Origin of the sequence: Prauserella sp. PE36 (genome assembly GCF_003311655.1) — a bacterium.
GTDB classification, from domain to species: domain Bacteria; phylum Actinomycetota; class Actinomycetes; order Mycobacteriales; family Pseudonocardiaceae; genus Prauserella_A; species Prauserella_A endophytica.
The window spans coordinates 1-56,327 of record NZ_QEQT01000109.1; the positions used below are offsets into that span (position 1 = coordinate 1).

Genomic DNA, 56,327 nt, shown 5'->3' on the forward strand with positions numbered 1-56,327 from the left:
CTGTTGGGTCCTGAGGCAGCACGGTGGTGTTGCTTTTGGTGTGGTGTTTGAGAATTGTAGAGTGAGTGCGAGCATCTTTGTGGTCAAGTTGTGTAGGGCACATGGTGGATGTCTGGGCACTAGGGGCCGATGAAGGACGTGGGAGGCTGCGATAAGCCTCGGGGAGCTGTCAACCGAGCTGTGATCCGAGGGTGTCCGAATGGGGTAACCCGGCACCTGTTATGAGGTGTCACCCGCACCTGAATGTATAGGGTGTGTGGAGGGAACGCGGGGAAGTGAAACATCTCAGTACCCGTAGGAAGAGAAAACAAGTGTGATTCCGTGAGTAGTGGCGAGCGAAAGCGGAGGAGGCTAAACCGTGCGCATGTCAAGCTGTCAGGTGTTGTGTGTGCGGGGTTGTGGGACCTGTTTGCCAGGGGCTGACACTCCTGGGGATGCGTTGTGTGGTTAGCGGAACGCTTTGGGATGAGCGGCCGGAGTGGGTGAGAGTCCCGTACGTGAAAACTGCATGGGCGTGTCTGGAATGGTGTTCCCGAGTAGCAGCGAGCTCGTGGAATTTGCTGTGAATCTGCCGGGACCACCCGGTAAGCCTAAATACTTCCTGGTGACCGATAGCGGACGAGTACCGTGAGGGAAAGATGAAAAGTACCCCGGGAGGGGAGTGAAAGAGTACCTGAAACCGTGTGCCTGCAAGCCGTCAGAGCAATGCTGGTCGTTGTGATGGCGTGCCTTTTGAAGAATGAGCCTGCGAGTTCGTGCTGCGTGGCGAGGTTAACCCGTGTGGGGTAGCCGTAGCGAAAGCGAGTCTGAAGAGGGCGTGTGAGTTGCGTGGTCGAGACCCGAAGCGGAGTGATCTACCCATGGCCAGGCTGAAGCGCCGGTAAGACGGTGTGGAGGGCCGAACCCACCAGGGTTGAAAACCTGGGGGATGAGTTGTGGGTAGGGGTGAAAGGCCAATCAAACTCCGTGATAGCTGGTTCTCCCCGAAATGCATTTAGGTGCAGCGTCGTATGTTTCACACCTGGGGTAGAGCTACTGGGTGGCCTAGGGGCCTTACCGGGTTACCGAAGTCAACCAAACTCCGAATACGGGTGTGTGAGAGTGCGGCAGTGAGACGGCGGGGGATAAGCTTCGTCGTCGAGAGGGAAACAGCCCAGAACGCCAGCTAAGGCCCCTAAGTGTGTGCTCAGTGGGAAAGGATGTGGAGTCGCTGAGACAACCAGGAGGTTGGCTTAGAAGCAGCCATCCTTGAAAGAGTGCGTAATAGCTCACTGGTCAAGTGGTTCTGCGCCGACAATGTAGCGGGGCTTAAGCACACCGCCGAAGCTGTGTCACTCACACATTGATCGGTGTTCCTCTTTGGGAGGGGCATCTAGTCGTGTGGGTGGGTAGGGGAGCGTCCTGCATCCAGAGAAGCGGCCGCGTGAGCGAGTTGTGGAGGGTGTGGGAGTGAGAATGCAGGCATGAGTAGCGAATGCAGAGTGAGAATCTCTGCCGCCGGATGACCAAGGGTTCCTGGGCCAGGTTGTTCCGCCCAGGGTAAGTCGGGACCTAAGGCGAGGCCGACAGGCGTAGTCGATGGACAACGGGTTGATATTCCCGTACCCGCGTGTGTGCGTCCCTGGCGAGGCAGGGGATACTAACCACCCGAGCCGCATTGCCGCTCTTCGGAGTGGTGGTGTTGGTGAGCGTGGGGCCTGATCCTGTAGTAGTCAAGCGATGGGGTGACGCAGGAAGGTAGCCCCGCCAGTCAGTGGTGATACTGGTGTAAGCGTGTGGCCCGCAGGATAGGGAAATCCGTTCTGCTGTCTTGGATGACGAGGGTGAGGCGTGATGCGTAGCCGTTTGTGGTGAAGTAGGGTGATCCTCTGCTGCCGAGAAAAGCCTCTAGCGAGTGCATGTGTGGCCCGTACCCCAAACCGACACAGGTGGTCAGGTAGAGAATACTAAGGCGATCGGGTGAACTGTGGTTAAGGAACTCGGCAAATTGCCCCCGTAACTTCGGGAGAAGGGGGGCCAAGCCTGCTGAAGCCTTGTTCGGGCTAGGTGGGAGTGGCCGCAGAGACCAGCGGAAAGCGACTGTTTACTAAAAACACAGGTCCATGCGAAGACGCAAGTCGATGTATATGGACTGACGCCTGCCCGGTGCTGGAACGTTAAGAGGACCGGTTAACCCCTTTTGTGGGGTGAAGCTGAGAATTTAAGCGCCAGTAAACGGCGGTGGTAACTATAACCATCCTAAGGTAGCGAAATTCCTTGTCGGGTAAGTTCCGACCTGCACGAATGGCGTAACGACTTTCCGGCTGTCTCAACCACAGGCCCGGCGAAATTGCACTACGAGTAAAGATGCTCGTTTCGCGCGGCAGGACGGAAAGACCCCGGGACCTTTACTATAGCTTGGTATTGGTTTTCGGTTCGGCTTGTGTAGGATAGGTGGGAGACTGTGAAGCTGACACGCTAGTGTTGGTGGAGTCGTTGTTGAAATACCACTCTGGTCGTGCTGGGAATCTAACTTCGGACCGTGATCCGGTTCAGGGACAGTGCCTGGTGGGTAGTTTAACTGGGGCGGTTGCCTCCTAAAGGGTAACGGAGGCGCCCAAAGGTTCCCTCAGCCTGGTTGGCAATCAGGTGTTGAGTGTAAGTGCACAAGGGAGCTTGACTGTGAGACTGACGGGTCGAGCAGGTGCGAAAGCAGGGACTAGTGATCCGGCACCTCCTGGTGGAAGGGGTGTCGCTCAACGGATAAAAGGTACCCCGGGGATAACAGGCTGATCTTGCCCAAGAGTCCATATCGACGGCATGGTTTGGCACCTCGATGTCGGCTCGTCGCATCCTGGGGCCGGAGTAGGTCCCAAGGGTTGGGCTGTTCGCCCATTAAAGCGGCACGCGAGCTGGGTTTAGAACGTCGTGAGACAGTTCGGTCCCTATCCGCCGCGCGCGTAGGAGACTTGCGGAAGGCTGTCCCTAGTACGAGAGGACCGGGACGGACGAACCTCTGGTATGCCAGTTGTCACGCCAGTGGCATGGCTGGTTGGCTACGTTCGGAAGGGATAACCGCTGAAGGCATCTAAGCGGGAAGCCTGTTCCTAGATGAGGTCTCCCACCCCTTGTGGGTTAAGGCTCCCAGTAGACCACTGGGTTGATAGGCCAGACATGGACGCACGGTAACGTGTTTTTGAGTGGACTGGTACTAATCGGCCGAGGACTTGCCCACAAAGCTGCTACGCACTCACTCTACGATTCTGAAACACCACACGCCCTGATAAGTGAAGAGAGTGTGGTTGTTTCACCAGTGTTTCGGTGGTTATAGCGGTGGGGTCACGCCCGGTCCCATTCCGAACCCGGAAGCTAAGCCCACCAGCGCCGATGGTACTGCACCCGTGGGGGTGTGGGAGAGTAGGACACCGCCGAACTCAACTTAATAGAAGAAACCCCAGAGCAGGTTGGTCGAGGATTCCCTCCCACCTCCTCTGGGGTTTCTTTTTATTTGCTGGACTTCTGACGAAGCTCGCTGACAAGGTGACCGGGTGGATGCCACCGTCACCGTGCACACCGATACTCGGGAATTCGCCGAGTTGGCGCGACCGTTCTACGCCGCTGACCCGGTGCGACACACCGCAGCCCTCACCGCTCTGCGTAGCGTGGAGTCCGCTGGAAAGGCAGGAGCCCTGGCCACGGTCACGGCGGCCGATCGGGTTGTGGGTGCGTTCGTCTGGGATCCGCCGTTCCCGGCCACCGTCAGCGGAGTTCCGGCGACCGCCGCCCGGCAGACCGCGGAGGCGGTCGCGTCAGCAGGCGCAACGCTCCGAAGCGTTCGTGGGCCCCGGCTCGAGGTCGAGTCCTTCGCCGAGGCGTGGTGTTCGGTCACTGACGTGACCGCCGAGGAGTCATCGAGCCAGTGGCTCTACGAACTGGGGGACGTGCTCACGTCGCCACAGCGGGTCGACGGGCAGTTCCGGCCGGCGACTGTCGACGATGCCGAACGCATCGCCGAGTGGCGGCAGGCCTTCGCGCAAGAGGCAGGAATGCGACTTCGGCGCCCCGAGGCCTCCGCGGCCGTCGCCGAGCTCATCGCCGAAGGAACCACGTGCGGCCTGTGGTGGGTTGCGGGTGAGCCCGTGGCCATGGCGACCGCGCGGGAACCGGAATGCGGCATGTCGCGGATCAGCTACGTCTACACCCCGCCGGAGCTTCGAGGACGCGGCTATGCGTCCGCGGTCACCGCTGCCGTATCACAGCTCGTCCGTGCTGGCGGGGTTCGCCACATCGTGCTCTTCGCGGACCGTGCGAATCCGATCTCGAATCGGATCTACCAGCGGATGGGCTTCGAGAAGAAGGAAGAGCACCCGGAGTTCGTCTTCACGACGACCGCCGCCCCGTAGGCTGGAAACGTGAGCACACCACGACTGCTGGTAATCCAGCCTGACGTCACGGATCCGGCTGGTCCACTCGGCGAGTGGCTGAGCGAAGCCGGCGCCGAGCTGGACGTGCGACTGCCGCCACGGGACTCGTTGCCTTCGAACCTTGGCGCTTATGACGGCCTGGTGTGTCTCGGCGGCGGGATGAGCGCCGAGGAGGACGCGAAGCATCCGTGGCTGGCGGAGGTTCGCGGTCTGCTCGCCACGGCTGCGGGCACCGGTGTGCCCACGCTCGGGGTGTGCCTGGGCGCGCAGCTTCTCGCGGTCGCGACGGGCGGCAAGGTCGTCCGGGGCGCGGACGGTCCGGAAGTAGGACCGGCGCTGGTGGCGAAGAAGGACGCGGCATGGGTGGATCCGCTGTTCGCGGACCTGCCGTTGATGCAGGACGTGTGGCAGTTTCACACCGACGTGATCGAGCGGCTGCCGCCGGGTGCGGAGCTGCTGGCCTCGGCGCCGCGCTATGCGCACCAGGCGTACCGGCTGAACAGCTGTGCGTACGGTGTGCAGTTCCACATCGAGACGACGTCGGCCGTCGTCCGTCAGTGGGCGACTGACGCTCCGGACGTAGCCGCGACCGCCCGCGAGGGCACCTTCGACGACGAGGCGCTGACCGAGGTTCACGCCGACGTCGCGGAGACCTGGCGCCCCTTCGCGCATCGGTTCGTCCGCCTGGCGGCAGGCGATCTTCAACCGGCCGCCGACAAGCGCCGCACCCTCCCCCTCGCCTGACCCTGAAACATGGGGAGCAAGGGAGCTTTGCTCCCGCCAGACGAGAGCAAAGCTCCCTTGCTCCCGCTTGGTGGCTGTCGCGAGGTGTCCGTTCGCTGATACGGCTACGGTGAGGATCGATGGTAGAGAGCGTTCGGCCGCGCGCGTCCGCGGCGAGGTTCGGCTTCACCGACGACCGAGCCGAGGATCACCTTCGCGCTGCTGGCTGGTGGAACGACGCGGGACCGGCCGAGGGAGTGCAGCAGGTACTCGCCGCGTTCTCCCGCGCCCCCGATCCCGATCTCGCACTGCGTGCGGTCGACCGACTCCGCGAAGCCGACGAGGAGCGTTGGCCTGAGCTCTCCAATGCCATCCGCGACGACGCGACGCTGCGCGGGCGCCTACTGGCCGTGCTGGGCACGTCGACGGCCGTTGCCGACTTCCTCGTCGGCTCGCCCGGAGAGTGGCGACGCCTCACCGCCACGGCCTGCACCCCGGTCGCCGACTACAGCGACGAACTGCTCGCGGCCGTCCAGCCCACCGAACAGGTGCTCACGGGCCGGGAGGCGGAGCAGGCGCTACGCAAGGCCTACCGTGCCCTGCTCATGGAGATCGCCGCCGTCGACGTTGGTCATCTCGTTGAAACCGGACTCGACCAGCCCTCCTTCGCCGAGATCACGAACGCGCTCACCGAGCTCGCCGACGCGTCCCTGCGAGCGGGCCTCGTTGTCGCCGGGCAGGAGGTCGCGTCTTCGGACGAAGCGGTACTGGCAGTCATCGCGATGGGCAAATGCGGCGGCCGTGAACTCAACTACGTCAGCGACGTCGACGTCGTGTTCGTCGGCGAGGGCGACCTGCAGGTCGCGACTCGCCTGGCCACCACGATGATGCGCGTCGTCGGCCATGCTTGTTTCGAGGTCGACGCCGCTCTGCGTCCCGAGGGCAAGGCAGGTGCGCTCGTGCGAACCCTCGAGGGGCACGAGGCCTACTACAGGAAGTGGGCACGCACCTGGGAGTTCCAGGCTCTGCTCAAGGCACGCCCTGCCGCCGGTGATGCCGAGCTCGGCCGTCGCTACGCCGAGTTGATCGCGCCGATGGTGTGGTCGGCGGCGGAGCGGGAGAACTTCGTCACGGACGTTCAGCAGATGCGCCGCCGGGTCGAGCGGCATGTGCCCTCCGAGATCGCCGATCGGGAACTGAAACTCGGCATCGGAGGACTGCGCGACGTCGAGTTCGCCGTCCAGCTGCTACAACTGGTGCACGGGCGGGCGGACGCGGAACTACGGTCGGCCTCCACGATGGAGGCGCTGGAAGCGCTCGGCAGGGGAGGGTATGTCGGGCGCGCCGACGCCGCCGAGCTGCGGGCCTCCTATGAGTTCCTGCGCACGATGGAGCACCGGCTGCAGCTGCGGGCCCTCCGTCGTACCCACCTCTTCCCTGAGTACGAGGACACCGCACAGCTGCGCTGGCTGGCGCGGGCGAGCGGTGTCGCGCCGAGGCGGGACAGGTCGGAGAGCGACATCCTCGTCGCCGAGTTCCGCAGGCACGCGCAGCGAATCCGCAGGCTGCACGAGAAGCTGTTCTACCGGCCGCTGCTGGACGCCGTCGCCCGCGTCCCCACCGCGGCGCTGCGACTGACGACCTCCCAGGCCGAGAGCCGTCTGGCCGCGCTCGGCTATGCCGCACCCGACGGCGCGCTGAGGCACATCCAGGCGTTGACGTCCGGCGTCTCGCGTCGTGCCGCGATCCAGCAGACCCTGCTGCCGGTGCTGCTCGACCTGCTCGCCGACACCACCGACCCCGACGGTGGTCTGCTCGCCTACCGCCGTGTCTCCGAGGCGCTCGCCGACACGCCGTGGTACCTCCGTGTCCTGCGGGACGAGGCCGCCGTGGTCGAGCACCTGGCGTTCCTGCTGGGGACCTCCCGGCTCGTGCCGGACCTGCTCGTGCGCGCGCCCGAGATCCTGCAGCTGCTGGGCGAGACCGAGCGACTGGCCGGCCGTTCACCGCTAGAGGTGGCGGGTTCCCTGCGTGCCGCGGCACGCAGGCAGCCCGGTCTCAAGGCGTCCGTCGCCGCTGCCAGGTCGCTACGTCGACACGAACTCCTGCGTGTGGCCTGTGCGGACCTGCTCGGTCTGCTCGACGTACCCGCTGTCTGCGCGGCGCTGTCCTCGGTGTGGGGAGCGGTGCTGCAGAGCGCGCTGGCCGCGGCGATCCGTCAACGGTCCGCCGAGGTGGGCAGCGAGCCGGCGAAGATCGCTGTGGTCGGGATGGGGCGGCTGGGCGGCCAGGAACTCGGGTACGGATCGGACGCCGACGTGCTCTTCGTCTGCGACAAGAACGACGGGGCGAGCGACGCGGAGGCTCTGAAGTTCGCCACCTCAGTGGCCGAGACGGTCCGGGAGGTGCTCGGTGCGCCAACGCAAGACCCGGCGCTGGAGGTGGACGCCAACCTGCGCCCGGAGGGCCGCAGTGGCCCGCTCGTGCGCACGCTCGACTCGTATCGCGCCTACTACGTGAGGTGGGGCGAGGTGTGGGAGGCACAGGCGCTGCTGCGGGCTCGGTTCGTCGCCGGCGACGAGGGCCTCGGCGAGCGGTTCATCGCGGACATCGACCCGGTGCGTTACCCGGCAGGCGGGCTCGACGCCACGAAAGTGCGCGAGGTGCGCAGGATCAAGGCGCGAGTGGACACAGAACGGATGCCCAGGGGCGCCGACCCGACCACTCACGCCAAGCTCGGCCGGGGTGGGCTGGCGGACGTCGAGTGGACGGTCCAGTTGATGCAGCTGCGGCACGCCCACGAAGTGGACACCCTGCGCACCCCGTCGACACCGGCCGCGTTGCAAGCGCTGGCCGACGCCGGGCTGGCCGACGCCGAGGACGTCGGCTCGTTGCTCGACTCATGGCTGCTGGCGACACGTGCCCGCAACGTGGCGATGCTGGTCCGGGGCAAGGCTGTCGACCAACTGCCGACGTCGGGCCGGGAACTCGCGGCCGTGGCGAGGGTGTTCGGCTACGCGGCCGACGACGACCCCGGCGAGTTCCTCGACGCGTACCGACGGACGACCCGCCGCGCCCACGCCGTTGTCGAGCGCCTCTTCTACGAAAGCTGACGCCTTCGCGGCGCGAACGGAGCCCTCACCACCTCGCCCAGCAGCGAGCAAGGGAGCTTTGCTCCCGCCAGACGAGAGCAAAGCTCCCTTGCTCACCTTGGTGGGACGTCGCATGGCCGGGAAACCTATGGTGAGGCTGTGACTGAGCGCGAACCCTTCCGGGTCCAGATCAAGGTGCGGCAGTACGAACTCGACAGCCTGGGCCACGTCAACCACGCCGTCTACCACCAGTACGCCGAGGTCGCCCGAACCTCACTCGCCGAGGCCGCCGGAGCGGCCAACGGGGGACTGGACGCGGCGCGGCTGGCCACCGTCATGCTGGAATCCCACATCAGCTTCCGCCGCGAGCTGCGGTACGGCGAGGTCGTCGACGTGACCTGTGAGGCCAAGTTCGGCGAAGGCAAGACCTTCCGGATGGATTCCAACATCTACAAGGCCGACGGCACACTGTCGGCCGAGATCACGTGCACCCTCGGCCTCATGGACCTCGACCGGCGCAAGCTCGTGGCCGAGCCGCGCAAGCGCTTCGCAGAGGCGGGCGTCGACCTGAACATCTTCGGCGGCTGAAATCTGCGCACAAAGAAACGCCGACGGCGAGGGTGTTTCCACTCCCCGCCGCCGGCGTGGCTTCGTATCGCTACCGCAAGATCACACGTCGTAGTAGAGCGCGAACTCGTACGGGTGCGGGCGCAGGCGCAGCGGGTCGATCTCGTGCTCCCGCTTGAAGCTGATCCACGTGTCGATCACGTCGGAGGTGAACACGCCACCCTCGAGCAGGAAGTCGTGGTCGGCTTCCAAGGTGTCGAGCACGGTGCCCAGGTCGCCCGGCACCAGCTTGACGTTCTTGGCCTCCTCGGGCGGCAGTTCGTAGAGGTCCTTGTCGATCGGCTCCGCCGGCTCGATCTTGTTCTTGATGCCGTCGAGGCCCGCCATCATCATCGCCGCGAACGCCAGGTACGGGTTACCCGACGAGTCGGGGCAACGGAACTCGATGCGCTTGGCCTTCGCGTTGTTCCCGGTGATCGGGATACGCACGCAGGCGGAGCGGTTGCGCTGCGAGTACACCAGGCTGACCGGAGCCTCGAAGCCGGGCACGAGCCGGTGGTACGAGTTCACGGTCGGGTTGGTGAAAGCCAGCAGGCTCGGGGCGTGAGCCAGTATGCCGCCGATGTAGTGGCGCGCCGTGTCGGACAGGCCCGCGTAACCGGACTCGTCGTAGAACAGCGGCTCGCCGTCCTTCCACAGCGACTGGTGGCAGTGCATGCCCGAGCCGTTGTCGCCGAACAGCGGCTTCGGCATGAACGTGGCCGTCTTGCCCTGGGCGAAGGCGGTGTTCTTCACGATGTACTTGAACAGCTGCAGGTCGTCCGCAGCGTGCAGCAGTGTGTTGAACTTGTAGTTGATCTCCGCCTGGCCGGCGGTGCCGACCTCGTGGTGGGCGCGCTCGATCTCGAAACCCGAGGCGACCAGGTTGGCGACGATGTCGTCGCGCAGGTCGGCGAAGTGGTCGACCGGCGGCACGGGGAAGTAGCCACCCTTGAACCTGGTCTTGTAGCCCTTGTTGCCGCCCTCTTCCTCGCGGCCCGTGTTCCACCAGCCCTCGACCGAGTCGATCTCGTGGAAGCTGCCGTTCTCGGACGAGTCGAAGCGCACCGAGTCGAACGTGTAGAACTCGGCCTCGGGACCGAAGAACACCGTGTCGGCGATGCCGGACTCGGCGACGTACTGCTCGGCCTTACGCGCGATGTTACGAGGGTCGCGGCTGTAGGCCTCGCGCGTGAACGGGTCGTGCACGAAGAAGTTCAGCGACAGGGTCTTGTGCTTCCGGAACGGGTCGATACGCGCGGTAGCGGCGTCCGGCAGCAGCAGCATGTCCGACTCGTGAATCGACTGGAAGCCGCGCACCGAGGAGCCGTCGAAGGCGAGACCCTCTTCGAACGCTTCCGCGTCGAAAGCCTTGGCCGGGACGGTGAAGTGCTGCATGATGCCCGGCAGGTCACAGAACCTCACGTCGACAAATTGCACGTCCTCGTCGGCGATCAGACGCAGGACATCGTCTGGAGTAGTGGACACCCTCGGTGACTCCTTCATGTTCGGGCTCGTGCGGCAGTACTCACTTCGGCTCACGCTAGAAGCGCGGTGTTGCCCGACCGTCACCCGAATGTTTCGCCGGTGTTAACGGGTGGGCGGATATCGCATGTATCGGATAGGAGACCAGGCGCCATGTCGGTGACGCCAGCGACATACCCTGGTCAGGTGGCTAGATGGACCGGAGAGTGGCTTACGTCGCTTGCCGCAGCTGGTGAGACTGCCGACCGAGAACCCCCACGGTGGCCGGGTGAGGGCCTGGGCCTGCCCGAGGACGGTCCCGGAGCGGCCGCGGGGAGTGGGCGCCGCTTTCTCGCGCTCGTGGTCGACCTGATCGTGGCGTCGCTCCTCACCGCTATTTTCGTCCGTCCCGACTACTCGAATGTGGCCGTGATGCAGGAGTACAACCTGTGGTCACTCGCAGTCTGGGCCGCGATCACGATGGTGCCCGCCGCGTTCTTCGGTTTCACCCCAGGTATGGCCGCATGCGGCATCCGGGTCGGGAGGCTCGACGGAGCCGGCATACCCGGACTGTGGCGAGCGGTCGTCCGCGGTGCGTTGACCTTCCTCATCCTGCCGGCGGCCGTACGGAACGCCGACAACCGCGGCTGGCACGACCGGCTGACCGGCACGGTTGTGGTCCGGCTGCGCTGACCGAGGTCAGGCCGCGGCGCGACTCAGCCTTGTCCGCACATCGGGCGGCGGCCTGTTGACGGCTCGCACGTAGCCGGCGCGCAGGTCGGCGACCACGGCCGCCGGATTCTTGCGCAGCTGTACGGGTGGAGTGTGCACGACGACCACGCCCGCCGCCGCCAGCCTGGTGCGTTCCCGGGCCGCCCTGCCGTAGCCGGTGGGATCGAGACGGAAGTCTGGCGCATCGACCGCCCAGGCGAGGCCGATGTCCGGCCAGTAGGCGTCCGTGACGCCGAGCAACGCGCCGGAGCCATCGCGGATCTCGACGTTCCACTGAGGCTCTGGCAGCTTGCTCTGCTCTCCGACCTGCGAGGCCCATGCGCGTGCGGCCTCGCGGACGCCGCGATCCATCTCCTCGATCACGACGCGAGGCAGTGCGGAGCCGATGGTCGTGCCCTGCTCGAGTTCGTGCCGTAGCTCCCGGGGATGGCAGAGCTGCCGCTGGACGGCGTCGGTGATCATCGCGCGCACGTCGCTCAGCTTGTCCATCCGGTGCGCCGCGTCGATCAGCGCGCGGGCGAGGGGAGCAACCGGCAGGCCGTTGATCATGATCGCCTCGGGAAGGTGGATCGTGCGTTCCACGACGGCGAAGTCACGCGTGGCGACGCGGCGCTCGTGCGGAATGAGCACGTGTACCCGCGACTCCGAGGGCAGTCGGCGGATGCCGTGGATGCGGGCGGCTTCGACGCCGGTGATCATCGCGCCGGCGCCTGCGTGCACGAGTGCGGCCCGATCGAGCTGATGGCGAGTGGGTGTGCCGTTGGTGAGCATGACGACGCCCGGGATGAGCCTGCGCCATGGTCCATTTGCGCGACAACGCCGGGAGATGGCGGAGTGAGACATACCGAGGGCAACCAGGGCCGCCCGCGGGGCGACGTCTCCGGGAAAGCGTTGCCGCAGGTCATCGGGCTCGAACACGCGTCTTCGTACCACGCGCCCATGATGCCGACGGCCACCGACAGTTTCTGCGTCGTCGCGGTGAGCGAGGGAGCTTTGCTCGCGCAGAACGAGAGCAAAGCTCCCTCGCTCACCCAGAGCGGAAGGTCAGGGCGAGGCGGAGGAGGGTCAGCGGCGGCGGATGGTGCGCTGGACGTTGCGCATCTTCGCGCCCTGCGGCATCGGGCCCTTCGGCAGCGCGGCGCCCCGGTTGCCGAGCGCGGCGAGCTTCGCCTCCAGTGCGTCGATCTGGCGGGGCTTGAGGTTGCGCGGCAGCTTCATCATGTAGTTCTGCAGCTTCCGCAGCGGAACCTGGCCTTCGTCGTTGCCGACGGTGATGTCGTAGATCGGCGTCTCACCGACGAGGCGGGAGATCCGCTTCTTCTCCTGCGCGAGCAGGTTCTTCACGCGGTGCGGCGCTCCCTCCGCCACCAGGATCACGCCCGGCCCGCCCAGCACACGGTGCACGGCGTCGAGCTGTGTCGTCGCCGCCACGGTCTGGGTCACCCGCCAGCGTCCGCGCAGGTTGTCCAAGGCCCACGCCGCGGCGCCCGGCTGGCCCTCCGCCTTGCTGAAGACGTTCTTCTGGACCCGGCGCCCGAAGATGATCACCGCCGCCAGGAGGCCGAGCATGATGCCGATCGGCAGCAGCAGCCACTGGATGCCGAGGAGCCACCCGATCCCGAACGTGATACCCGCGACGACCAGGAAAGACCCCAGCATCCACGGGATCAGGGCCTTGTCCTCCTTGCGTTGCATCTTGAACGCTTGGAAGATCTGTCCGCGCTTGGCCTTGCTGGCCGCGCGCTTCTCCTTCTTGGCTTGCTTGGCAGCCTCTTTGTCCAGCTTCTCCGCCATAATCAACCAGGATACGGGCGGCCAGGCGGACGCGGCTCTGTCGGTCCCCTCTGCGAGGATGCGGCCGTGGGTAGCGCGCTTGAGTCGAACCGTCGTCCGGACCTGCTCGAGGGACTCGACCCCGAACAACGGGCAGCCGCAACCGCCCCGAGGGGACCGGTGTGCGTGCTTGCCGGAGCCGGTACGGGCAAGACCAGGACCATCACCCACCGCATCGCCCACCTCGTCCGCTCCGGACATGTATCCGCAGGCCAGGTCCTTGCCGTCACGTTCACCGCGCGTGCCGCCGGGGAGATGCGCACACGGCTGCGGCAGCTCGGCGTGGAGGCCGCCCAGGCCCGCACGTTCCACGCTGCCGCCCTTCGTCAGCTCCGCTACTTCTGGCCGCGGGTGGTCGGCGATCGGCAGTGGGACCTGATCGAGGGGAACAAGCTCCGGCTCGTGGGTCAGGCCGCGAACCGGCTCGGCATGCCCACCGAGGTGGAGGTGCTGCGCGACCTGGCGAGCGAGATCGAATGGGCGAAGGCGTCGCTCGTCAGCCCCGACGACTACCCGGCCGTGGTCTCCCGGCTGAACCGGGACGTGCCGGAGGCGCCCGGCCGCCTCGCCGAGCTGTACCGCACCTACGAGCAGCTCAAGAACAACGCTCAGCTCCTCGACTTCGACGACCTGCTCCTGCACACCACCGCCGCGCTCGAGGAACACAAGGCCGTCGCCGAGGAGTTCCGCGACCGGTACCGCTGCTTCGTGGTCGACGAGTACCAGGACGTCACGCCGGCGCAGCAGCGCCTGCTCGATGCGTGGCTGGGTGGGCGCGACGACCTCACGGTGGTGGGGGACGCCAACCAGACGATCTACTCCTTCGGCGGCGCGTCCCCCCGACCGCTGCTCGACTTCACCCGCCGGTTCCCGGAGGCGACCGTAGTCCGCCTCGAGCGCGACTACCGGTCCACGCCACAGGTCGTCGCACTGGCCAACCGTGTGATCGGCGCCGCAAGGGGGCGCCCCGCCGGGTCGCGGCTGGACCTCGTCGGTCAGCGCCCCGACGGGCCGCCGCCCCGGTTCGCCGAGTACGACGACGAGGTCGCCGAGGCCGCGGCCGTCGCGGGCCGCATCCGCGAGTTGCGTGACGCCGGTGTGCCCGCCAGCGAGATCGCCGTCCTGTACCGCGTCAACGCGCAGTCGGAAGCGTACGAGCAAGCCCTGTCCGAAGTGGGCATTCCCTACCTCGTCCGCGGTGGCGAGCGGTTCTTCGCCCGCCGCGAGGTGCGCCAGGCGATGGCCGCCCTGCGTACCGCGGCCGCGGGAGAGCCGGACGGTGACCTCGTCGAACTCGTCCGCCGAGTACTGGCAGGCGTCGGCCTCACCGAGCAGCCGCCTTCGGGCGGAGCGGCGAAGGAGCGCTGGGACGCGTTGCTCGCACTCGTGGAGCTCGCCGAGGAGTTGGCGGCGACGACGGAAGGAGCCACGCTCGGCCGGTTGGTCGCGGAACTCGATCAGCGTGCGGCCGCGCAGCATCCACCCACGGTCGAAGGGGTCACGCTGGCCTCCCTCCACGCCGCCAAGGGCCTGGAATGGGACGCCGTCTTCCTGGTCGGTCTCGCCGAGGGCACGATGCCGATCCAGCATGCCGACGGGAACGACGAGGCCATCGAGGAGGAGCGCAGGCTCTTCTACGTCGGGGTCACCCGAGCCCGGGAGTACCTGTCGCTCACGTGGGCGCTGGCGCGCAACCCCGACGGCAGGCGCAACCGGAGGCGGAGCAGGTTCCTCTACGGGCTGATTCCGGAGGACCACCCCGCTGCCCGGGTCGCCCGGGCGCAGAAGCAGACGGCGCTCAAGGCGCGCTGCCGAATCTGCGGCGGCCCGCTCATTGCCACCATGGAGATCAAGCTCGGCCGCTGCGGCAAGTGTCCTGCCGACGTGGACGAGGAACTGCTGGCGCGCCTCAAGGAGTGGCGCGTCGAGCGAGCCCGAGAACTGAAGGTGCCCGCCTTCGTGGTGTTCACCGACGCCACGCTGGTCGCCATCGCGGAGCAACGACCTACCGACGACAGTGCCCTGGTGTCGATCTCGGGGATCGGCGCGACAAAGCTCGACCGCTTCGGCGCGGAGGTGCTGGCCGTGGTCCGGGACTGCCACGGCAAGTAGCCGCGCGGACACGGCGAGACAGGCAAAAGCCCAGCTCAGGACTTTTTTCCGCCACTTGGGGGGAACTTCTCAAAAATAAGTTGCCCCCGCTGGCACGAGAGCAATAACCTGCAGTCACTGGGTGGAGCATCCGTGATTCCGGTTGCCGATGGGGCGGCGAACCGGCGGACAGCGAGAGGAGGTGCCCCCTGATGAAGCTCATCAAGCTGAGCGGCACCGCTGGCACCTCGCTGTCCTGCACCGATCAGACGGTCATGACCGCGCGCCGGCGTAGCAACGTGTCCTGGGCTGGTCAGCCGTACTTCGAGTCGCTCGCTCGTGCCCGAGATGGGCGCGTTCTCATGCTCGATGCCGTTGACACCAACGCCGGGACCACGCACCCGGTGTTCCGTCCGGCGACCGCTCTGTTCCCGATCCAGGACAAGCCCTGGGTTCCGTTGCGTTCACGTGAGAGATCCCCATGACAGCCCTGTCAAGGGATAAGGCTCACGAAGGCCGCGGAACCGTACATCGGATCCGCGGCCTTCTTGCTGTTTCAGGACCTGTTGGACCGACAGGAAAACCTCAACAACACAAAGGAGAACGGGAAATGCCATCGGCAACCGCCTTCGCGTCAGAGGGGGCGCTACCCGACGAGCTGTCCGGCACAACCGGCGTCGCAGAGCTGCTCGACGCCGTGTCGTCGCCAGACCTCGACCTGCCCTGCCAATCCGGCAACGCGGACCTGTGGTTCGCGGAGATCCCCGCCGAGCTTGAGCACGCCAAGGTGCTTTGCGGCGACTGCCCTGTCCGTTCGGCGTGCCTTGCGGGTGCGCTTGCGCGACGGGAGCCCTGGGGTGTGTGGGGCGGCGAGATCTTCGAGCGTGGCGCCGTCGTGGCCCGCAAGCGGCCTCGGGGACGCCCGCGTAAGAACCCCGTGGTGGAGCACGCGACCGCCGGACAGCGGAGCGCCGCATGACCACGCAGACGGATTACCCGCAAACCGCCAAGAACTACGGCGTGCTCGACCGACCGAGCAGTGTGCCGACCATGCACAAGGAGACCCTTCGAATGTTGCTCCATGAAGAACTGGCCAGAGCCCGAATACGGGACATGCATCGGGCGATCGACGGTCCGCGACACGACCTGCGGCTCGCCAGAGCCGCCCGTCGCTGGAACCGCGTGGCCCGCTGGGCGGCGAGGAGGTCGCGCCGCTACAGCCGATAGTGACCGACGTGGGCGGAAGACAGCGGACTGCGGTCTTCCGCCCACGCGCCGTTCGCCGTTGGTGTTCAATGTGCTTGTGCCAGCACATACGCACGACGACGTCGACTGGGCCGGGCGGCTTTCCTCGCTGCGCAGGCTCGATGTCCTCGAACGCGACCGGCTCGATTCCGTTGCCGCACGGCTCGTTGCCGAGCTGCCGGCTCAGCCGACAGTCGTCGACGTGGGGTCCGGCGCGGGGGGCATGAGCGCGGCGCTCGCCGGGGAGCTCGGACGCCGCGGTGGCGGCACCGTCATTTTGGTGGACGCCGTGGACGAACTCCTGTCGGCGGCCGAGAAGGCCGCCAGGGAAACCGGAGGTTCCACGGTGGCCGTGGAGACAATCGTGGCAGACCTCGGCACCGTCGAGTTGAGCGACCTTCTCCCGCCCTCCGACCTCATCTGGGCTTCTGCCGTCGTGCATCACCTCCCTGATCAGCAACTCGCCGTGCGTCGCCTCGCACGTGCCCTCGCGCCCGGCGGGCTGCTCGCCGTGGCCGAGGGTGGCCTCGATACTCGGTGCCTGCCCTGGGACGTTGGGGTGGGCGAGCCGGGGCTCGAGCAACGGCTGGCCGCAGCTCACGAAGCCTGGTTCCGGCAGTTGCGCGCCACCATGCAGGGAGCTGTGCGGATGCCCTACGGCTGGACGGAAGCCCTGGGCAAAGCCGGCCTCACCGGCGTCGGTTCGTTCAGCTACCTGGTGGACCATCCCGCGCCCACGACACCGGCGGTTCGCGAGTTCGTGCTCGAGCGATGGACCTGGCTGGCCGAGATCGCCGAGGAACGCCTGGGCAACGGGGACCGGGACGCGGTGCGGCGACTCCTCGACCCGGAGTCTCCCGAATACCTCGGCGCGCGCGACGACCTCTTCCTGCTCAACGCCAGGACCGTCCATCATGGACGAAGGTCATGACCGAGCCGACGGCCGTGTGCTCGGTCTGCGGGGTCCATCGCGATTCCGCGGGCCCGGTGGACGCGATGGCCTGGGTACGTGAGACAGAGGACGGGCGGACCCGCTGGTTGTGTCCCCGCTGCGCACGTGATCACCTGCGTGACATCGAGGGCAAACTGCCTGCCGGGTATTGGTGACAGTCATGCGGCCACCACGGGCATCTCACACTGCACCAGTGGCCGGGTGCGGGTCGCCGCGGCGCGGAAGGCACTCGCGAGTTCCTTGACGATCACGTCGCCGTCCACGCGCAGGCGTTCGGTCGGCGTGCGCAACAGCACGACTCCGGCGGCGGTGAGCGCGAGATGACCGAGATGCCGCTCGGGATTCGTGCCCCTTGGCTGAGTGAACTGCCAGCCCATGCCCACTTCGTCCCACCAGGCGTCGACAGCGCCGATCGGCCGGCCGCGCAAGTCGCACACGGTGACGTCCCATCGCGGGGGCGGCAGCGGCGAGCGCCTGACGAGCTGCCTGGCCAGACCGTGCACGAACGTGTCGCGGTTGCGGCTGATGCGGCGCAGCTCAGCGCGTACCGCGGCCGAGCCACGTTGATTGCCCGCGTCCAACTCGCTCTGGAGCTCCTCGATGTCGGACAACCCGTAGTAGATGGGCAGAGACAGCAGATCACGCAGCTGGTCCGCGTCGTTCTCCTTGCGTGCGGCGTCGAGCGCTGCGCGGGCAGGCGGAGCGAATGGCAGCCCGTTGACGAGTACGGGATCGGGCGGCCGGGCCGTGCGCTCGAGCAGGATGAAGTTCGGAGGCAGGATCCGGCGATACGCCGGCACGAGCACGTGCACCGTGCGGGGCAAGGGCAGTTCCAGTCCGTGTGCGGCTAGCGCGTCGACGCCCGTGACGACTCCGTCCTTGCCGAGATACATGGTCGCGGCTCGCAGTATCTGCTGTCGGGTCGGTTCGCCGGGTCCCAGTAGGACGATGCCGGGCATGAGCCGTCGCCAGGGGCCGCCCGGCCGGCAGCGTGTGAGGATCGCGCGTTCGGACATGCCGCCCGCGCGCAGTTCGGCGACCGTGATGATGTTGTCAGTGGCGGTGGGCGCGGGGCGTGCCGCGCAGCTCGCTGTGGTCATGAGCAGAGCTTGGCGTGGCGCGCACCGCTGCGGCAGTCATCGCGAAAAATGTGGATGAATCCGGGCCGCGAACGGCACATTCCCGCCATTCGCGCGGTAGTTGTGGACAAGTCCGACGATTTGGCTGTTCAGGACGCGAAGCCCGGCTGCCAGCGTTCGACAATGGAGCGCAGAGCCAGTTCGGCGTCGAGCTGGCACAGAATGCCGATGGCGCCCGCGGTGACCCGGTGGATCAGCAACCAGTGCGGCGGCAGGTTCAGCGATCGACCGGTGCGGAAGTCCTCACTGCGCAGATCACCCATCCGCAACGCCTGTTTCTGGGCCCATCGGCGGGTGAAGTGGAACCGCTCCTCGGTGAGGGGAGCGACCAACGGAAGGAGGTACGAATAGACGTCTTCAGCCTCGACCTCGGAATCGGGCCGGACGAAGCCCTCTGTCCGCAGGACGTCGAGCAGCTCGGCGGAACGACCATCGAGTGCGTAGCGCATCATCAGTCCCAGGGCGGGCGGCGCGCCCTCTGGTAGGTGTGCGACAGCACCGAAGTCGATGACGCAGATGCGCCCGTCGTCGAGCAACATGAAGTTGCCGGGGTGGGGGTCCGAGTGCAGTAGTTGCGCGCGGGCGGGGGAGGAATAGTGGAACTCCGCCAGCAGCCTGCCCGCCTCGTTGCGCTGAGCCTGGGTGCCGGTGCGGATGATCTCGGCGAACGGCGTGCCGTTGACCCACTCGGTGACGACCACCTTGGGGGCACTCGCGACGACCCTGGGGACGAGCACGTGGTCGTCGCCGGCGAAGGCCTTCGCGAAGCCTCGCTGGTTGTCGGCCTCCGTTCGGTAGTCGAGCTCCTCGTCCATGCGGGCGGCGAGCTCGGCGAGGAGCGGCTTGACGTCGGTACCCGGCACGAGCGCCTGGAACAGGCGGCTGAACCGCTGGAGCTGGCGCAGGTCGCTGCGCAGGGCCTCGTCTGCACCCGGGTACTGGACCTTGACCGCGACTTCCCGGCCGTCGTGCCACACGGCACGGTGGACCTGGCCGATACTGGCGGCCGCCGCGGGCTCGTCGGTGAAGGAGCTGAATCGCTGTTTCCAGGAGCGTCCGAGCTGCTCTGCGAGCACGCGATGCGTCTGCTTGGTCGACATGGGGGGTGCCGCTGCCTGGAGCCTGGTCAGCGCATCCCGGTACGGCGCGGCCAGCTCGTCGGGTACCGCGGCCTCGAAGACGCTCAGGGCCTGGCCGAACTTCATGGCGCCGCCCTTGAGCGTGCCGAGCACCTCGAAGAGCTGCTCGGCCGCCTTGGCGGAGAGCGCTGCGTTGACCTCCTCGGCGCTCTGGCCGGTCAGCCGTCGTCCCCATCCTCCGACGGCTCGGCCGGCGATGCCCAGCGGCAGGCTCGCCAGCCTCGCTGTCCGCGCAGCCGTTCTGCGCGGCATCGCAGCCTCGGCCCGGTCGTCGGAGGAGTCGCGGAATTCCGTCACGGAAGCGATTCTGCCTTGCCGATCACCCCTTTCGCAGCCGTATCGGGACGTAGATCGCGACTACGGCTCACGTCGTCCCCGGCTCGCGCCGCAGGGGCATTCCGGGTGTGGATGCCAGTCCCTGTGCGTCACCGTGCCGGCATAGGAGTCGATCTCCAGCGTTCCATTCCAGGTCGGAGGGGGAGTGTCCTCGGGCGTGAGCACGCGCAGGATCTGGCCGACGGCCAGTGCGGCGGTGGCGTAGACGTTGCCGAGTTCGGCGCGCTGGTAGCGGCCGGCGAGCTGGCTCGCGACCCTGGGCCAGCAGGCGTCGAGTGCGGTGCGTCGCAGGTCGGCGCAGCGCAGGCAGCTGCTGCGACCGGGGAACACGAGGGGGCCGACGATCCCGATGCCGTCGCGGACGCGAACGGTGAGATGGGGCAGACCCTCGGCGATGAGGTCGGTGACCACCTCGGGAGCAGGGACGACGGCATCGGTGAGCACCACGAGGTCGGGTCGCCGGCTGCCTCTGAGCTTGCCGGTTCTGGTCGCCGGGTTGGTTCTTCGCACGGCCTCGGTGAGCGCGTGCCTGCGGGGCAGGCCGACGTCGCCGTCGACGAAGCCGGAACCGAGGTCCTCGGGCCCGACCCTGCCGTCGGCCTCTGAGTCGAGGTGGCCGACGCCGGCCGACGCGAGCAGTGAGCTGATCGCCGCTGCCAGGCGCCCGCCGCCGTGGACCAGCACGGTGCTCTGTGCCCTGCGGGCGGCGGTGTCCTGCCTGCGCCTGCCCAGGCTGAGCGACCACAGCTCGGGTTCGTCGGTCCGGGTGTGGGGATGCGCGGGCGGCTCGGCCTCCTCGATGAGCCCGCGTTCCGCCAGCCCCGTCAGCAGCTCCCGGAGCCGTTCGGAGTGTTCGGTCTCAGCGAGGGACAGCAGTGACTTCGTGCTCTTGCTGCCGTCCAGGCCACGCAGGATGTCCATGAGGATCGGAGGCAGGTCCGTCGCCACCACCGCGTGCCGTGGGTCCAGCCCGATCTGGATCTCGTTGGCGCGGCGTTCCAGCACGTCGAGACCGGGCACCAGACGGGGGCGCCGCGGAAGATTCACATTGCGTAGCGAATTGGTCATATCGCACAGGGTGACAAGACTTCGCCAGGGACGCATCTAGCACACCCCGACTTGTCCACAGGCGAACCCAATTGTGGATAACCAAGACGATGTGACGCTGCAGCCATCCGCGATGTCGGTCCCTGCCCTTACGGTGGTTGGGTGGCCGAAGCACGGGTTCCCTCATTGAGGAATCGGGACAAGAACAAGCGCCAATCTTCAGTCCCTGAACAGAAGATCGAGGTGCGGCGGAGCGCACGTCGTCGCCGCACTGTCACCGCCTATCGAGACGGCGACACACTGGTCGTGCTCATCCCAGCCAAGATGAGCCAGGCAGAGGAAGAACACTGGGTCGCGGAGATGCAGCGCAAGCTGCAGCGCACGGAGAGCCGGAGGGCCTCGCCCGCGCGGGCCTCGGACGAGGCGCTGCTGCTGCGCTGTACGGAGCTCTCCCGGCGCTACCTGGACGGCACGGCGAAACCGGCGAGCGTCCGCTGGGTGCCCCCGATGCGCACCCGCTGGGCGTCGTGCACGCCGGTAGATCGAACCATCCGGGTGAGCGAACGGTTGCGCACGGTACCGCCGTGGGTCCTGGACTACGTGCTGGTCCACGAGCTGGCGCACCTGCGAGTAGCCCAGCACAATGCGAAGTTCTGGGCACTGGTCCAGCGCTACCCGAAGACCGAGCGGGCCATCGGGTATCTGGAAGGACTGTCCTCCGCCGAAGGGCTCGGTATCTCCGGGCTCGACACGGAGGACTGATCCTCAACTCTTCTTGTCGTCCTCGCCGGAGTCGTCCTGATCGCCGGGCTCATCGGGCTTGGCCTGCTCCTCGGCTTGCCGAGTGCGTTCGAGCTCGGCGATCGGGTCCAGATCGTCGAGGGCCTCCCCGGAGCGGCCGAGCCGGTCCGCGAACTCCATTGGGTCGTCCAGGTCCTCGGCCCTGGGCATGAGGTCGGGATGCGACCACAGCTGGTCGCGCGTGTCGATGCCGTGCCGGTCGCCGACGAGCTTCCACAGCGCTGACGCCGCCCGCATCCGCCGCGGCCGTAGCTCCAGCCCGACGAGGGTGGCGAAGGTCTGCTCGGCGGGCCCGCCGGTCGCACGCCTGCGGCGCAGGGTCTCCCTGAGGGCGTCCGCCCCTGGCAGCCGGTCGCCGACCGCCTCGGCCACGACGACGTCCACCCAGCCCTCGACCAGCGCGAGCAGTGTCTCCAGCCTGTTCAGCGCGGCCTGCTGCTCCGGAGTGGTCTTGGGCTCCAGCAGCCCGGAGGACATGGCCTGCTCGATGCTGGCCGGGTTGCTCGGGTCGACCTGCCCGGCGAGCTGCTCCAGGGCCGAGGTGTCCACCGTGATGCCGTGTGCAAACTCCTCGACCGTGGCCAGCAGGCGCTGCCGCAGCCACGGCACGTGCGCGAAGAGCCGCTGATGGGCGGCCTCTCTCGCGGCCAGGAAGACCATGACCTCGCTGCCCGGCCGCTCGAGACCCTCCGTGAACTTCTCGATGTTCGCGGGAAGCAGCGCGGAGGTAGCCGCGGGGCCGAGCGGAAGGCCGACCTCGCTCGAGGTCAGCACCTCGGACGCGAGCTCGGCCAGCGCGTTGCCCAACTGCGATCCAAAGGCCATGCCGCCCATCTGGCCGACCATCGACAACAGTGGTCCCGCCGCCTGCTTCGCCTCTTCCGGAAGGGCCTGCATCCAGGCGCCGGACACCTGCTTGGCCACCGGGTCGCATAGCCGCTGCCAGGTCGGCAGGGTCTTGTCGACCCAGTCGCGAGCTGTCCAGGCGACAGTGGTGGAGGCGCCTGCAGGCAGGATCGTCGCCTCGTCGAGCCACAGCTCGGCGAGATGTGCCGCGTCCCGGACGGCCGTGTCGCCGGACTGGTCGCCCGTGCTGAAGCCCAAGGAGGACCCGCCGCTGCCGGCGAGTCGTTGCAGTGCGATCTGCTTCGCCAGGTCGTAGTTCACCGGGCCCGACGAGCTGCCCGCCTGGCTCAACATCTGCCCGAGCTGGCTGAGCATCTGCCCCAGCTGCTGGAACGCGTCGGCGCCCGAACCAGGCTGCTGTTCGCCGCCGGAGTTCGACGGCTCGTTCTCACGACGCTTGTCGGGGTCGGGGAAGCCGAACCCGAACGGTGGGTTGCTCATAGGACCACCGTACGCGGACGGGGCCGGTCGCGACTTGCCCGCTGGTGGACCTTCGCCCTGAGCTGACATCCGTCACCGTACGCTGTGCGTCGTGAGCGAGACCCGCGACAACCCGTCGACGACTGGAGCAACGCGAGCGGACGCCAGGCCGGACGCCACCGGCGGCGAGGAGACCCCGCCGAAGTCGAGGACGCGGCTGAGCCGACGCGGATGGACGCTCGTCTTCAGCGGCGTGCTCGTGGTGGTGTTCGTACTGCTCGGCGCGTTTGTCCGGGTGCCCTACGTCGCGCTGGGGCCCGGGCCGACTTACGACACGCTCGGAGAGGTGGGCGGTGAGCAGGTCGTGTCGATCAACGGCCAGCGGACCTACTCGACCGACGGCGAGCTGCGCATGACGACCGTCTCGCTCAACGACGAGGTGACCCTCTTCGGGGCGCTGGGCCTGTGGATCAGCGGTCGCTACGCCGTCGCGCCGAGGGAGGACTACTTCCGGCCTGGGGAGACCGACGAGGAGGTCCGGCGGCAGAACGTCCAGCAGTTCCAGGACTCGCAGAGCAACGCCGAGGTCGCGGCGCTGCGCAGGCTCGGCTACCCGGTGAAGGTCATCGTCCAGGAGGTCGTCTCCGGCAGTCCCGCCGACAAGGTGCTCTCGCCCGGCGACCAGCTGGTGCAGGTCAACGGCAAGCGGATCAACAACGAGGAAGACGTGCTGGCCGCGCTCGCGAACACGCGACCCGGGCAGACGGTGTCGCTCACCTTCAAGCACGAGGGCCAGCCGGAGCGGACCGAGTCGGTGACGCTGGCCAGGCATCCGGACGGGCAGCCCCAGGGCTTCGTGGGGATGCAGCCCATCGACAGGGCGGACGTGCCGTTCGACGTCAACATCTCGCTGGAGGACGTCGGTGGGCCGTCGGCGGGCCTGATGTTCGCCCTCGCGATCGTCGACCGCATGACCCCGGAGAACCTGGTGTCCGGTGAGCACATCGCCGGAACCGGGGAGATCAACGAAAAGGGCAAGGTCGGGGCGATCGGCGGGATCTCGTTCAAGGTCGTCGCCGCGAAGGAGGCGGGGGCGACGGCCTTCCTCGTGCCGGAGAACAACTGCGCCGAAGCGGTGGCGGCGGCGCCGGAAGGCCTGAAGCTGATCAAGGTCACCGACCTCGACAGCGCGATCAACGCGCTGGAGAGCCTCAACGGCGGGCGGCCGACGCCGTCGTGCTGACGCTGCCGGAGCTCTGGGGAGCAAGGGAGCTTTGCTCTCGGAAAACGGGAGTAAAGCTCCCTTGCTCCCACACGGGCTACGGCAGGAGGGTGGCGCGGAGGGCGTCGACGAGGTTCGGGGCCAGCTCGGGGTGCTCGACGATCTCCTCGACCGGCTCGTCCTCGTCCCCGGCGTGCACGCCGCGCAGGCGCAGCACGCAGGCCGCGGAGCCGTCACGCAGCACCGCGGCCACGAGCCTCGCCTCGGTCCGGCGCGGGTGGTCCGCTGCGGCCTGCCTGAGCCGCTCCACGTCGCGGGCGTCGGCCGCGTCGTCGACGTCCGGCAGCTCCGCCTCGGCGTCCGGCGGGAGCACGATGATCTCCTGCGCCAGCGCGCAGCCGTGCACCGCATCCGGCCAGGCGATCGTGGCGAGCGCCTCGGCGAGGTCGCCCTCGGGCAGGGACTCCTGGGCCACCGGGGTGAGCTCGCTGCTCGCGTCGAGCTGGCCCGCGAGCTCGGGCTGCTGGCGCAGCAGCTCCGAGGTCGGCACGAGCGCGAACAACTGCGGTTGCTGCTCCCACCCCGCCGTCGCGACGAACTCCTCGACTTCCCGGGCGAGGGCAGCCACACTCACGGGGCCCGCCTCGTTTCCGCTCTGGCTCATGGGCACCATCGTGGCAGGCGGCCGGACGGCGCCCGCGTGCGCCCGGTTTGGGGGGTTCCGGGAACTATGGAGCCCTTCCGTAGAGTTAGATAACCATGGGACGCTCGCAGCGCAGGCGCCCCGAGTACGTAAGTCTCGACCACTGGAGTGTGCGTAGTGGCCACCCGGCCCCCAGTCAGCCTGCCCAAGCTGTCCCGGCGAGCTCGAATTCTGCTGACGATCGCTGCCGTCGTCATCCTGGTACTGCTGCTCGGCGCACGGTTCCTCGATACCTACGTCGACTGGCTGTGGTTCGGTGAGGTCGACGCCCGCGGCGTCTTCAGCACCGTCCTGCTCACGCGGGTCGCCCTGTTCTTCGCGACCGGTGTCCTCGTCGGCGGCCTGCTCGCCGTGAGCCTGTGGATCGCCTACCGGACGCGGCCGGTGTTCGTCCCCGTCTCCGGCGCCGACGACCCACTCGCCCGATACCGCACGGTCGTCGCCGCGCGGGTCCGGCTCTTCGGCATCGGCATCCCGGTGCTGGCGGGGCTGATCGCCGGTGTCTCGGGGCAGGGCAACTGGGAACTGGTGCAGCTGTTCCTCAACCGCACCAGCTTCAACCAGACCGATCCGCAGTTCGGTCACGACATGGGCTTCTACGTCTTCCAGCTGCCGTTCTACGGCTGGCTGCTGGGCTGGCTCTTCGTCGCGATCGTGGTCGCCTTCATCGGTGGCCTGATGGCGCACTACCTCTTCGGGGGCGTCCGGCTGGCGGGCCGGGGCGGGCAGATCTCGGGTCCCGCGCGCGTGCACCTTTCGGTGCTCATCGGTGTGTTCGTGCTGTTCAAGGCGGTCGAGTACTTCTTCGACCGCTACGACCTGCTGCTGTCCGACCGCAACGACCTGTTCACCGGCGCCACGTACACCGACCTGAACGCGGTGCTGCCCGCCAAGCTGATCCTGCTGTGCATCTCGGTGTTCTGCGCGATCGCCTTCTTCGTCGGCGCGTTCCTGCGCAACATCCAGCTGCCCGCGATCGCGCTGGTGCTGCTGATCCTCTCGGGCATCATCATCGGCGTCGCCTGGCCCGCGGTCCTCGAGCAGTTCTCCGTCCGTCCGAACGCCAACGAGCGCGAGGCCGAATCCATCCAGCGCAACATGAACGCCACGCGGCACGCGTATGGGCTGGAGAACGTCAACTACGAGGACTACACCGGCAGTTCCGAGGCCAGCCCCACGGAGGTCAGGGACGACCAGGGCACGATCCCGAACATCCGTCTGCTCGACCCCAACGTGCTGAGCCCGACCTTCACCCAGCGCGTCGGCCGCGAGAACTTCTACGGCTTCCCCGACAAGCTCGACGTCGACCGCTACACCGTCGACGGCGAGAAGCAGTCGTACATCGTCGCCGCCAAGGAGATCAACACCAGCGGCCTGCGGGAGAACCAGCAGACCTGGATCAACCGCCACCTCGTCTACACCCACGGCAACGGCTTCGTCGCGGCCCCGGCCAACACGATCGACCGCGCCATCGAGGAGGCCAACAGCGACGGCGGCTACCCGATCGCGCGCACGAGCGACACGCAGAACCCCGAGGGAGCCGGCATCCGCGTCGACGAGCCGCGCATCTACTACGGCGAGCTGGCGACGGACTACGCGATCGTCGGCGGGCAGCCCGGCCAGGCGCCGGGTGAGTACGACACGGCCACCGACCGCAGCTACCTCTACCAGGGCACCGGCGGCGTGCCGATCGACAACTGGTTCAACCGGCTCATCTTCGCTGCCGAGTACGGGGAACGGAACATCCTCTTCTCCGATGCCATCGGCGAAGGCTCGAAGATCATGTACAACCGTGACCCACGTGAGCGCGTCGAGAAGGTCGCTCCGTGGCTGACGGTCGACGGCGACCCGTACCCTGCCGTGATCGACGGCCGGATCCAGTGGATCGTCGACGGCTACACGACGCTGAACAACTACCCGTACTCGCAGCGGACGTCGCTGGGCACCGCCACGGAGGACTCGCTCAGCGGTGTGGCCCGGCAGGCGGACAACCAGATCAACTACGTCCGCAACTCGGTCAAGGCCACGGTCGACGCGTTCAACGGCACCGTGACCCTCTACGAGATGGACCAGCAGGACCCGGTGCTGGACGCCTGGATGAAGGTCTTCCCTGGCATCGTGAAGCCCAACTCGGAGATCTCGCCCGAGCTTCGCGAGCACTTCCGCTACCCGGAGGACCTGTTCAAGATCCAGCGTGAGCTGCTGACGAAGTACCACGTGCAGCGGCCGCAGGAGTTCTACTCCACGCAGACGTTCTGGAACGTGCCGCAGGACCCGACGCAGCCCGGTGGGCTCGACCCGAACTCCGACGCTGCGAAGCAGCCGCCGTACTACGTGCTCGCGCAGTCGCCGGGACAGGACGAGCCGACCTTCCAGCTGACGAGCGCGCTGACTCCACTCGCCCGCCAGTACCTGGCGGCGTGGGCGACGGTGTCGTCGGATCCGGACAGCTACGGCGAGATCACCGTGCTTCGGTTGCCCACCGGCGGAAGCCAGGTGGAAGGCCCCGTCCAGGTCCAGAACGCCTTCCAGAGCAACCCGGCGTTCACGCAGGACCGGACGCTGCTGGGTAACCAGAGCGTCGACATCATCTACGGGAACCTGCTGACCTTGCCGGTCGCCGGTGGATTCCTGTACGTCGAGCCGATCTACATCCAGCAACGCAACGCGCAGAGCTATCCGCAGCTCGCCCGCGTGCTGGTGTCGTTCGGCGGCCGGATCGGCTTCTCCTCGACTCTGAACGGGGCCCTCGACGAGGTCTTCGGTGAAGGCTCGGGCGACGCCGCGACCGGGCCTGCCCAGGAGCCGGACGACCAGTCGACCCCGACTCCGCCGGAGTCGTCGCCGAACCAGCAGCAGCCGCCGCCCGCCAACGGCGGAAACAACGCCGACCTGGACCAGGCGATCGCCGATATCCAGGCCGCCCTGGAGCAGCTGCGACAGGCTCAGCAGTCCGGCGACTTCGAGGCGCAGGGCCAGGCGCTCCAGCGGCTCGACGACGCCGCCAGGCGCTACGAAGAGGCGCAGAACGCGGGTGGCTGACGTCACCGTTCCATAACCGGCACCCGCTTTGCGCTCGGCCGAAACCCGGGCGTAAAGTGGGTGTCACCGACGCGGGGTGGAGCAGTTCGGTAGCTCGCTGGGCTCATAACCCAGAGGTCGCAGGTTCAAATCCTGTCCCCGCTACAGCTGCTGGGTGCCGAGTGTTCGCGGAGAGCGCGAACCTCGGCACCTTTCGCATTTCCCCGAGGTCGAACCCCCGGACCCCCGCCAGGAGGGCTCCGCCCCCCTGAACCCCCGGTGGGCTGGAGCCCTTTTGGGGTAGTTGGGGAGTCTCTTTGGTGGAGAGTGGGGGTGGGTGCTGGTGGGTTTTTTCGGTCGGGTAGAGTTGGTTTCACAACGACGCGGGGTGGAGCAGTTCGGTAGCTCGCTGGGCTCATAACCCAGAGGTCGCAGGTTCAAATCCTGTCCCCGCTACCAGCGAAAAAGGGCCCGGATCTTCGGATCCGGGCCCTTTTCCGTTCCCAGGGGTCACCCGGGTGCGCTGTCTGATACACCGGTTCCACAGTGGACGGATTTCCGGACCACAGTGGACAGATGGCGGAAAGCGTGGCACGGTAGATGCGTGTCCGATTTGAACGCAACCGCCGCAGCACTGCTTGGACTGCTTCACGACGGCCCTGCCACCGGTGGCGAGCTCGTCGCGGGAGCTGAGGAACGCTTTGGCACGTTCTTCAGCGTGACGAGGAGCCAGGTCTACCGGGAGCTTCCCGCCTTGCACAAGGAGGGCCTCGTGCGGCTCGGCAAGCAGGGACCCCGTTCCAGCCAGCAATACCTGATCACCGCCGCTGGTAAGAAGGCCTTCAAGGGCTGGCTGACCAGCGACTCCGGGCCCGACCACCTGCGCAGCCCGCTGATCCTCCGCGTCGTGCACGCCAGCGTGCTCACGCCGAAGCAGCGCGCCACGCTTCTCGAGTCGGCGCGGGCCGCCTACAGCGACGAGCTCGACGAGGCCAAGGCCGCCGTCAAGGCCGCAGGCGACCCGGTCGCCAAGGCCGTCGCCGAGTTCGGCCAGGCGCACGCCAGGGCCGCGCTGAAGCTGCTCGACTCCGTCTCGTCGAGCTGAGCAGGGCGAGTACGTGCGGCCGCCGCGAGCGGCCGCACTATTTGCCGTAACCTTGTGGGTTGTGAGTGCTGAGTTCGAAACCGTCCTGAAGGACCTCGGCGGCAAGCTGAGCCAGATCGAGTCCGTGATGGACGTCGACGCCCTGCGCAAAGAGGTCGCCGAGCTGGAGGAGGAGGCCGCGCGCCCCGACCTCTGGGACAACCCCGAGGCCGCGCAAAAGGTCACGAGCCAGCTCTCGCACAAGCAGGCCGAGATCCGCAAGGTCACCGAGCTGCGTCAGCGCCTCGACGACCTCGGCGTGCTCTACGAGCTCGCCGAGGCCGAAGGGGACGCCGACAGCTCGGCCGAGGCCGAGAACGACCTGAAGGGCCTCGCGAAGGACATCGACGCCCTCGAGGTGCGCACGCTCCTGTCCGGCGAGTACGACGAGCGCAACGCCGTCATCACGATCCGCTCCGAGGCCGGCGGCGTCGACGCCGCGGACTGGGCCGAGATGCTCCTGCGGATGTACCTGCGGTGGGCCGAGCGGCACGGGTACCCGACCGACGTCTACGACATCTCCTACGCGGAGGAGGCGGGCATCCGCTCGGCCACCTTCAAGGTCACCGCGCCCTACGTCTACGGCACGCTCTCGGTGGAGCAGGGCACCCACCGGCTCGTCCGCATCTCGCCGTTCGACAACCAGAGCCGCAGGCAGACCTCGTTCGCACACGTCGAGGTGCTGCCCGAGGTCGAGGAGGTCGACCACGTCGACGTGCCCGAAAAGGACATTCGGGTGGACGTTTACCGTTCGTCAGGCCCAGGTGGACAGAGCGTGAACACCACCGACTCCGCGGTCCGCATCACGCACCTCCCGACCGGCATCGTCGTCTCGTGCCAGAACGAGAAGTCGCAGCTGCAGAACAAGGCGGCGGCGATGAAGGTGCTGCAGGCCAAGCTCCTCCAGCGGAAGAAGGCCGAGGAGCGTGCCGAACTGGACGCGCTGCGTGACGGCGGTTCCAGCTGGGGCAACCAGATGCGCAACTATGTCCTGCACCCGTACCAGCAGGTGAAGGACGTGCGCACCGGCCTGGAGGTGGGCAATCCCACCGCCGTGCTCGATGGCGAGCTCGACGCGTTCCTCGAGTCGGGCATCCGGTGGCGCAAGCAACAGGAGACCGAAGTGGCCTAGGTTTGCGGAGGCAACCTGGCCTTAACGGGCGCCGTGGGTAGGATGGCGCACCGTGATCCGGCTCGATAGTGTTTCCAAGGTCTACAAGACCTCGGCGCGCCCTGCGCTCGATGGGGTGTCCGTGGACGTGGACAAGGGCGAGTTCGTCTTCCTCATCGGCCCCTCGGGGTCGGGCAAGTCGACGTTCCTCCGGCTGCTCCTCCGCGAGGAGGTGCCCACCAAGGGCCGGGTGATGGTGTCGAACTTCGACGTCGCCAAGATGGCCCGCCGCAGGATCCCCCGGCTGCGGCAGACGATCGGCTGCGTCTTCCAGGACTTCCGCCTTCTGGCCAACAAGACGGTCGCCGAGAACGTGGCGTTCGCGCTCGAGGTGATCGGCAAGCCCAAGCGCACCATCACGAAGGTCGTGCCCGAGGTGCTGGAGTTGGTCGGCCTCGACGGCAAGGCGGACCGGATGCCCAACGAGCTCTCCGGTGGTGAGCAGCAGCGTGTCGCGATCGCCCGCGCGTTCGTGAACCGGCCGCTGGTGCTGCTGGCCGACGAGCCGACGGGGAACCTGGACCCCGACACCAGTCAGGACATCATGCTGCTGCTGGAGCGCATCAACCGCACCGGCACCACGGTTCTGATGGCCACCCACGACCACTCGATCGTCGACTCCATGCGTCGCCGTGTCGTCGAGTTGCATCTCGGCAGGGTGATCCGAGACGACAAGCGAGGCGTGTACGGCGTCGGTCGCTGATCCCCCGCAGCGCCGAGCACCACCCACTCCTCACCCCCGCCCCCGATATCCCCCGACCCAAGGACCATCCTCCCGATGCGTGCCAGCTTCGTGTTCAGCGAGGTCATCACCGGTCTCCGCCGGAACGTCACGATGACCATCGCGATGATTCTCACCACCGCCATCTCGCTGGGCATGTTCGGTGGTGGCCTGCTCTTCGTCCGCACGATCGACAAGATGAAGGCAAGCTACCTCGACGACGTCGAGGTGACCGTCTACCTGACCGAGGACATCAGCGCCAACGACAGGGACTGCACCGGGGAGCCGTGTGCGTCGATCCGGCAGGCGCTGGAGAGCAACCAGGCCGTCGAGTCCGTGGTCTTCGAGGACCGCAACGAGGCCTACGAGCGCTTCAAGCGGATCTTCGAGGGCCAGCCCGAGCTCGTCGAGCTGGCCAGGCCGGAGGCCCTGCCCGCCTCCCTGCACGTGAAGCTGTTCGACCCGGCCCGCAGCGACGTGATCGTGCAGGAGTTCTCCGGGCAGGCCGGCGTCGCCAACGTCGACGACCAGAACAAGTTCCTCGACCGCTTCTTCAGCCTGCTGAACTCCGGACGGAACGGCACGTTCATCATCGCGCTCATCGCGGCGCTCGCCGCCGTCCTGCTGATCGCGAACACCATCCAGGTCTCGGCCTACACCCGCCGAACGGAAGTGGGCATCATGCGCCTGGTGGGAGCCACGCGCTGGTACACGCAGCTGCCGTTCCTGCTCGAGGCGGTGGTCGCGGGCGCACTCGGCGCGATCATCGGGGTCGGTGGGCTGATCACGCTGAAGTACGTCGCGCTCGACCGCATTCTGGAGGCGACAGGCGGCGCGATACCCAAGATCGAGCTGATCGACGTGCTCTTCCCCGTCGCGCCGATCCTGCTCGGGGTGTCGATGCTGATCTCGGCCATCACCGGCTACGTGACGCTCCGCCTGTACGTGCGGCATTAGAGCTAAAGTCGAAAGCATGCCCAAGGAAGTCGGCCGGAAGGTGATCGCGTCGAACCGGCGCGCCCGCCACGACTACTCGATCCTCGACACGTACGAGGCCGGGGTCGTGCTCGTGGGTACCGAGGTGAAGAGCCTCCGTGACGGGAAGGCGTCGCTCACCGACGCGTTCGCGACCGTCGACGACGGCGAGATCTTCCTGCGCGGCCTGCACATCGCCGAGTACGCGCAGGGGACGTGGACCAACCACGCGCCCCGGCGTACCCGCAAGCTGCTGCTGCACCGCGGCGAGATCGAGAAGCTCATCGGCAAGACCAAGGAGGGCGGCGTCAGCCTCGTTCCGCTGTCGCTGTACTTCAAGGACGGCAAGGTGAAGGTGGAGCTGGCGCTCGCCAAGGGCAAGAAGGCGTACGACAAGCGCCAGTCCCTCGCCAAGCGCGACGCCGAACGCGAGGTGGCCAGGGCGATGGGCCGCGCGGTCAAGGGCAAGTACCGCCGCTGATGGGGCCGGCATCGGACGACGACGTCGCCGGGTGGGTGGCCTCGCTCGGGCTGGACGGGCTCGTGGACATCCACGTCCACTTCCTGCCCGAGCGCATGCTCGCGAAGGTGTGGGCGTACTTCGACAACGCGACCACGAACTACGGCATGGACTGGCCGGTGTTCTACCGGCTGCCCGAGCACGAGCGGCTCGCCGTGCTCCGGTCGCTGGGCGTCCGCCGGTTCGCGCCGCTGGTCTATCCGCACAAGCCGGGCATGGCGGAGTGGCTCAACCAGTGGGTGCTGGAGTTCGCCACCAGGGAACCGGACGCCGTGCCGACGGCGACCTTGTACCCGGAGCCGGGTGCGGCGTCTTATGTGGATGCGGCGCTGCGGGCCGGCGTCCGCTGCGTCAAGGCTCACGTGCAGGTCGGAGCGTACGACCCGAGGGACCCGCTGCTGGACGGCGCGTGGGGCGCGCTCGCCGACGCCGGTGTGCCGGTGGTGATCCACTGTGGACACGGCCCGCTGCGGGGCGAGCACACCGGACTCGACGTGTTCGCCGAGGTGCTGGCCCGGCATCCGCGGCTGGTGACCGTGCTCGCCCACGCGGCGATGCCCGAGTACGACCGGGCGCTCGCCCTCGTGGCCGAGTACCCGCGGGTCTACCTCGACACCACGATGGTGGGCGTGCCCTTCACGGAGAGCTTCATGCCGCTGCCCGGCGACTGGCCCGCGCGGCTGGCCGGGATCGCCGACCGGGTGGTGCTGGGCACCGACTTCCCGAACATCCCGTACTCCTACGCCACGCAGCTGCGGGCGATCGCGCAGTGGGCGGAGGCCGACGACCGGCTGGGGGAGCCGTTCCTTCGCGCCGTCCTGCACGACACGCCCGCGAAGCTGCTCGGACTCTAGCGTCCTGAACAACCCGGCCCGTCGCGAGCGGCGATCCAACGGCTTCAGTGCTCCTGCGCCGCCCGCACCGGTTCGCGGGTGATCGCTTTCCCGCTGAGCAGGTACGCGCCCGCGACGAGTGCGACCCACAGCTCGGGGCCGCCCGCGAAACCCGTCGCGGCGAGTCCCAGCAGTCCGGCCGAGGCGAGCAGGCCCGCCATGACCAGCTGCCAGAACGGAGCGGTGACGGTCGCGGGCGGGGGCGTGGCCTCGAAGCGGCCGAACACCCGGAGCAGGGCGATGAGTACGAGACCGGTCAGCGTCAGCCACGCAGGCAGTGCGGTGAGCCAGAGCAGGCTGCCCGGCACCGGGGTGGCGTAGCCGAGCGCGAGCACCAGTACACCGGACACGACCACGAGCGCGGGCATGTGCCAGAGGTAGATGCTCATGAACCGGGGCCCGACCCAGCCGAGTGCGCTGCTGACGGCGGGCCGCTCGGCGAGGCGGCTCAGCGCCTTCTTCGCGGCGAGCACGAGACCGATCTGGCCGACGGCGAGGCTCACCAGGCAGGCGGTGGGCGGGCTCATGTTGGACACCGGGGCGCCGGGCATGCCGATCATGCTCGCGGCGTACGGGCCGAAGGCGACGAACAGCGCGGTGACGCCGAAGCCGGCGGCGGACATGCCGAGCGCGGTGCGAGGAGAGAGCGTGCCGAGCCTGCCCTCGGCGTAGTGGAAGCCGAGCTGGTGCACGGCGAGCCAGACGAACACGGCGTTGGCGTAGCCGACGAGCGGGACGCCGTCGAAGCGGGCGATGTCCACGAGCACCGCCGCCGCGGAGAGCGCGAACGGCACGGCGAGGCCGAAGCGGCGGTGGGCGGCGGCCAGCAGCGGCGTCGCGAGGATGGTGAGCAGGTAGACCGCGAGGAACCACAGCAGCTGGGCGGCGATCGCCCCGGCGACGGCGACCGGTTGCTCTGGGACGCCGAGGTCGTGCAGGACCCTCGGCACGACGAGCCAGACGGCGAACAGCGGCAGTACCGGCAGCAGGAGCCTTCGCAGGCGTGCGGCGAGCCAGCCGCGAGTGGAGCTCGCGCGGCGCAGGGAGATCAGGTTGGCGGCGCCGCCCGCGAAGAAGACGAGCGGCATGACCTGGGACAGCCAGGTGATGGCCCACCAGCCGGGTGTGGTGAGCGCGTTGCCCGTGGTGACGGTGCCGCCGGAGTAGTCGAGCACCGGCATCGCCCAGTGCTGGACGACGACGCCGAGGATGGCGACGGCGCGGACGATGTCGAGGAAGCGGTCCCGCGTTCGCGGCGGGCTCAACTGGCTCGTGGTCATGCCATCAAGCCTGGTCAACGGGGGTGCGACACACAGCCGTGCGGGCTGGCGTATTGATCTTCCGGTTTTCGGCCCCGCGGGGTGGGGTCCGCCCTACCCTCGCCTGGCGGGTGGATGTGGGCCAACGGGGAGCAAGGGAGCTTTGCTCCCGTTTCGCGGGAGTAAAGCTCCCTTGCTCCCCAAACGACGGCGGAGGTGGGTCAGCGGCCCAGGTAGGTGAGGACGGCGCGGACGCGGCGGTGCTCCTCGGAGCTGGCCTCCAGGCCGAGTTTCGCGAAGATGTTGCCGATGTGCTTCTCGACGGCCCCGTGGGAGACCACCAGGCTGTTGGCGATGGCCGTGTTGGAGAGGCCCTGGGCCATCAGACCCAGCACCTCGGTCTCGCGTGCCGTCAGCGAGTCCAGCGGGTTCTTCTTGCCCCTGGCCATGAGCTGCGCGATCACTTCCGGGTCGATGGCGGTGCCGCCGCTCGCGACCCGGCGCACGGCGTCCAGGAAGTCGGTGACATCGGCGACTCGCTCCTTCAGCAGATAACCCACGCCGCCCGCGCCCGCGGAGAGCAGCTCCACCGCGTACGTCTCCTCGACGTACTGCGACAGCACCAGCACGGGTAGGCCCGAGACGACCTGCCTGGCCCGCAGCGCGGCCCGCAATCCCTCGTCAGTGAACGTCGGCGGCATCCGCACGTCGACGATGGCCAGTTCCGGCCGGTGCTGCTCGACGGCCGACAGCAGCTCGTCCCCGGAGCCGACCGCGGCGACCGTCTCGATCCCCTCGTCGGCCAGCAGGCGCTCGACTCCCGCACGCAGCAGAACAGCATCCTCGGCGATGACCACCCGCATCCAAGCTCCCCAGTGGTGAACAACAGCAGCTCACCACGTGCAGGGAAGGTCCGCTCGGATCACCGTGGGACCGCCGGGTGGGCTGACGACGGAGATGACGCCGTCAATCGTGGCAGCACGGTCGGCCAGCCCGGCAAGCCCACCCCCCGGTCGCATCTGCGCGCCGCCGTGCCCGTTGTCGGTCACCTCGACCACCACGGTCTCGCCCGACCGCCACACCCGCACCCCGGCCTCGGTCGCACCCGAGTGCTTGGCGATGTTGGTCAGCGTCTCGCCCACGATGAAGTACGCCGTCGTCTCCACCGCGGCCGGCGGCCTCGGCTCCACGTTCACCTCGACGTCGACGTGGATCGGCGCCTTCGCCGCCTGTGCCGACAGCGCCGCGTCGAGGCCACGGTCGGCGAGCACGGCGGGGTAGATGCCGCGCGCGAGGTCACGCAGCTCCGAAACGGCGAGCTTGGCGTCGGTGTGGGCCTCGTCGATCAGCTCGCGCACCGACGCGGGGTCACCGTTCAGCTTCGCCTTCGCCCGGCCGAGGCTCATCGCCACCGACACCAGCCGCTGCTGGGCGCCGTCGTGCAGATCCCGCTCGATGCGCCTGCGCTCGGCCTCGGCGGCGTCCACGCCACGAGCCCGGGACGCCTGCAGCCGCGACGCCTTCGCCGCCAGGCGCTGCGCCTTCGGCGGTCCGAGCAGCGACATCGCCAGCTGGCCGTGCAACCAGCCGATGCTGGGCACCACCCAGATCGCGATGGGGAGGAGGATCACCGCCACCAGCCCGATCGCGAACTCGAGCACCCCGAGCGGGAACGCGAGCATCAGGTAGCCCAGATCGCGCCACGTGGTCGGGTCGGTGAGCTGCGCGAACCAGCGGCGCATCCAGCCGCCCTCTGCCTGCGCCCGCTCGACCGGGGGCAGCGGAGTGCCCAGCGCCCTGCGGACCCACGCGCGCTCGAGGTCGCCGAACCAGCGCGTGAGCTGCGTCGCGAGCAGGAGGATCGGAATGCCGACCCAGATGATCACGGTGGTGACACCAACCGAAGCCAGCGTCACGATCAGCACGAACTGCACCAGCCGCAGGGGGAAGCTCACGATCATGAAGCCGATGGCCTTGAAGGCCTGCGGCCGTGGCTGTTCGGCCACCGCCTTGCCGTCCGTCATGCGTGAGTCCTCCGTCACTGGGCTGGTCATCATCCTGCCACCGAGGTCATCGCGGGCGTGCCGGGAAAGGAGTCCTCCCTGAGCTGCCGAGGGGCCGGGCCCAGCAGCAGCGTCGCGAACCGGGCGTGCGCGCTCGCCAGTCCCCGGCTGAGCACCGCCGACACCCCGAGCAGCAGCACGCCCAGCGCGGCCCACGGCAGTGACGACGGGACGGAGTCGACGGTGAACCAGCGGACCTCCCAGGACGGGAAGTAGTACGCGCCCTCCGGCAGGTACCGGTAGTAGAACGGCAGCGCGGCGAGCCCCAACGCCGTCGCCCAGGTGGTCAGCACGATGCAGAACTGCGCGACGCCGATCGGGAACAGCAGCAGGAAGTACGTCATGTCCTTCCAGGTCGCCGAGTCCTTCAGCCGCGCCTTCCAGCGCTGCTTCTGGTCACCCTCGGGCAGTGACCGGTACGGCAGGGCGATGTAGTTGTCGAGCAGGGCGTAGATGCGAGCCCGCTCGAGCCTGGCGGCGCCCCGGGTGGCCAGCACCGCCAGTGCCAGCACCGGCACGCCGACCCAGATGATCGCCGTGGAGACGCCAACGGAGAGCGTGGTCACGAGGAAGACGAAGCCCGCGATGCCCACGGGCAGGTTGAGCAGGAGAAACGCGACCGACCCTCCGATCGGCGGCCGGCGGCTGCCTACTTCGGTCTTTGCGGGGTTCATGGTTGGCTCCGTTCGCTGTGGCTGACGGCTTCCAGCTTGGCCCGCCTGACCTGCGGGAACCATGAAGCTCGCTGGCGAGTTCGGGGTAGGGATGTCCCTACCGCCGCCTGCGGGATTAACGAGTTGCCCCGACGCGTTATCCTGATCGGAAAGCAACAACGACCAAGGGGGTGAACGGTCTCGACTCTGGACGTTGATCCAGGGGAAGCGTGCCGGTGCAGGCAACGACCACCGTGAGCGTCGTCGCAACTAAAATAAGCGCCAAGACGAACAGTCAGCGCGACTTCGCCCTCGCCGCCTGAGCGAGTGCGAGTCTGTCGGCCCGGGGAAGCCTCCGACCCGGTCTGCCGGCATCAGCTAGGAGGCTTACCTCCAGCCCCGGCCACGGGAGCTGGTAGGGAAACAAACAGTGGCTGGGCCCGTCACACCGGCTTGTTCGCGTGACCGGTGGGGCCGAGTAGAGGCACAGCGAACTGCGCACGGAGAAGCCCTGGAAAGGCGACAGAGGACCCGGGTTCGATTCCCGGCACCTCCACTCGATCGAAGGCGCATCCTGCTCCGCGGGATGCGCCTTCGCTGTTTTCGATCCTCGTATGTCTCTCTGGGGGCGCAGCCCGGATGCTCTGCCCCGGGATCCGTGTTCGAGTAGGCGCCGGTTTTGCGGGTTACCCTGCGGGGAACCCTCGAGTCGACCATACGTTCGACTCGAGGAGGGTCCATGAGTCAAGGTTTCCAGAGCCCCGAGAAGGACCGCCGCGACTGGGTCACGGGGGACGAGCCGGTGACCGGTCCGCAGGAGTCCTACTTGCGGACGCTCGCCCAGGAGGCCGGCGAGGACGTGCCGGACAGGCTGAGCAAGGCCGAGGCGTCGCGCCTGATCGACGAGCTGCGGCAACGCACCGGCCGAGGGACAGAGCAGCAGTGAGGCCCCGTTTGTTCTCCCGATCAGGGGTTACACCTTCTGCGTACGCAGAAGGGAGACCAATGATGGCAGCCGAACCTCAGAGCCCCGTCAAGGACAAGAACTACAACCTGATCAGCGCCATCCAGGCCTCGCTGCACTACGTGTGGCAGATGGAGCAGTACATCGCCGACGCCGAGCGCGACGGTGACGAGGAGCTGGCCACCTGGTTCCGCAAGATCCAGGAGAACAACCGCAAGGCAGGCGACCAGGGCAAGGACATGCTGCTCAAGCGCCTGGGGAAGTGAGGCACGGCTCGCGTCACGCGGGCCTGCCGCCGATGCGCGTGGTCAGCTCGTCGGCGGCGCGGCGGACCTGGCCGGCGAGGTCGGGCCAGGTCCGCGCGCAGCCGTCACCGACGTCGCACACGTGCCGGAACGTGATGGAAATGGCGGCCATGGGCCTGCCCCCGTGATCGAAGACCGGGTACGCCACCGACGCGAAACCCTCGGTGACGTGCCCGTCCTCCACGGCCCAGCCGAGCCTGCGCTGCTCGGCCAGCGCGCGCCGCAGCCCGGCGAGATCGCGGGGACCCCGGCCGGTGCGGTTCACGAACGCCGCCGCCGAGGGGAACAGCGCGCGCACGTGGGCGTGCGGCAGGTGGGCCAGCATCGCCCGCCCGGATGCCGTGAGGTGCGCGGGCAGCCGCACGCCGACGTCGGTCACCAGCGTCTCGGGCCGTGCCGGGCGCTCCTTGACGAGGTACAGCAGCTCGTTGCCGTGGAGCACGCCGAGGTGGGCGTTGTGCCCGGCCTGGTCGACGAGCCTGCGCAGGATCGGGCCCGCGAGCCGTTCGAGCGGGTCGTGCCGCAGGTAGGCCGATCCCAGCTCGAACGAGGCGATGCCGAGGCCGTAGCGCCGCTCGGCGGGCAGGTGAACGACGAACCCGGCGGCCTCCAGCTCCGCGAGCAGGTGGTACGTCGTCGAGCGCGGCAGCCCGAGGTCGCGGGCCAGTGCCGCCGCGGAGACGGGGCCCGCGTGCCGCGCGAGCGCCCCGAGGAGCGCGAGCCCGCGTCGCAGCGCGGGCACGTTACCGCCGCCCATTCGCCCTCCCGTCTGGAATCCGAGACACAACCGGTGTACCACCGATGATGCTCGCCGGCGGGCGGCGGTGGAATGGACGGATGCCGGATCAGGTACTGCTCACGGGTGCGCCGCTACGCCGCGACCAGGTGCTCGCCGTCGCCCGCGATGGCGTGCCGGTGGCCCTCGACGCGGTCGCCGAGAAGAACCTCACCGAGGCCCGCGGGCACGTCGAGGCGCTGGCCGAGGCGAAGGAGCCCGCTTACGGTGTCTCGACGGGCTTCGGCGCGCTCGCGGTGCGCCACATCCCGCCGGAACGGCGCGTCGACCTGCAGCGTTCGCTGATCCGCTCGCACGCCGCCGGCGCGGGCGCGGCCGTGGAGCCCGAGGTGGTCCGCACACTGATGCTGCTGCGCCTGCGCACGCTCACCACCGGCCACACCGGGGTGCGGCCCGTGCTCGCGAGCACGCTCGCCGCGCTGCTCAACGCCGGCCTCACGCCGGTGGTGCACGAGTACGGCTCGCTCGGCTGTTCCGGTGACCTCGCTCCGCTGTCCGCCGTCGCGCTCGCGTTGATGGGGGAGGGCGAGGTGTTCGACGCCGAGGGCCATCGCGTTCCCGCCGCGGATGCGCTTCGCCGAGCAGGGATCGAGCCGGTGACGCTGGCGGAGAAGGAAGGGCTCGCGCTCACCAACGGCACCGACGGCATGCTGGGCATGCTCGTGCTCGCGGCCGCCGACCTCCAGCGGCTGCTCGACGTCGCCGATCTCACCGCCGCGATGAGCGTGGAGGCCCTGCTCGGCACCGACCGCGTGTTCGCCGAGGACCTGCAGGCGCTGCGGCCACATCCCGGCCAGGCGATCTCGGCGCGCCGGATGCGGGAGGCGCTGGCCGACTCGGAGATCGTCGCCAGCCACCGCGGTCCCGACTGCCCGCGCGTGCAGGACGCCTACTCGCTGCGGTGCGCGCCGCAGGTGCACGGCGCCGCGAGGGACACGCTCGCGCACGCCGAGACCGTCGCGGACCGGGAGCTCGCCTCGGCCGTTGACAACCCCGTGGTGCTCGCCGACGGGCGCGTGGAATCCAACGGCAACTTCCACGGCGCCCCACTGGCCTATGTCCTGGACTTCCTCGCCATCGGGGTGGCCGACGTCGCGAGCATCGCCGAGCGCCGCACCGACCGGATGCTCGACGTGGCGCGCTCGCACGGGCTGCCCGCGTTCCTCGCGGCCGACCCCGGTGTCGACTCCGGGCACATGATCGCGCAGTACACGCAGGCGGCGATCGTCAGCGAGCTCAAGCGGCTCGCCGTGCCCGCTTCGGTGGACTCGATCCCGAGCAGCGCGATGCAGGAGGACCACGTGTCGATGGGCTGGTCGGCGGCCCGCAAGCTGCGGCGCGGACTCGACGGGCTCACCACGGTGCTGGCCGTGGAGCTGCTCACCGCGGCGCGGGCGCTCGACTTCCGCGCTCCGTTGCGCCCGGCCCCGGTGACGGCTGCGGCCCGCGACCTCCTGCGCACCCACGTCGACGGCCCCGGCCCCGACCGTCACCTGGCCCCGGAGATCGCCGCCGCGGAGGCCCTCATCACCTCCGGCGAGCTGCTGCGCCGTCTGCAGTGAAGGCCACCTTCACTGCGTTGATCGAACACAGCGGCGCGCAGCGCCTCCGTTTGGGTGGTGGCGGGAGACGGGTGGGCGCAGGCAAGGTGGCCTTCACCGCAGTCCGGGGTCCGCTTCGGGGTCAGCTGAGGAAGGCGTCGCGGAGGGGGCCCAGGGCGTCCAGCAGGCCCAGTTCGCGGGCCTGCTCGGCGGCCGTCGCCCGGACGTCTGGGGCCAACTCGGCCGCCGTCGGCGCCAGCCGCTCGTGCTGCTGGGCATCGAGGCGCGCGAGCAGGTCGAACAGGGCGTACCACAGGTCGTGCTCGTGGGCCGCCAGCACGAGCCCGCGGTAACGGCTCTCCGGCAGCGTGCCGAGGAGGAAGCCGGCCTTGCCCTTGTCGTCCAGCAGGAACGCGACCCGCAGCACCGCCAGGTCGTCGAGCACGGACAGGCCCACCGCGGCGACCTCGTCGGGGACCTGTCCCACGAACCGGCCGAGGGTGATCCAGTCCTCGCGCCGCCGCAGCTCGCCGCTGACGGCCGTGACCGTGCCGGTCGGCAGCCTGGCGACTATGTGCGCGGCGCGCCGGGGGTCCAGCTCCGCGGCGACGTCGGCGAGGAACGCGGGGGAGAGGCGGCCTGCGATCTCCACGCCCCGGCCCGCGTCGACGAGCCCGGCCATCCGGGCGGCGAGCAGCGGTCCGAATGCCTTCTCGGCGATACCGGCGAGCACCGCCGCGGGCAGGAGCCTGCTGGCGGCGGCCATGCGGCGCAGCGCGCCGAGGTTGGCGTCGAAGAGGGTGTCGGTGACCTGCTCGCGCAGCTTCCTGATGTCGGCGGTGGGCACGTCGCGCAGGAAGCCGAAGCGCTCGGGGTCGGCGCCGAGCACGCGCGCCAGCTTGAGGACCTCGGCGCGGGCCTCGAGCCGGTCGAGTGCGTCACTCACAGCCCAGCCGCCTTGCGAACGGCGCCCCTGAGCAGGAACGGCACGTGCGAGAGCGACTCCTCGGCCGCCGCCGACAACGCCGCGGCCTGCTTGCGCCTGGCCTGCCGCAACGCCTCGCCGAGTACCTCCTTGTGCTCCTCGGCGAGCGCATCGATGCCGGGCGGAAGTGGCGTGCCGAGCTGCTCGGCGAGCGTGCGCTGCGAGCGGGCCATAGTCGGCCATGATGCCTTACGGTGCGGGTCATGGCACTCAAGATCGAGACTTCCACGATCAAGGTCGGCGACCTCGGCGCCTACCTCTCCCGCCCGGATGGCGGTAGCACGGGCGGGATGCTCCTGCTGCCGATGATCACCGGGATCGGGGAACAGGTCCGCGAGTTCGCCGACGACCTCGCGAGGGCGGGCGTCACCGCGCTGAGCTGGGACCCATGGCACGGGCCGAGCTTGGACGACACGCCGAGGGAGCGGCTCGCGGAGCTGATGGGGCAGCTCGACGACGAGACGTGCCTCGACGAGATGCGCAGGCTCCTCGACCACCTTTTCGGCGAGCTGGGGGTTACCAGGGCCGGCGTGATCGGCTGGTGCCTCGGCGGGCGGTTCGCGCTGATCCTCGGAGCGCGTGACGAACGGCTCGCGAACGTCGTCGCCTACCACCCGACGGTGCCCGGCACACCCGCTCCCAACCACACCGTCGACGCCGTCGAGCACACGGCCCGCATCGGCGCCCCGGCGATGATGCTCTACCCGGGCGCCGACGCGATCGTGCCGCACGAGAGCTTCCACCGGTTGCAGACCGCGCTGCAGTCCCGTGAGACCGGGCCGAGCATCGTGCACGTGTACCCGCGGGCCGAGCACGGTTTCTCCGACCGCAGCAGGCACGGCAACGAGGTCAACGCCACCGCGTACGCCCTGTCGTGGCCGCAGGTGCTCGAGTTCGTGAAGGCCACCACCGCTTGACTTTCGGCAGTGCCGCCCGCGGGGAGCCGTCGGTAGCGTCCGGACTGTGAACGAGAGGTGGCGGCGCCGGGCGGCGGTACTGCTCGACATCGCCGTCTGGGCGTTCGTGTGCGTGGTGTGCGGGTACGAGGCCCGCCACAACGAGACGCCGTGGGAGCTGGTCGCGGGCCTGGTCACGGCGACGGTGGCGATGGTGACGGCCAGGCGGATGCCGCTCGTCTCGTTCACCGTCGCGGCTCTGTCGAGCTACGCCGTGCTGTTCAACTACCTCGGCCGGTTCCCGGTCTGGCCCGTGTTCCTGATGCTCGCCGCCGGCTACTTCGCGGGCAGGCGCATGGTGCGGGTGCGGCCCGCGCTGCTCGTGCTCGCTGGCATCACCGTGGGCGGCGTGCCGGTGTCGTTACTGGCCCCGGAGGGCATCGAGAGCTGGCCGACCCTGCCGTTGACGGTGCTCTTCGCCGCGTTCGTGCCCTGGCACCTCGGCCGGTACGTGCGACTGCGCGAGGACCTGCTGCACTCCGGCTGGGAGCGGGCCGGGCAGCTGGAGGCACAGCAGCGCAGCACCGCAGAGCAGGCGCGCCTTCGGGAGCGAGCGCGGATCGCCAGCGACATGCACGACTCGCTCGGCCACGAGCTGAGTCTCATCGCGTTGCGGGCCGGTGCGCTGGAGCTGGCTCCCGAACTCGGCGAACGGCACCGCGCCGCCGCAGGTGAGCTGCGGGAGAGCGCTGCGGCCGCGACCGAGCGGCTGCGCGAGATCATCGGCGTGCTGAGGGAGGACGCGCCGCCCGTGGAGCCCGCCGGTGGGTCGGTCACCGACCTGGTGGAGCGCAGCCGAGCCTCCGGGCTGGTGGTGGAGGCGCTCGTGGACGACGGCGCGGCCCCGCCCATGGTGGAGCGTGCCGTGTACCGGGTGGTGCAGGAGTCGCTCACCAACGCCGCGAAGCACTCGCCTGGCGCGGCCGTGACGGTCGAGGTTCAGCGCGGGCACTCGGAGACGCTCGTGACCGTCCACAACGGACCTGCCGGGGGCGAGCCGGAGTCCGCTGCCTCCGGGCAGTACGGGCTCGCCGGGCTGCGCGAGCGGGTCCGGCTGCTCGGCGGCACGTTGCGGGCTGAGCCCGAGGACGGCGGGTTCGTGGTGGCGGCCCGCCTGCCGCACCACGCCTCGCCCGCGGAGGAGGAACCGGCCGGGGACGGGTCGGAGTCGGCTCGCCAGCTCGCACATGCCCGCCGTCAGGTGCGGCGCACGCTGCTCAACGCGCTGCTGATCCCCGCGGCCGTGGTGTTCGTGCTGTTCGCGGTGAGCACTGTCTACTACGTCTACAACGTCTTCGCCTCCGAGCTGGACGCCGACGACTACGAGCGGCTCCAGGTCGGCCAGCTGCGGGCCGACATCGAGCTGGTGCTGCCGTCGCAGGAGCGGCTGGAGGCGCCGGAGGGCCCCGAGCCGCCGGGGGTGGTGTGCGAGTACTACGGCACCGACGCCGGGCTGCTCGGCTGGAGCGGGGATGCCTACCAGCTGTGCTTCGCGAACGCGCGGCTGGTGTCGAAGGAACGGATCTCGCGGGTGGAGGGGGACGACAATTGATCAGGGTGCTGCTGGCCGACGACGAGGCGATGGTGCGGGCCGGGGTGGCGGCGATCCTCGCGGCCGACGGCGGCATCGAGGTGGTGGCCGAGGCCGCCGACGGGCACGAGGCCGTGGAGCAGGTGCGGCTCACCCGGCCCGACGTGGCGCTGCTCGACATCCGCATGCCGCGCCTGGACGGGCTCGCCGCGGCGCGGGAGATCCGTTCGGTGCGGCCGGACACGGCGGTGGTGATGCTGACGACGTTCGGTGAGGACGCCTACATCGGCACGGCGCTCGGCGACGGCGCGAGCGGGTTCCTGCTCAAGTCGGGCGACCCACGCGAGCTGATCGCGGGCGTGCGGGCGGTTGCCGAGGGCGCTGCGTACCTGTCGCCGAAGGTCGCCAAGCGGGTGCTGACCCAGCTTTCCGGGGGGCCGCAGCTGTCGAGGAGCGCGCAGGCGAAGGAACGGGTGGCCGGGCTCACCGAGCGTGAGCGGGAGGTGCTCGCGCTCGTTGGTTCCGGTTTGTCCAATGCGGACATAGCGAAGCGCCTGCACGTGGTGGAGGGCACGGTCAAGGCCTATGTCAGCACCATCCTGAGCCGGCTCGGGGCACGCAACCGCGTGCAGGCGGCGATCACGGCTTACGAGGCAGGCCTGGTGTGATCGCGGGCGGCCGCCAGCCCGCTGCGAACTCGTTCTGCCGCAATGCGAACGCCGCGGGCATCCGGCGCAGAACTCCGTTGCGCAGCGCGCCGAGCAGCGGGCTGCGCAGCCCGTTGCCGAATCGTCCCGCCAGCGCGGAGGCCCGCACTATCGCCCGCGTGCGGGGCCCGCGGGCGGCGTCGTAGGCGGTGAGCGCGGACCCGACGTCGGCGTTCCCGGCGACGCACGCCGCGAGCACGGCGGCGTCCTCGATCGCCTGACAGCCGCCCTGGCCGAGGAACGGTTTCATGGCGTGCGCGGCGTCGCCGAGCAGCGCGACGCGGCCTGCGACGTAGGTCGGCAGCCGTCGCCGCTGCACCCGCAGATCGTGGTGCAGGACGGCGTCGGGATCGGTGTCGGCGACCAGCGAGCGCACCACGGCAGGCCACCCGGCGAGCCGACTCAGGACGTAGCCTTTCGGGTCGGTGTGGTGGGTGCCCTCCCCGGCGACGAACGACGCGAACCAGTACCGCACGCCGCCAGCGAGCGGGATCGTGCCGAACTCGGTCCCCGGCCCCCAGCAGATGCCGAGGCCCACGTCGGGGCGGTCGTGGGTGAGTGCGCGGAAGGCCGTGAACCCGCCGTGGACGGTTCCGGAGTGAGCGGGCCACAGCGCGGCGCGCACGCGGCTGTGGATGCCGTCCGCCCCGACGACGAGGTCCGCGTGCTCGCTGGTGCCGTCGCGAAAGGTCACCCTTCCCTCGCGGCTCACCGTCTCGACCTCGGTGCCGGGACGCAGCGCCCCGGGCGGCAGGGCGTCGCGCAGAAGCGCGATCAGGTCGGCGCGGCGGATGCCCACGAGCGGTGAGCCGAACCGGCGCTCGAACGCCGCGCCGTCGAAGCGGATGATCGGCCTGCCCTTCGCGTCGTGCACGCCGCCGGACCGCTGCGGCGCGAGCAGGGGAGCGAGGCGGTCGCCGAGGCCAAGCGCGCCCAGTGCGTGCACGGCGTTGGGCCACAGCGTGATCCCGGCGCCGATCCCGGTGAACTCGGGCGCGCGCTCGACGACGGTGACCCGCAGCCCAGCCAATCGCAGGGCGATGGCCGCGCTGAGCCCGCCGATGCCGCCGCCGATGACGATCGCGGTGTCCATGACGCCCACTCTACAGCTGTAGAGTGAGGGCATGGACTCACCGAGGCTCGCGCGCATCGGCGACGCCGCGATCGAGCTGATCGCGCGCGAGGGACTGCGCGGGCTCACCCACCGCGGGGTGGACCGGGAGGCGGAGCTGCCCCCGGGCTCGACGTCGTACTACGCACGCACCCGCCTCGCCCTGCTGGAGCTGGCGATCGCGCGGATGGTCGAGCTGGACGACGGTCACCTCGCGCGGCCGGTCGAGGGGCCGGACGACGCGGCCGAGGCGATCGCGGCGTTCCTGCACCATTCCGTCACCGACGGCCGCACGCGCACCCTCGCCCGCTACGAGCTCGCACTGGAGGCCACCAGGCGGCCCGAGCTGCGCGCCGCCTACGACCGGGGCGGTAGGCACCTGCGCGAGCACGCGGCCGCGGTGCTCACGAAACTGGGCGCCGTTGAGCCGGAGGCACATGTGCGCACGCTCGTCGGCTGGTGTGAGGGAATCGCCTTCGACGCGCTCGCGGGCGCCGGCGGCGAGCCCTCGAGAGAGGAACTCGCCGCCGGCGCGCGCAGTCTGCTGTGCACGGTTCTGGGGGAACGTTAGGCGTCGCGCCGCCGTAGCACCGCGTCGCCAGCCGCGAGCGCCGCGACCACCCACCCGGCCAGCACGCCGATGCCGGCGAACTCGTTGTACGGCACCGGATTCCCCGACAGGGGACTCGGCTCGCCCTCTCCGAGCATGACGTTGACCCCGGCGATGCCCGGCAGGTAGTCGAGCGCCGCGACCAGCCCCATGCCGCCGAGCAGGAGCGGCGCCACCAGCAGCAGCAGGAAGGTCACCGTCAGCGCACCGGCGACGCTGCGCAGCGCCACCGACACGCCGACCGTGAACATGCCCAGCAGCGCGCAGTAGGCGCCCGCCGCCAGCGCCGTTCGCACGGCCTCGCCGATCGACGTGTCCGGCACCCGGTCGTTCAGCAGCGGCACGCTCACCGCGATCGCCAGCGCCGCCAGCACCACGCCGAGTACGAACAACGTTGGCGCGAGCACCGCGCACTTCGCCGCGAGCACCCGCCTGCGCACCGGCACCCACTGCAGGGTCGAGCGGATGCTGCCCGTCGCGTACTCACCGGCCACGAAGAGCGCGGCGAGCGCCAGCACCACGAACTGCACCAGGTAGAACACGCCGTCGACCGCGATCCGGCTCGCCGGGAGGTCCGTCGACTCCGAGATCGCCGTGAGCCCGGCCTGGCCGGCCATCAGCACGACCGCGCTGCCGAGACACCACCACGTCGAGCGCACCGACCACAGCTTCGTCCACTCCGCGTGTGTCGCCGCCATCGTCAGACCCCCAGTGCCCGCTCGGAGACGCCGTACTCCACGGCGCTCGCCGTCAACTCCAGATACGCCTGCTCCAGCGACGCCGTGCGCGGCGACAGCCCGTGCAGCCGCACGCCCAGCGCGTGTGCCGCGTCGCCGACCCGCTCCACCGGCATGTCCCGGACCACCAGCTCGCCGTCCGAGGGCAGCTCCACCTCGGCGCCGTCGCGGCGCAGCCGTTCGGCCAGCACCCTCCGGTCCCCGGCGTCCGGCAGCCGGACGTGCACGGCGGACACACTGTTGTTCGCGATGAACTCCTCGATCGGCGCGTCGGCCAGCAGCCTGCCCTTGCCGATCACCACGAGCCGGTCGGCGGTCAGCTGCATCTCGCTCATCAGGTGGCTCGACACGAGCACGGTCCTGCCCTCGGCGGCCAGCGAGCGCATGAGGCCACGCACCCACAGCACGCCGTCGGGGTCGAGCCCGTTCACCGGCTCGTCGAACATCAGCACCTTCGGATCGCCCAGCAGCGCGCCCGCGATGCCCAGCCGCTGCGACATGCCCAGCGAGAACGCGCCCGTGCGCTTGCGGGCTGCCTCGGTGAGCCCGACCTGCTCCAGCAGTTCGCCGACCCGCCGGTCGGGGATGTCGTTGCTGCGGGCCATGGCCAGCAGGTTCTTCTCCGCGGTGCGGCCGGGATGCAGGGCCTTCGCGTCCAGCAGCGCGCCGACCTCCCGCAGCGGGTGCGGCAGTTCGGCGTAGGGCCGTCCGCCGACCAGTGCCAGCCCCGACGTCGGATGGTCCAGGCCCAGCACCATGCGCATGGTCGTGGACTTGCCTGCGCCGTTCGGGCCGAGAAAACCGGTGACCGTCCCCGGCTCGACGTCGAACGTGAGGTCGTCCACCACTGTTTTGGCCCCGTAGCGCTTCGTGAGCGAACGCAGCGTGATCATGTTCTCCTCCGTGGACTCGTGCAGGTCACGAAGCTAGGGGCGGGAGGAGCGCCGACACACTGCCCGATCGCAACAGGCAGGAGCCGACTTTCGTCGGGCACAATGCGGCCCATGACGAGCGGTATGCCACGGCGCGGGCGAGACGTGACCATCGTGGACTTCGTGATGCTCGCGCTCGCGATCTTCTCCGTGGTCCTGCTCTGCTACATCATGTTCTTCGAGCACTCGGCGCGGACCGCCCGCACCGTCTTCATCATCGACACGTCGATCTGCGGCGTGTTCCTGATCGAGTTCCTGTGGCGGTGGCGGGCGGCGGGCTGGGAGAAGTGGTTCCCGCTCCGCCGCTGGTACGAGGTGCTCGGCATGATCCCGATCGCCCACCCCGCGCTGCGTGGCTTCCGGCTGCTGCGGATCGTGGTGGTGGTCGTGCGGCTCGCACGTACCGCCGACCGCGCGTTCGGCGAGCAGTTCACCCAGCGGCTCGTCGAGCGCTTCTCGCGGCCGATCGTGCTGGCGATCAAGAAGCCAGTCACCATCGCGGTGCTCGACGAGGTGGTGAAGGTGCTCGAGACCGGCAACTACCCGGAGAACCTCGCCCGCTCGCTCGCTAGCCACAAGGAGATGCTGCGGGAGATCGTCACCGAGAAGCTCAAGAACGACCCGCAGGCCGGTCGGCTCTCGAGGCTGCCGTTCCACGACGAGATCGTCAAGTCCGTTGTGGACACCTCGATCCGCGTGATCCTGGACGTGCTCACCGACGAGCGCATCGACCGGTTCTTCGCCGAGGTGGTCAGGGAGAACCGCGAGCAGATCCGCGAGGCCGTGCAGCTCGGCCTCCACGAGGAGGACGACGAGGAGCTGGCTGCCAAACTGCCCGTTCGTCCGGAACGGTCGCTGTACACATGAACAAGCGGGAGAACCAGCGGCCACCCGGGGCCGCCGACTGGCACGCGCGGATGGCCCTGCGCGGTGGCCCGGTGACGCATGCACTCGCGCGGGCGGGTGCGCTGCTGTTCGCCTTCGCCGGCGCGCTGGTGATGCTCGGCGTCGTGGTGCTCTACGCGGCGAATCCGGGCGAGGAGGCCATGGACAACTCCGTGGCCGCGAACGTGGTGGGCGGGATCGTCGTGTTCGTGCCCATCGGGGCCGTCGGCTTGGGACTCATCGGCCTCGCGGCGCAGTACGCGGCCCGGTCGTGGCTGCGGACCCCGACCGAGGCGGAGCGGCGCGCCGCACGCGATGCCGAAGCACGGACTGCGCGTTTCGCCAGGGAGGGTCTCCGTCCGGAAGGCCGCTGGGCGCGCTCGTTCGAGACGTGCGCGCGGTCGGTCACCGCGTTCCACGCCGTGGTCGGCACGCTCCCCGAAGGCGCGGCGCGAAGCTGGTTCGCCGACATCGGCGAGACCCTCGACGGCGAGCTGTCGGAGGCGCTGCGGCTCGCGAGGCTCGGGGAAAGCCTGCAGCCCGGGGACACCGGTGAGCCGAGTGCGACGTCGCTCAAAAGTCGCCGAACTACTGCGTGCCGCGGAAACCTCCTTCGCCGAGACCACCGAACGGGCCGCGGCGATCGCACTGGGCCTTCGCGACGATTCCGACTTCGTCCGGGTCCGCGCCCAGCTCGACATGCTCGCCGAGCAGGCGCCGAACCTCCGCGCCGAGGGCCTCACCTAGCGCCCCCGCGTCAGGGCGCCGCCGCAGTGAAGGCCACCTTCGCCGCGGTTCGCCGGGCTCATCTGGCACGCCGCTTGGCGCCACGGGCGGGTTCCGCGGTGAACGGGTCCTCCGGCCACGGGTGCTTCGGGTAACGGCCCCGCAGCTCCGCCCGCACGCCCGGGTAACCGTTGCGCCAGAACGACTCCAGGTCGGCCGTCACGGCGGCGGGGCGGCCCGCCGGGGAGAGCAGATGCAGCACCACGGGCACCCTCCCGCCCGCGACGCGCGGGGTGGCGAGCCAGCCGAACGTCTCCTGCAGCTTCACGGCGAGCACCGGTTCCCCGCTCGCGTAGTCAACCCGGATGCGGGAGCCCGTCGGGACCTCGATGCGGTCGGGCGCCAGCTCGTCGAAGCGGCTCGCCTCCGGCCACGGCAGTAGCCTGCGCAAGGCGGCCGCCGTGTCGATACGGGCGAGGTCCGCGCCCCTGCGCACCGCCGACAGTTCCGGCTCCAGCCAGTCACCCGACCTCGACAGCAGAGCCTCGTCCCCGGTGTCCGGCCACGGCGCCCCCACGTGCTCGTGGAGGAACGCCAGCCGCTGCCGCAGCCGAACGGCCTCGGCGGGCCACGACAGCAGGCCAAGGCCCTCCCGGCGAAGTCCCTCGCGCACGGCTTCACGCACCCGTGCCGGGTCCGGCTCTGGCAACGGGCGTTCGGCGAGCGTGATCGCGCCGAGCCTGCGCACCGACCGGGCCACGAGCTCGGCTCCCGCGAAGGTGATCTCCTCCGACTCGGTCACCAGATTCGCCGCGATGCGTGTGGCCAGCGCCTCGTCGGCCCTCGCGGCCAGGCGGATCACGCCGTGCGCGCGGCCGGGCTCGCGGGTCGCCTCGGCCACCGCGAGCCACTCGGACTCGCCGAGGCCGCTGCCCGGCGGCAGCTCGGCCGCCGTCCCTCCGGCCATCAGGTACACGTTCGAGCCCTCACCTCGGCGGCGCGCGAGCCGCTCGGGGTGGGCCAGCGCCACGACGGCGGCCGGGTCCGGCGCCTCCCTCCCGCCCTCGACCAGCCCGGCGAGCCTGCGAACCTCCTTGCGCAGGCGCCCGTTCGGCTCTCCCGCGCGCCTGCGCAGCTCGGCCTCCACGTCGGTCAGCCGGGCTCCCTCGTCCAGCAGCGCGACGACCTCGGCCGCCGAGCGGGCGCCGACCTCGGCCGCGCCGTCGAGCAGCGCGCGGGCGAGCCGGGGGTGCAGGCCGAGCGCGGCCATGCGGGTGCCGCGCTCGGTGACCGTCCCGTCCTCGGCCACGGCGCCGAGCGTGTGCAGCAGCCGACTCCCCGCCGTCAGCGCGCCCTCCGGCGGCGGGTCCCACCAGCTGAGCCCGCTGCCGTCCGGTGTAGACCAGCACGCGAGTTCCAGCGCGAGGCGGGACAGCTCGGCCGTGCGGATCTCGGGCTCGGGATACGCGGGCAGGCTCGCGTGCTCGTGGGCGGGCCAGCAGCGGTAGACGGTTCCGGGCCCGAGCCGTCCCGCCCGGCCCGCTCGCTGGTCCGCCACGGCCGCCGACACCCGCACCGTCGCCAGGCCGGGCAGGCCGCGGCGGTGGTCGACCCTCGGCACGCGAGCCAGCCCGGAGTCGACCACCGCCCGCACCCCGGGCACGGTGAGGCTCGACTCGGCCACCGCCGTCGCCAGCACCACCCGCCTGCGCGGCCCCTTGGTGAGCGCGGCGTCCTGCCGGACGGCCGACAACCTGCCGTGCAGAGGGAGGACGTCCACGCCGGGCACGTCCAGCAGGGCCGAAACCCTCGCGATCTCCGCCGCACCCGGCAGGAACCCGAGCACGTCACCCTCCGTTTCGGACAGTGCCGTGCGCACGGCGCGGGCGAAGCACGCCTCGATGCGCTCACCCCGTGACGGCGGGTGGTAGGCGATGTCGACCGGGTGGCTAGTGGCGTGCGCCGTGATGACCGGAGCGTCCCCGAGCAGCGCGGCGAGCCGGTCGGCGGCCACGGTCGCCGAGGTTGCGAGCAGCCGCAGGTCCTCGCGCAGCCCTTCCCGCACGTCGAGCAGAAGCGCCAGCAGCAGGTCCGCGTCGAGGTGCCTTTCGTGGCACTCGTCGAGCAGTACCGTCGAGACGCCCGGCAGCTCCGGGTCGTGCTGGAGCCTGCGCACCAGCAGGCCCGTGGTGACGACCTCGATCCGCGTGCGGCTCGACGTGCGCCGGTCGCCGCGCACCGCGTAGCCCACTGTCCCGCCGACCGGCTCTCCGAGCAGCGCGGCCATGCGGCTCGCGGCCGCGCGGGCGGCAAGTCGCCGCGGCTCGGCTACCACGACCCTGCCCTCGGCGGCGTCCGCGAGCGCGAGCGGCACGAGCGTGGTCTTCCCGGTGCCCGGCGGTGCGACGAGCACGGCGCTGCCGTGCCGGGCGAGCGCGGCGTCCAGATCGCCGAGCACCTCGCGCACCGGCAGGGCGGGCAGCTCCGCTGTGACGAGCCTCGCGACCGGCAAGCTTGCCTCCTCACAGCCTTCTCAGACGCGGTCACTAGCCTAGGTCGTAGAAAGCACGAGGAAGGACCCCAGTGGGCGGAGCGGAGCGGACCGCGCGCAAGCGCCGGCAACAGCAGCTACAGCAGCAGTCGGCCGGGAAACAGGCGGTGGCGAAGGCCAGGAAGGGCACCGACCCGAAGCGCGTCGGCATCATCGTCGGCGCGATCGTGGTGGTGGCTGCCGTGGTGATCGGCGGTCTCATCTGGACCAACAGCTCGCAGAACGCCACCGAGGGCCAGACGATCCCCACCACGCAGGCGCAGGCCTCGGAGTACCCCGAGCGGCGCGACGGCCTCGTGGTCGTGACGGGCAACCCGGACGCCCCCGTGACGATCGACGTCTACGCCGACTTCCTGTGCCCGGTGTGCCGCCAGTTCGAGGAGGCGTACGGCCAGGAGATCCAGCAGAAGGTGGCACAGGGCCAGCTGCGCCTGCGCACGCACATGGTGCCCATGCTGGTGGAGGCATCCGACCCGCCGGGGTACTCGCTCGACGCCGCCAACGCCTCGCTGCTCGCCGCCGACGCTGGCAAGTTCACCGCGTTCCACGACAGCCTGTTCGCCAACCAGCCCGAGGAGGGCAAGCGCGGTTACAGCAAGGAACAGCTGATCCAGCTCGGCCGCGACCTCGGCATCACCGACCCCGCGTTCGCCCAGGGCGTCAACAGCGGGAAGTTCGACAGCCAGCTCACCGCCGAGATGGAGCGCATCAGCAACGACTCCTCGCTGCACCAGGACTTCGGCAATGGCAACCGCGGTTTCGGCACCCCGACCGTCACCCACAACGGCAAGATCGTCGACTTCACCGACCAGCAGTGGCTGAACAAGCTCCTCTCGAACGCGCAGAGTTAGCCGTTTCCCCTTCTCGTGCACTGTCGGTGTTCTAATCTGAGCCCGGAGTGCTCGCGGGAACCGTTCGCGTGCCCCCGGCGTCGCACTCCCGGGTACGAGGAGGGGACGTGGACGGGACACCACACCGGGGTTTCTGGGTCGACGAGGGGGCGTACGCCGACTACGCGCGGGCGATCGATCCCACGGGCGACGACCTTCGCGGCGCGAGCGACTCGCACCTCGCGCCGCACGTCGAGCTGGCGGGGGACGGCTTCTCCGCGATGGGCTCGGAGGCCGGGTTTTCCGGCGCCTACGCCAACCGCATGCGGGGACTGCGGGAGCGGCTGAGCCGGCTCGGCGGGCAGTGGCAGCAGATGGGTGACGCCGCGCGGCAGACGAGCGCCAACTACGACGCCGTCGAGGCCGATCAGCAGGCCACCATCGAGCGCCTCGGCAAGGAGCTCAGATGACCGAGACCGCACAGGTGATGCGCACGGCGCTGGACCTGCCCGACCAGTTCGCGGGCAAACTGCGCACCGACGACGCCGCCATCGACGGCGCGGTCGGCGGTCAGGCGGCGCTCCGTACCTCGCTCGACGGCGTGCAGGGCTCGGTCGGCAGCCAGCGGGTCGCGCTCGCGTCGCGGTCGTCGGGGCACGCGACCGATCTCGCCACGAGCACGTCGGAGAGCCTGGAGCGTGAGGTCGAGACCCTGCTGAACGAGAGCAGGGAGATCGAGGACGCCGTCACCGAGGCCGCCGAGGCGCTCAAGATCGGCCAGATCGAGAACGACCGGATCCGCGAGGAGATCATCCGCGAGATCAGCAACACCATGAAGGCCGTCGCGGCCGCGCGGCAGACGCCGCCGGTGCCGACCGGTGGCCAGGCCGCGGTGCGGGAGCTGATGGTCGCGCTGCAGCGCAAGATCGGCGAGCTCACCGGGCAGGCCGCCGACACCAGCGCCGAGACCCTCGGCAAGCTCACCGGCATCGCGGGCAAGCTCGGCGGCACCGAGTCGACCACGTCGAGCAGCGCGAGCGGCAGCACGCAGGTCGCGTCGTCCTTCAACGCGCAGGGCAGCGGCTCCGGTGGTGGCGGCGGTTCCGGCGGTGGCGGAGGCTACAGCGGCGGCGCGGTGACCAAGCCGAGGCTGCCAGTGGCGATCCCGCCCCAGCCCGGCACCGGCGTCAAGATCAACCTGCCCAACGGCAAGACCGTCGAGGCGCCCAACGAGACGGCCGCCAAGGCCGTCCGCGCCGCGTTGTCCCAGCTCGGCGTGCCCTACGTGTGGGGCGGCACCGCGCGCGGCGTCGGCCTCGACTGCAGCGGCCTGACCATGACCTCCTACGGGGAGGCCGGCCTGGAGATCCCGCGCACCGCCAAGACGCAGACCGTCGGCGCCGAGGTCCCGTCGATCGACCAGCTGCTACCGGGCGACCTGGTGGTGTGGTCGGGGCACGTCGCGATGGTGATCGGCGACGGGCAGATGATCGAAGCCGGCGACCCCGTGCAGATCGGCCCCATCCGGACGGACAACGCGGGCCAGCAGTTCATCGGCTTCTACCGCCCGACCGGCTAGGTCGTGTATGACGATCCCGTTGCCGGCTGTGCGGGGATCAGCGCGGCGCCTCGCTGCGTTGTCGGAAGACCCGAGTACGGTCCAGTGCGAGGATCTTCCTCCGCCTTGCGAAGCACCACGCTGATCCCCGCTCGCACGGCAGAGGATCATCAGGCACGACCTAGCTCGGCGCTGGATCTGGTGGGAGGGGCCGCGTAGTGGCGGAGATCGACATCGACCGGGAGGCGTCCCGGGTCGGCGAGCAGATGGAGCAGACGGCCGCGCAGGCGCGTGAGCAGTTCGCGCGGGTCGGCAGCGTCACCGGGCGAGCGGAGTCCGCGGACGGCTCGATCAGGGTCGAGGTGGCGCCCGGAGGGCTGCTCACGGACGTGCGGCTCACCCACGCCGCGCTGCGGGCCGGTACGGACGCGGTCGCGCAGCAGATCGTCGAGCTGGCGAACCGGGCGACGCGGCGCGCGGGCGACCGCATGTACCGGGCGCTGTCACCGGTGCTGGGGCCCGGCAGCGACCGGCAGCTGGCCTCGCTCGGCTACGAGCCGCTGCCCGACGACGAGGACGAGGCCCGCTATCCGGGAGCCGCGCGATGACCGAGCCCACGACGAAGCAGCTCATCGAGACCGCGCGTGCCCGTCAGGACGCGCTGGCGCAGGTCGAGACCCTGATGGCGCAGGCCACCGGCACGGCGCACGACCTTGACAACACGATCCAGCTCACCGTCGACGCGCGCGGGAAGCTGCTCGACCTCTGGCTGGCCCCCGCCGCGGCGAGCTGGGGGCCCGACCGCCTGGGCTCGCTGATCGTCGAGGTCGCCCAGGTCGCGATGCAGGAGGCCACCCAGGCCAGCTACAACAAGGTCGCGCTGCTGCTCGGCGAGGACATGACCTACCTGATCGAGCAGCTGTCGGGCATGCCAGCACCCGCCCGCGCCGCGCACGACGACACGGGCCTGACGGTGGAGGAGTTCCAGCGGCGCAGGGAGGAGCGCCTCGGCGGTCGCCGGACGCAGCCCAGCACCCCGGCCGATGCGGACGATGACGCCTACGACCTGGAGTCCTTCGACCCGGCGACCCTGCGCTCCGACCGCTGAGCCACCCCCCGATTGAGGCGGGATGGCGGTGGGGTAAAGTAATCAACACGTGAGCGGCACTCCCGCTTCACCCGGGGCTATGGCGCAGCTGGTAGCGCACCTCACTGGCAGTGAGGGGGTCAGGGGTTCGAGTCCCCTTAGCTCCACCCTAGGGGTCTTACTAGAACAAGTGCCTGAATGAAGGCCACGAAGTAGGACCGTGACGCTTGACGGCGTGCAA

Annotated in this window: 53 protein-coding genes, 3 tRNA genes, 2 rRNA genes and 1 other RNA gene; 39 read left to right on the plus strand and 20 right to left on the minus strand. The window is 69.3% G+C overall.

Annotation, left to right across the window (positions count from 1 at the left end; translation table 11 throughout):
• Window positions 1-81: 81 nt before the first annotated feature.
• The 6 genes from DI005_RS34890 to DI005_RS34915 all read left to right on the plus strand — a co-directional run bounded on the left by DI005_RS34890 (window position 82) and on the right by DI005_RS34915 (window position 8,806).
• Window positions 82-3,214 (plus strand): 23S ribosomal RNA (locus tag DI005_RS34890).
• A gap of 82 nt (window positions 3,215-3,296) precedes the next feature.
• Window positions 3,297-3,413 (plus strand): 5S ribosomal RNA (gene rrf, locus DI005_RS34895).
• 114 nt (window positions 3,414-3,527) lie between these two features.
• Window positions 3,528-4,382 carry a GNAT family N-acetyltransferase gene (locus DI005_RS34900; protein WP_113644917.1) on the plus strand — a complete coding sequence of 285 codons (855 nt, stop codon included), beginning with the start codon at window positions 3,528-3,530 and terminating at the stop codon, window positions 4,380-4,382.
• Window positions 4,383-4,391: 9 nt separating this feature from the next.
• Window positions 4,392-5,147, plus strand: a complete 756-nt coding sequence (locus DI005_RS34905; RefSeq protein ID WP_113644918.1) for a type 1 glutamine amidotransferase — start codon at window positions 4,392-4,394, stop codon at window positions 5,145-5,147.
• 119 nt (window positions 5,148-5,266) lie between these two features.
• Window positions 5,267-8,239: a bifunctional [glutamine synthetase] adenylyltransferase/[glutamine synthetase]-adenylyl-L-tyrosine phosphorylase gene (locus DI005_RS34910; RefSeq protein WP_113644919.1), complete on the plus strand. Its 2,973-nt coding sequence runs from the start codon at window positions 5,267-5,269 to the stop codon at window positions 8,237-8,239.
• Between the two features lie 138 nt (window positions 8,240-8,377).
• Window positions 8,378-8,806, plus strand: coding sequence for a thioesterase family protein (locus tag DI005_RS34915; RefSeq protein ID WP_112276641.1), 429 nt, complete (start codon window positions 8,378-8,380; stop codon window positions 8,804-8,806).
• A gap of 81 nt (window positions 8,807-8,887) precedes the next feature.
• On the opposite strand, the gene glnA is transcribed toward DI005_RS34915, so the two are convergent.
• Window positions 8,888-10,312, minus strand: a complete 1,425-nt coding sequence (gene glnA / locus DI005_RS34920; protein ID WP_112276655.1) for a type I glutamate--ammonia ligase — start codon at window positions 10,310-10,312, stop codon at window positions 8,888-8,890.
• Window positions 10,313-10,495: 183 nt separating this feature from the next.
• On the opposite strand from glnA, the gene DI005_RS34925 reads away from it, so the two are divergent.
• Entirely contained in the window at window positions 10,496-10,981 is a 486-nt protein-coding gene (locus DI005_RS34925; RefSeq protein WP_112276639.1) for an RDD family protein, read from the plus strand.
• 6 nt (window positions 10,982-10,987) lie between these two features.
• Here DI005_RS34925 and DI005_RS34930 read toward each other — a convergent pair whose 3' ends face one another.
• Window positions 10,988-11,953 carry a hypothetical protein gene (locus tag DI005_RS34930; protein ID WP_113644920.1) on the minus strand — a complete coding sequence of 322 codons (966 nt, stop codon included), beginning with the start codon at window positions 11,951-11,953 and terminating at the stop codon, window positions 10,988-10,990.
• A gap of 132 nt (window positions 11,954-12,085) precedes the next feature.
• Window positions 12,086-12,814 (minus strand): DUF4191 domain-containing protein, encoded by a 729-nt coding sequence (locus DI005_RS34935; RefSeq protein ID WP_112276637.1) that lies wholly within the window; start codon window positions 12,812-12,814, stop codon window positions 12,086-12,088.
• A gap of 66 nt (window positions 12,815-12,880) precedes the next feature.
• Between DI005_RS34935 and DI005_RS34940 the strand changes: the two genes are divergently transcribed.
• From DI005_RS34940 to DI005_RS34955, 5 genes are all read left to right on the plus strand, one after another.
• Window positions 12,881-14,965 (plus strand): ATP-dependent helicase, encoded by a 2,085-nt coding sequence (locus DI005_RS34940; RefSeq protein ID WP_113644921.1) that lies wholly within the window; start codon window positions 12,881-12,883, stop codon window positions 14,963-14,965.
• Window positions 14,966-15,156: 191 nt separating this feature from the next.
• Entirely contained in the window at window positions 15,157-15,429 is a 273-nt protein-coding gene (locus tag DI005_RS34945; protein ID WP_112276633.1) for a hypothetical protein, read from the plus strand.
• A 125-nt stretch (window positions 15,430-15,554) separates the two neighbouring features.
• Window positions 15,555-15,923: a WhiB family transcriptional regulator gene (locus DI005_RS34950; protein ID WP_113644922.1), complete on the plus strand. Its 369-nt coding sequence runs from the start codon at window positions 15,555-15,557 to the stop codon at window positions 15,921-15,923.
• A complete protein-coding gene (locus DI005_RS38075; RefSeq protein WP_137097301.1) occupies window positions 15,920-16,171 on the plus strand; it encodes a hypothetical protein in 252 nt (83 codons plus the stop codon). Before DI005_RS34950 ends, DI005_RS38075 begins: the two co-directional genes overlap by 4 nt.
• A gap of 76 nt (window positions 16,172-16,247) precedes the next feature.
• Window positions 16,248-17,120: a trans-aconitate 2-methyltransferase gene (locus DI005_RS34955; RefSeq protein ID WP_113644923.1), complete on the plus strand. Its 873-nt coding sequence runs from the start codon at window positions 16,248-16,250 to the stop codon at window positions 17,118-17,120.
• A 179-nt stretch (window positions 17,121-17,299) separates the two neighbouring features.
• On the opposite strand, the gene DI005_RS34965 is transcribed toward DI005_RS34955, so the two are convergent.
• The 3 genes from DI005_RS34965 to DI005_RS34975 form a co-directional block, all read right to left on the minus strand.
• On the minus strand, window positions 17,300-18,241 hold the full coding sequence (locus tag DI005_RS34965) for a hypothetical protein (protein WP_113644924.1): 942 nt from the start codon (window positions 18,239-18,241) through the stop codon (window positions 17,300-17,302).
• Between the two features lie 128 nt (window positions 18,242-18,369).
• Window positions 18,370-19,671 (minus strand): ABC1 kinase family protein, encoded by a 1,302-nt coding sequence (locus DI005_RS34970; protein WP_369973655.1) that lies wholly within the window; start codon window positions 19,669-19,671, stop codon window positions 18,370-18,372.
• Between the two features lie 105 nt (window positions 19,672-19,776).
• Entirely contained in the window at window positions 19,777-20,823 is a 1,047-nt protein-coding gene (locus tag DI005_RS34975; protein ID WP_113644926.1) for a TOMM precursor leader peptide-binding protein, read from the minus strand.
• Window positions 20,824-21,039: 216 nt separating this feature from the next.
• On the opposite strand from DI005_RS34975, the gene DI005_RS34980 reads away from it, so the two are divergent.
• Entirely contained in the window at window positions 21,040-21,564 is a 525-nt protein-coding gene (locus DI005_RS34980) for a M48 family metallopeptidase (RefSeq protein ID WP_112276653.1), read from the plus strand.
• 3 nt (window positions 21,565-21,567) lie between these two features.
• Here the strand turns inward: DI005_RS34980 and DI005_RS34985 are convergent, their stop codons facing one another.
• Window positions 21,568-22,950, minus strand: a complete 1,383-nt coding sequence (locus DI005_RS34985; RefSeq protein ID WP_113644927.1) for a zinc-dependent metalloprotease — start codon at window positions 22,948-22,950, stop codon at window positions 21,568-21,570.
• Between the two features lie 91 nt (window positions 22,951-23,041).
• On the opposite strand from DI005_RS34985, the gene DI005_RS34990 reads away from it, so the two are divergent.
• Window positions 23,042-24,172 carry a PDZ domain-containing protein gene (locus DI005_RS34990; RefSeq protein ID WP_112276618.1) on the plus strand — a complete coding sequence of 377 codons (1,131 nt, stop codon included), beginning with the start codon at window positions 23,042-23,044 and terminating at the stop codon, window positions 24,170-24,172.
• Between the two features lie 76 nt (window positions 24,173-24,248).
• On the opposite strand, the gene DI005_RS34995 is transcribed toward DI005_RS34990, so the two are convergent.
• Complete coding sequence (locus DI005_RS34995) at window positions 24,249-24,815, minus strand: PPA1309 family protein (RefSeq protein WP_112276616.1); 567 nt, start codon at window positions 24,813-24,815, stop codon at window positions 24,249-24,251.
• Window positions 24,816-24,971: 156 nt separating this feature from the next.
• Between DI005_RS34995 and DI005_RS35000 the strand changes: the two genes are divergently transcribed.
• From DI005_RS35000 to DI005_RS35040, 9 genes are all read left to right on the plus strand, one after another.
• Complete coding sequence (locus DI005_RS35000; protein ID WP_113644928.1) at window positions 24,972-27,896, plus strand: UPF0182 family protein; 2,925 nt, start codon at window positions 24,972-24,974, stop codon at window positions 27,894-27,896.
• Window positions 27,897-27,966: 70 nt separating this feature from the next.
• Window positions 27,967-28,040 (plus strand) — tRNA-Met (locus tag DI005_RS35005).
• Window positions 28,041-28,257: 217 nt separating this feature from the next.
• Window positions 28,258-28,334: transfer RNA gene (locus DI005_RS35010), tRNA-Met, on the plus strand.
• Window positions 28,335-28,479: 145 nt separating this feature from the next.
• Entirely contained in the window at window positions 28,480-28,980 is a 501-nt protein-coding gene (locus tag DI005_RS35015; protein WP_199543485.1) for a PadR family transcriptional regulator, read from the plus strand.
• A gap of 61 nt (window positions 28,981-29,041) precedes the next feature.
• A complete protein-coding gene (prfB, locus tag DI005_RS35020) occupies window positions 29,042-30,151 on the plus strand; it encodes a peptide chain release factor 2 (protein WP_112276612.1) in 1,110 nt (369 codons plus the stop codon).
• 52 nt (window positions 30,152-30,203) lie between these two features.
• Window positions 30,204-30,893, plus strand: a complete 690-nt coding sequence (gene ftsE, locus DI005_RS35025; RefSeq protein WP_112276610.1) for a cell division ATP-binding protein FtsE — start codon at window positions 30,204-30,206, stop codon at window positions 30,891-30,893.
• 75 nt (window positions 30,894-30,968) lie between these two features.
• Window positions 30,969-31,868 carry a permease-like cell division protein FtsX gene (ftsX, locus tag DI005_RS35030; protein ID WP_112276608.1) on the plus strand — a complete coding sequence of 300 codons (900 nt, stop codon included), beginning with the start codon at window positions 30,969-30,971 and terminating at the stop codon, window positions 31,866-31,868.
• 16 nt (window positions 31,869-31,884) lie between these two features.
• The gene (smpB, locus tag DI005_RS35035) at window positions 31,885-32,367 is read left to right on the plus strand and encodes an SsrA-binding protein SmpB (protein WP_112276606.1); all 483 of its coding nucleotides are present in this window, start codon (window positions 31,885-31,887) and stop codon (window positions 32,365-32,367) included.
• Window positions 32,367-33,260 carry an amidohydrolase family protein gene (locus DI005_RS35040; protein ID WP_113644929.1) on the plus strand — a complete coding sequence of 298 codons (894 nt, stop codon included), beginning with the start codon at window positions 32,367-32,369 and terminating at the stop codon, window positions 33,258-33,260. The genes smpB and DI005_RS35040 overlap by 1 nt, the downstream gene beginning before the upstream one ends.
• Window positions 33,261-33,304: 44 nt before the next feature.
• On the opposite strand, the gene DI005_RS35045 is transcribed toward DI005_RS35040, so the two are convergent.
• The 4 genes from DI005_RS35045 to DI005_RS35060 all read right to left on the minus strand — a co-directional run bounded on the left by DI005_RS35045 (window position 33,305) and on the right by DI005_RS35060 (window position 37,295).
• Window positions 33,305-34,579, minus strand: coding sequence for an acyltransferase (locus DI005_RS35045; RefSeq protein ID WP_113644930.1), 1,275 nt, complete (start codon window positions 34,577-34,579; stop codon window positions 33,305-33,307).
• Window positions 34,580-34,779: 200 nt separating this feature from the next.
• Window positions 34,780-35,421, minus strand: a complete 642-nt coding sequence (locus DI005_RS35050; protein ID WP_113644931.1) for a response regulator transcription factor — start codon at window positions 35,419-35,421, stop codon at window positions 34,780-34,782.
• 30 nt (window positions 35,422-35,451) lie between these two features.
• Entirely contained in the window at window positions 35,452-36,582 is a 1,131-nt protein-coding gene (locus DI005_RS35055) for a sensor histidine kinase (protein WP_113644932.1), read from the minus strand.
• A gap of 29 nt (window positions 36,583-36,611) precedes the next feature.
• Window positions 36,612-37,295: a sensor domain-containing protein gene (locus DI005_RS35060; protein WP_113644933.1), complete on the minus strand. Its 684-nt coding sequence runs from the start codon at window positions 37,293-37,295 to the stop codon at window positions 36,612-36,614.
• A gap of 166 nt (window positions 37,296-37,461) precedes the next feature.
• Here DI005_RS35060 and ssrA point away from each other — a divergent pair.
• The 3 genes from ssrA to DI005_RS35075 all read left to right on the plus strand — a co-directional run bounded on the left by ssrA (window position 37,462) and on the right by DI005_RS35075 (window position 38,504).
• Window positions 37,462-37,833, plus strand: a transfer-messenger RNA (tmRNA) gene (gene ssrA, locus DI005_RS35065).
• A 180-nt stretch (window positions 37,834-38,013) separates the two neighbouring features.
• Window positions 38,014-38,220 (plus strand): DUF3072 domain-containing protein, encoded by a 207-nt coding sequence (locus tag DI005_RS35070; RefSeq protein WP_112276597.1) that lies wholly within the window; start codon window positions 38,014-38,016, stop codon window positions 38,218-38,220.
• A gap of 62 nt (window positions 38,221-38,282) precedes the next feature.
• Window positions 38,283-38,504 (plus strand): hypothetical protein, encoded by a 222-nt coding sequence (locus tag DI005_RS35075; protein ID WP_112276596.1) that lies wholly within the window; start codon window positions 38,283-38,285, stop codon window positions 38,502-38,504.
• Window positions 38,505-38,517: 13 nt separating this feature from the next.
• Here DI005_RS35075 and DI005_RS35080 read toward each other — a convergent pair whose 3' ends face one another.
• Window positions 38,518-39,300: an IclR family transcriptional regulator gene (locus DI005_RS35080; protein WP_112276594.1), complete on the minus strand. Its 783-nt coding sequence runs from the start codon at window positions 39,298-39,300 to the stop codon at window positions 38,518-38,520.
• A gap of 80 nt (window positions 39,301-39,380) precedes the next feature.
• Here DI005_RS35080 and hutH point away from each other — a divergent pair, with 80 nt between their 5' ends.
• A complete protein-coding gene (gene hutH / locus DI005_RS35085) occupies window positions 39,381-40,901 on the plus strand; it encodes a histidine ammonia-lyase (protein WP_113644934.1) in 1,521 nt (506 codons plus the stop codon).
• Between the two features lie 121 nt (window positions 40,902-41,022).
• Here hutH and DI005_RS35090 read toward each other — a convergent pair whose 3' ends face one another.
• Entirely contained in the window at window positions 41,023-41,826 is an 804-nt protein-coding gene (locus tag DI005_RS35090; protein ID WP_113644935.1) for a hypothetical protein, read from the minus strand.
• Entirely contained in the window at window positions 41,823-42,038 is a 216-nt protein-coding gene (locus DI005_RS35095) for a hypothetical protein (protein WP_112276590.1), read from the minus strand. The genes DI005_RS35090 and DI005_RS35095 overlap by 4 nt, the downstream gene beginning before the upstream one ends.
• Before the next feature lie 30 nt (window positions 42,039-42,068).
• Between DI005_RS35095 and DI005_RS35100 the strand changes: the two genes are divergently transcribed.
• Genes DI005_RS35100 through DI005_RS35110 form a run of 3 tightly spaced genes read left to right on the plus strand, consistent with a single transcriptional unit; the run spans window position 42,069 to window position 45,020 of the window.
• Window positions 42,069-42,782, plus strand: coding sequence for a dienelactone hydrolase family protein (locus DI005_RS35100; protein WP_112276589.1), 714 nt, complete (start codon window positions 42,069-42,071; stop codon window positions 42,780-42,782).
• Window positions 42,783-42,828: 46 nt separating this feature from the next.
• Window positions 42,829-44,373 carry a sensor histidine kinase gene (locus DI005_RS35105; protein WP_113644936.1) on the plus strand — a complete coding sequence of 515 codons (1,545 nt, stop codon included), beginning with the start codon at window positions 42,829-42,831 and terminating at the stop codon, window positions 44,371-44,373.
• On the plus strand, window positions 44,370-45,020 hold the full coding sequence (locus DI005_RS35110; protein WP_113644937.1) for a response regulator transcription factor: 651 nt from the start codon (window positions 44,370-44,372) through the stop codon (window positions 45,018-45,020). The genes DI005_RS35105 and DI005_RS35110 overlap by 4 nt, the downstream gene beginning before the upstream one ends.
• Here DI005_RS35110 and DI005_RS35115 read toward each other — a convergent pair.
• Window positions 44,992-46,152 (minus strand): FAD-dependent monooxygenase, encoded by a 1,161-nt coding sequence (locus tag DI005_RS35115; RefSeq protein ID WP_113644946.1) that lies wholly within the window; start codon window positions 46,150-46,152, stop codon window positions 44,992-44,994. The two genes, DI005_RS35110 and DI005_RS35115, sit on opposite strands and share 29 nt — an antisense overlap.
• A gap of 31 nt (window positions 46,153-46,183) precedes the next feature.
• On the opposite strand from DI005_RS35115, the gene DI005_RS35120 reads away from it, so the two are divergent.
• On the plus strand, window positions 46,184-46,741 hold the full coding sequence (locus DI005_RS35120) for a TetR/AcrR family transcriptional regulator (protein WP_113644938.1): 558 nt from the start codon (window positions 46,184-46,186) through the stop codon (window positions 46,739-46,741).
• Here the strand turns inward: DI005_RS35120 and DI005_RS35125 are convergent.
• Entirely contained in the window at window positions 46,738-47,478 is a 741-nt protein-coding gene (locus tag DI005_RS35125; RefSeq protein ID WP_113644939.1) for an ABC transporter permease subunit, read from the minus strand. The genes DI005_RS35120 and DI005_RS35125 overlap by 4 nt on opposite strands.
• Before the next feature lie 2 nt (window positions 47,479-47,480).
• Window positions 47,481-48,410, minus strand: coding sequence for an ATP-binding cassette domain-containing protein (locus DI005_RS35130; protein ID WP_113644940.1), 930 nt, complete (start codon window positions 48,408-48,410; stop codon window positions 47,481-47,483).
• Between the two features lie 111 nt (window positions 48,411-48,521).
• On the opposite strand from DI005_RS35130, the gene DI005_RS35135 reads away from it, so the two are divergent.
• Window positions 48,522-49,316, plus strand: a complete 795-nt coding sequence (locus tag DI005_RS35135) for an ion transporter (protein ID WP_113644941.1) — start codon at window positions 48,522-48,524, stop codon at window positions 49,314-49,316.
• A 151-nt stretch (window positions 49,317-49,467) separates the two neighbouring features.
• Here DI005_RS35135 and DI005_RS38080 read toward each other — a convergent pair whose 3' ends face one another.
• Complete coding sequence (locus DI005_RS38080; RefSeq protein ID WP_147263932.1) at window positions 49,468-49,806, minus strand: hypothetical protein; 339 nt, start codon at window positions 49,804-49,806, stop codon at window positions 49,468-49,470.
• Window positions 49,807-49,895: 89 nt separating this feature from the next.
• On the opposite strand from DI005_RS38080, the gene DI005_RS38085 reads away from it, so the two are divergent.
• Window positions 49,896-50,081 (plus strand): hypothetical protein, encoded by a 186-nt coding sequence (locus DI005_RS38085; protein ID WP_147263933.1) that lies wholly within the window; start codon window positions 49,896-49,898, stop codon window positions 50,079-50,081.
• 58 nt (window positions 50,082-50,139) lie between these two features.
• Here DI005_RS38085 and hrpB read toward each other — a convergent pair whose 3' ends face one another.
• Complete coding sequence (gene hrpB, locus DI005_RS35145) at window positions 50,140-52,572, minus strand: ATP-dependent helicase HrpB (RefSeq protein WP_113644943.1); 2,433 nt, start codon at window positions 52,570-52,572, stop codon at window positions 50,140-50,142.
• A 71-nt stretch (window positions 52,573-52,643) separates the two neighbouring features.
• Between hrpB and DI005_RS35150 the strand changes: the two genes are divergently transcribed.
• From DI005_RS35150 to DI005_RS35175, 6 genes are all read left to right on the plus strand, one after another.
• On the plus strand, window positions 52,644-53,462 hold the full coding sequence (locus DI005_RS35150) for a thioredoxin domain-containing protein (protein ID WP_112276569.1): 819 nt from the start codon (window positions 52,644-52,646) through the stop codon (window positions 53,460-53,462).
• Between the two features lie 107 nt (window positions 53,463-53,569).
• Window positions 53,570-53,911 carry a hypothetical protein gene (locus DI005_RS35155; protein ID WP_113644944.1) on the plus strand — a complete coding sequence of 114 codons (342 nt, stop codon included), beginning with the start codon at window positions 53,570-53,572 and terminating at the stop codon, window positions 53,909-53,911.
• Complete coding sequence (locus DI005_RS35160; protein ID WP_112276565.1) at window positions 53,908-55,020, plus strand: C40 family peptidase; 1,113 nt, start codon at window positions 53,908-53,910, stop codon at window positions 55,018-55,020. Before DI005_RS35155 ends, DI005_RS35160 begins: the two co-directional genes overlap by 4 nt.
• Window positions 55,021-55,265: 245 nt before the next feature.
• On the plus strand, window positions 55,266-55,607 hold the full coding sequence (locus tag DI005_RS35165) for a YbaB/EbfC family nucleoid-associated protein (RefSeq protein ID WP_112276649.1): 342 nt from the start codon (window positions 55,266-55,268) through the stop codon (window positions 55,605-55,607).
• A complete protein-coding gene (locus DI005_RS35170) occupies window positions 55,604-56,107 on the plus strand; it encodes a YbaB/EbfC family nucleoid-associated protein (RefSeq protein ID WP_112276563.1) in 504 nt (167 codons plus the stop codon). The genes DI005_RS35165 and DI005_RS35170 overlap by 4 nt, the downstream gene beginning before the upstream one ends.
• 73 nt (window positions 56,108-56,180) lie before the next feature.
• Window positions 56,181-56,253: transfer RNA gene (locus DI005_RS35175), tRNA-Ala, on the plus strand.
• The last annotated feature ends 74 nt before the right edge of the window (window positions 56,254-56,327 follow it).

Bases quoted from the DNA above. Each gene is read 5' to 3' on its own strand.
- DI005_RS34910 (WP_113644919.1), top strand. From the start codon at position 5,267: ATGGTAGAGAGCGTTCGGCCGCGCGCGTCCGCGGCGAGGTTCGGCTTC.
- DI005_RS34935 (WP_112276637.1), bottom strand. From the start codon at position 12,814: ATGGCGGAGAAGCTGGACAAAGAGGCTGCCAAGCAAGCCAAGAAGGAG.
- DI005_RS34945 (WP_112276633.1), top strand. From the start codon at position 15,157: ATGAAGCTCATCAAGCTGAGCGGCACCGCTGGCACCTCGCTGTCCTGC.
- DI005_RS34950 (WP_113644922.1), top strand. From the start codon at position 15,555: ATGCCATCGGCAACCGCCTTCGCGTCAGAGGGGGCGCTACCCGACGAG.
- DI005_RS38075 (WP_137097301.1), top strand. From the start codon at position 15,920: ATGACCACGCAGACGGATTACCCGCAAACCGCCAAGAACTACGGCGTG.
- DI005_RS34965 (WP_113644924.1), bottom strand. From the start codon at position 18,241: ATGACCACAGCGAGCTGCGCGGCACGCCCCGCGCCCACCGCCACTGAC.
- DI005_RS34970 (WP_369973655.1), bottom strand. From the start codon at position 19,671: ATGCCGCGCAGAACGGCTGCGCGGACAGCGAGGCTGGCGAGCCTGCCG.
- DI005_RS34975 (WP_113644926.1), bottom strand. From the start codon at position 20,823: ATGACCAATTCGCTACGCAATGTGAATCTTCCGCGGCGCCCCCGTCTG.
- DI005_RS34985 (WP_113644927.1), bottom strand. From the start codon at position 22,950: ATGAGCAACCCACCGTTCGGGTTCGGCTTCCCCGACCCCGACAAGCGT.
- DI005_RS34995 (WP_112276616.1), bottom strand. From the start codon at position 24,815: ATGAGCCAGAGCGGAAACGAGGCGGGCCCCGTGAGTGTGGCTGCCCTC.
- ftsX (WP_112276608.1), top strand. From the start codon at position 30,969: ATGCGTGCCAGCTTCGTGTTCAGCGAGGTCATCACCGGTCTCCGCCGG.
- smpB (WP_112276606.1), top strand. From the start codon at position 31,885: ATGCCCAAGGAAGTCGGCCGGAAGGTGATCGCGTCGAACCGGCGCGCC.
- DI005_RS35040 (WP_113644929.1), top strand. From the start codon at position 32,367: ATGGGGCCGGCATCGGACGACGACGTCGCCGGGTGGGTGGCCTCGCTC.
- DI005_RS35045 (WP_113644930.1), bottom strand. From the start codon at position 34,579: ATGACCACGAGCCAGTTGAGCCCGCCGCGAACGCGGGACCGCTTCCTC.
- DI005_RS35050 (WP_113644931.1), bottom strand. From the start codon at position 35,421: ATGCGGGTGGTCATCGCCGAGGATGCTGTTCTGCTGCGTGCGGGAGTC.
- DI005_RS35055 (WP_113644932.1), bottom strand. From the start codon at position 36,582: ATGACGGACGGCAAGGCGGTGGCCGAACAGCCACGGCCGCAGGCCTTC.
- DI005_RS35060 (WP_113644933.1), bottom strand. From the start codon at position 37,295: ATGAACCCCGCAAAGACCGAAGTAGGCAGCCGCCGGCCGCCGATCGGA.
- DI005_RS35070 (WP_112276597.1), top strand. From the start codon at position 38,014: ATGAGTCAAGGTTTCCAGAGCCCCGAGAAGGACCGCCGCGACTGGGTC.
- DI005_RS35075 (WP_112276596.1), top strand. From the start codon at position 38,283: ATGGCAGCCGAACCTCAGAGCCCCGTCAAGGACAAGAACTACAACCTG.
- DI005_RS35080 (WP_112276594.1), bottom strand. From the start codon at position 39,300: ATGGGCGGCGGTAACGTGCCCGCGCTGCGACGCGGGCTCGCGCTCCTC.
- hutH (WP_113644934.1), top strand. From the start codon at position 39,381: ATGCCGGATCAGGTACTGCTCACGGGTGCGCCGCTACGCCGCGACCAG.
- DI005_RS35095 (WP_112276590.1), bottom strand. From the start codon at position 42,038: ATGGCCCGCTCGCAGCGCACGCTCGCCGAGCAGCTCGGCACGCCACTT.
- DI005_RS35100 (WP_112276589.1), top strand. From the start codon at position 42,069: ATGGCACTCAAGATCGAGACTTCCACGATCAAGGTCGGCGACCTCGGC.
- DI005_RS35115 (WP_113644946.1), bottom strand. From the start codon at position 46,152: ATGGACACCGCGATCGTCATCGGCGGCGGCATCGGCGGGCTCAGCGCG.
- DI005_RS35120 (WP_113644938.1), top strand. From the start codon at position 46,184: ATGGACTCACCGAGGCTCGCGCGCATCGGCGACGCCGCGATCGAGCTG.
- DI005_RS35125 (WP_113644939.1), bottom strand. From the start codon at position 47,478: ATGGCGGCGACACACGCGGAGTGGACGAAGCTGTGGTCGGTGCGCTCG.
- DI005_RS35130 (WP_113644940.1), bottom strand. From the start codon at position 48,410: ATGATCACGCTGCGTTCGCTCACGAAGCGCTACGGGGCCAAAACAGTG.
- DI005_RS35135 (WP_113644941.1), top strand. From the start codon at position 48,522: ATGACGAGCGGTATGCCACGGCGCGGGCGAGACGTGACCATCGTGGAC.
- DI005_RS38080 (WP_147263932.1), bottom strand. From the start codon at position 49,806: ATGTCGGCGAACCAGCTTCGCGCCGCGCCTTCGGGGAGCGTGCCGACC.
- DI005_RS35160 (WP_112276565.1), top strand. From the start codon at position 53,908: ATGACCGAGACCGCACAGGTGATGCGCACGGCGCTGGACCTGCCCGAC.
- DI005_RS35165 (WP_112276649.1), top strand. From the start codon at position 55,266: ATGGAGCAGACGGCCGCGCAGGCGCGTGAGCAGTTCGCGCGGGTCGGC.
- DI005_RS35170 (WP_112276563.1), top strand. From the start codon at position 55,604: ATGACCGAGCCCACGACGAAGCAGCTCATCGAGACCGCGCGTGCCCGT.